This window comes from Pseudomonas veronii (assembly GCF_001439695.1).
GTDB classification, from domain to species: Bacteria; Pseudomonadota; Gammaproteobacteria; order Pseudomonadales; family Pseudomonadaceae; genus Aquipseudomonas; species Aquipseudomonas veronii.
Genome location: NZ_JYLL01000004.1, coordinates 57,672 through 115,342, shown reverse-complemented (window position 1 = coordinate 115,342; position 57,671 = coordinate 57,672). Strand labels below are relative to the sequence as shown.

Sequence of the window (57,671 nt, the reverse complement as noted above, 5' to 3'; positions counted from 1 at the left end):
GGTGCCCGCAAAAGTTGATTTTCATCAACAGCCGCCGGGCCCCTTGCCCCTAGCCTGCATCAAGACTTGCAGCGTCACCGGCTCCGTCGGAGGGCACCATGATCGAAGATGAGCAGCAAGTGTTGGTGAGGGCGTTGGACGCGGCGACAAACCCGGTGCTGATCACCGAGAGATCGGGTTGCATTGTGTGGATCAACCGAGCGTTCAGCCTGTTGAGTGGCTATTCGAAGCTGGAGCTGGTCGGTAAAACCCCGCACCTTTTGTCGTCGGGACGGCAAACCACCACGTTCTATCGGGAACTGTGGATGACCATCATGGCGGGCCTGACCTGGCAGGGTGAGATGGTCGAGCGCCGCAAGGACGGCTCCAACTGTACGATCAATCAGGTCATTACCCCGGTGCTCGACCCGCAGGGCGTGGTCACGCACTTCATCGCGATCCTGCACAACTTCAAGGTGATGGACGAAGAACGTGCGCGCATGCAACAACTGGCGTTCCATGACGGACTGACCGGTTTGCCCAACCGCAGCCTGTTTCTGAGCCTGCTCAATCAAGCGATGAGTCATGCCACCCAGCAGCAACAGCCGCTGGCGTTGATGTTTATCGACCTGGACCGTTTCAAAGCGGTCAACGACACCCATGGGCATGCGTGCGGCGACAAGTTGCTGGTGGCGGTGGCCGAACGCCTCAGCCAGTCGGTGCGCAGGTCCGATGTCGTCGGCCGTTTGAGCGGCGATGAATTTGCGATCCTGGTGACCGGCATGGACCACGCCAGGCAGGTCGAGGTGTTGGCCGATAAATTGATCGGCGCAATCAACCAGCCGTTCATGATCGATGCCCACCGCCTGAACACACACATCAGCGTCGGCATCAGCCTGTATCCATGGGACGGGGCAAGCGTCGAGCAACTGCTCGCACGGGCCGACGACGCGATGTACCAGGCTAAACGACGCGGTGGCAGCGCCTGTCATTTCAACCTGCTTAGCCAGCCTGCCGACTGAACGGCGCACACCTCGCGCCCACCGTATGTGCGGTGGGCATAGCCCATTCTCAAACGTCATAATCCTGGGTTTTGTGGCGTGGTAATCTCTGACGACTATGAATAGGCATTGATCGTCAGTCGACAATGACCAGAACCAGGAAAGATCATGCCCAAAGTGTCCCACTCAGCCCTGCGTCGTAATTTCCGTGAACTGCTTGCTACGCCACTGTGCGTTGAGACGGCCTCTGTGTTCGACCCGATGTCGGCGCGTATCGCCGCCGACCTGGGCTTCGAGGTCGGCATTCTGGGGGGCTCGGTCGCTTCGCTGCAGGTACTGGCGGCACCTGATTTTGCGTTGATCACCTTGAGTGAGTTCGCTGAACAGGCCACCCGGATCGGCCGCGTTGCGCAGTTGCCGGTGATTGCCGATGCCGACCACGGCTATGGCAATGCCCTGAATGTCATGCGTACCGTCGCGGAGCTGGAACGCGCAGGCGTAGCGGCACTGACGATTGAAGACACGCTGTTGCCGGCGCAGTTCGGGCGCAAATCGACCGATCTGATTTCCATCGAGGAAGGCATCGGCAAAGTCAGGGCCGCCCTTGAAGCACGGGTCGACCCCGAGCTGTCCATCATCGCCCGCACTAACGCGAAGGTGTTGCCGACCGAGGCCGTGATCGAACGCACCCTGGCCTATGAAAAAGCCGGTGCCGATGGGATCTGCATGGTGGGTGTCAGCGACTTCGAGCACCTTGAGCAGATTGCGCAACAACTCACGGTGCCCTTGATGCTGGTGACCTACGGCAACCCGAAACTCAATGACAGCCAGCGCCTGGCAAGCCTGGGAGTACGCATCGTGGTGGCCGGCCACGGCGCCTACTTCGCGGCGATCAAGGCCACCTACGACAGCCTGCGCGCCCAACGTCAGCTCACCCACAGCACCTCGAACCTCAGTGCCACCGAGCTTACTCACACCTACACCCTGCCGGAGAGCTACGTGGCCTGGGCCAAAGAGTTCATGGATGTAGAGGAGTGAGACTGACCCCGGGTGCGCGTCTAGCCGACCCAGCCGACAGCGGTTTTCGGAACCACCTCCGACTCATCCAGCTTTGACGCAAACATGCTCACGGCTTGCACCGCATCGCTGGTGCTGGTGCGGATCTGCAGAATCACCGAACCCGCCTGGTCGGCCAGGCTGACGCCACGTTGCGCGCCTTCCTGGGTCGCGCTCATGCTGGCGACCGCGTCACGGGTTTCCGACAGAATCAGGCCGATCATCTCGGCAATCTCGGCCGTCGAACGGCTGGTGCGCCCCGCCAGTTGCCTGACCTCATCGGCCACCACCGCAAAACCACGGCCCTGATCGCCCGCGCGCGCGGCCTCGATGGCGGCGTTGAGCGCCAGCAGGTTGGTCTGGTCGGCAATACCGCGAATGGTATTGACGATCGCAGTGATCTGCTCGGAACGATCACCCAGTTGCCCCACCAGACGTGCGGAGGCGCCGATGTTTTCGGCAATGCGGCGCATTTCACTGGCGGTTTCGTGGATCACCTGGGTGCCATGTTCGGCGAATCGCTCGGTTTCCGAGGAGATATGGTAAGCGCGGGAAGCACCGCGTGAATCCTCCTCGAACTTCTCGACGCGCTCGCTGATGTCGCTGGCGAACTTGACGATTTTGATCAGCTTGCCGTCGCCGTCATACACCGGGTTGTAACTCGCTTCCAGCCACACCACGCGGCCGTGCTTGCCGATGCGCTTGAATTGCCCGGTGAAGAATTCACCATTGTTCAAGCGCCGCCAGAAGTCGGCGTACTCAGGGCTGTTGACCTGGGTCGGTTCGCAAAACATACGGTGATGTTTGCCTTTGAGTTCCGTCAGTGAATACCCCATGACCGCGAGGAAATTCTCGTTGGCATCGAGCACTTGCCCGTTCAAGTCGAACTCGATCACCGCCATCGCCCGGTCCAGCGCAGCCAGCTTGCTGCGGGTCGCCGCCTCCTGCTCCACTTTGCGCGTGACGTCGAGGGCGTACTTGACCACTTTCACGACCTGGCCACGCTCATCCAGCACCGGGTTGTAGCTGGCCTCCAGCCAGATGATCTTGCCGTGGGCGTCCACGCGCTTGAATGTGCCCGAGACGAACTTGCCGGCCCTGAGTTCCTGCCAGAACTCGGCATAGGCAGGGCTGCTGGTCAGCGCCGACGGGCAAAAATCACGGTGGGTCTTGCCGGCCAATTGAGCGCTGCTGTAACCCAGGGTTTTCATAAAGTTGTCATTGGCGCGCAACACCTTGCCATTGAGGTCGAATTCGACCACGGCCATGGAGCGCTCAAGCGCGGCAATCAATCCTTGGTATTCAGCGACTTCGGCCCTCCTGGCCGCCAGTTCTGTTTTTAGTGTGTGATTGAACATGACGTAGCCTCAGCCGTGCGTGGAATCGGGGGTTATCTCCTGCGCTATCGGCCAATAAATACCGGACTTGACCGATGAAAAATAAATATCATTTGACGTCAAATACCCGTCGCTCGCCACGCCTGCAACGCCGAAGAGTACTGATCCTCGCGCCCCCTGTGTTTAAATTGGCGGCCCTTTTCCCTGCCAAGAGAACGTCATGGCCAACCACGACCTGTCCTTCACCCCTGATCCGGATGCCGACTCGATTTCCTCCGACGTGATCGGCTTCAACGGCATCCTGGTCTCCACCCAGATCCCGACCCGCGCCGACGGCAGCCTGGAACTGGGCGACATCACCGCGCAAAGCGAATGCACCCTGCAAGCCCTGAAAGTCGCCCTTGAACGCGCCGGCAGTTCCATGGACCGGGTGATGCACCTGACCATCTACCTGACCGACATGGCCGACCGCGCGGCGTTCAACGAGGTCTACAAGCGCTTCTTCGCCAAGCCGTGGCCGGTGCGTGCCGCAGTTGGCGTGGCGGCTCTGGCGGTGGAAGGCATGCGCGTGGAGGTCACCGCGATGGCCGCCAAGGCCTGAACCCGCGTCGATTGAAACACCCGTCATTGGCCTGGCACCTTGCAGGCCAAGCCCGCCGGCGGCCCTGCGGTAGGTGCCGGTCAGGCGTTTCACGGCTACAATGCGCGCCTCGACCGTGACAAGCCTGACTAAAAAAACTATGTCCTTGCCCAAGCATCACCTGGAATTGCTCAGCCCTGCCCGCGATGTCGCCATCGCGCGCGAGGCCATCCTGCATGGCGCCGACGCCATCTACATCGGCGGCCCAAGCTTCGGCGCCCGCCACAACGCCTGCAACGAGGTCAGCGATATCGCGCAGTTAGTCGAATTCGCCCGGCGCTACCACGCCCGCGTCTTCACCACCCTCAACACCATCTTGCATGACAACGAACTGGAACCGGCGCGCAAGCTGATCCATCAGCTCTACGACGCTGGCGTCGACGCGTTGATCGTGCAAGACCTGGGCGTGATGGAGCTGGATATCCCGCCGATCGAGCTGCACGCCAGCACCCAGACCGACATCCGCACCCTGGGCCGCGCCAAGTTTCTCGACCAGGCCGGCTTCTCGCAGCTGGTATTGGCCCGCGAGCTGAACCTGCAGGAAATCCGCGCCATTGCCGATGAAACCGATGCCGCCATCGAGTTCTTCATCCACGGCGCCCTGTGCGTGGCGTTCTCCGGGCAGTGCAATATCTCCCACGCGCAGAACGGCCGCAGCGCCAACCGCGGCGACTGTTCCCAGGCGTGCCGCCTGCCGTACACCCTCAAAGACGATCAAGGCCGCGTCGTCGCCTTTGAAAAGCACCTGCTGTCGATGAAAGACAACAACCAGAGCGCCAACCTGCGCGCCCTGGTCGATGCCGGTGTGCGCTCGTTCAAGATCGAAGGGCGCTACAAGGACATGGGCTATGTGAAGAACATCACCGCCTATTACCGCCAGCGCCTCGACGAGATCCTCGAAGACCGCCCCGACCTGGCCCGCGCTTCCAGCGGCCGGACCGCGCATTTCTTCCTGCCCGACCCGGAAAAGACCTTCCACCGGGGCAGCACCGACTATTTCGTCAGCGACCGCAAGATCGACATCGGCGCCTTCGACACCCCGACCTTCACCGGCCTGCCGGTGGGCGTGGTGGAAAAAGCCGGCAAACGCGACCTGCAAGTGATCACCCATGAGCCGCTGTCCAACGGCGACGGCCTGAATGTGCTGGTCAAGCGTGAAGTGGTGGGTTTCCGCGCCAATATCGCCGAGGCCAAGGGCGAGTTCGAGGAAGACGGCGAGAAGCGCTACCGCTATCGCGTCGAGCCGAACGAAATGCCGGCCGGCCTGCATCAGTTGCGCCCCAACCACCCGCTGAACCGCAACCTCGACCACAACTGGCAACAGGCGCTGCTCAAAACCTCCGCCGAGCGCCGGATCGGCCTGTCGTGGGTCGCCCGACTGCGCGAAGAGCGCCTGGAGCTGAACGCCACCAGCGAAGAAGGCATCACCGCCAGCGTCGCCCTGCCCGGCCCGTTCGGCGCGGCCAACAAGCCGGAACAGGCGCTGGACACCCTGCGTGACCTGCTCGGCCAACTGGGCACCACCGAATACCACGCCACCGCCATCGAGCTGGATGCGCCGCAGGCGTTCTTCATCCCCAACTCGCAGCTCAAGGCCGCGCGCCGTGAAGTGATCGAAGCGCTGACAGCGGCGCGCATCGACGCTCACCCGCGTGGTGGGCGCAAGGCCGAAACCAGCCCGCCGCCGGTGTACCCGGAAGCGCACCTGTCGTTCCTGGCCAACGTGTATAACCAGAAGGCCCGGGATTTCTACCACCGCCACGGCGTGAAACTGATCGACGCGGCCTTCGAAGCCCACGAAGAAACCGGTGAAGTGCCGGTGATGATCACCAAGCACTGCCTGCGTTTCTCGTTCAACCTCTGCCCCAAACAGGCCAAGGGCGTGACGGGGGTGAAGACCAAGGTTGCGCCGATGCAGTTGATCCATGGCGATGAAGTGCTGACCCTGAAATTCGACTGCAAGCCTTGCGAAATGCATGTGGTGGGCAAGATCAAGGGGCACATCCTCGGGTTGCCGCAGCCAGGCAGCGTGGTCGGCTACATCAGCCCGGACGATCTGCTCAAGACCATCCCGCGCGCGCCGCATTGATCGAACCGCGGGCGCGCTGCAACGGCGCGCCCGCTCTCGATCACTGCACTTGCACCACCGCTTTGGGGCGCCACCACCAGCCCCTTTGCAACCCGGCGGCAGCCAACAGAATCGCCGCGACACCCAGCCATTGCAGCCAACCCAGGCGATGCCCGAAGGCAATCCAGTCGACCAGAATCGCCGCAATCGGGTAGATAAACGACAACGCGCCGGTGATGGCCGTCGGCAACTTCTGGATCGCCCCGTACAGCAACACATACATCAAACCGGTGTGTACCACCCCGAGCGTCAACAAGGCCGCCCAGGCGTTGTGCGCCACCGGCAGACTGTGCCACGGCACCAGCGGCGCCAGTAACAACGCACCGGTCGTGACCTGGATCAGCGCGATCAAATGCGGCGGCACTGCCTTCAGGCGCTTGATGATCAGCGCGGCAAGCGCATACAGAAACGCCGCGCCGAGGGCCAGGGCGATACCGGCCAGGTAATCGTCGCCGGTTGGCTGATTGCCATGGGCGCTGACAATCGCCAGCATCCCGAGGAATGCCACACTCAGCCACGCCAGCTTCGGCACGCTGAGCTTTTCACCGAGAAACAGCGCCGCCAGCATCACCAACATGAACGGCTGCACGTTGTACACCGCAGTGCTGATGGCGATGGACGCGCGGGAATACGATTCGAACAGCAGCAACCAGTTGCCGACAATGGCCACTCCGCTGAGCATCGCCAGGCCGAGCCCGGCCCAACTGAGCAAGTCCCGGCGCAGATACCCGAGCAACGCGCACACCAGCAATAATGTCAGCGCCCCGATCACGCAGCGCCAGAACACCACTTCGAGCACCGATACGCCCGACACCAGTACAAACCAGCCAATGGTGCCCGAGATCAGCATGGCGGCGACCATTTCCCACGACCCGCGACGGATGGATGTATCCATGATTGAGACTCCTCAAGTGAGGCTCAATTATGGCAAGCTGGTTCGCCGCGGCTCCAGCGCCTAAAAAAGGCGAAAAGCCTCAATGACCTTTATTTATTAGGCGCACACCATGATCGACACCATCGACCAACAACTGATCGGCGCTTTGATGGACGACTCCCGGCTGTCCCTCAAGGCCCTGGCCGGCATCACCGGCCTGTCCTCGCCCAGCGTCGGCGAACGCCTGCGCCGCCTGGAAGAGCGCGGCGTGCTGACCCATTACACGGTCGACATCGACCCCAAACACTTCGGCTACCTGCTGCAAGCCATCGTGCGTATCCGTCCCCTGCCCGGCCAATTGCAGGAAGTGGAGCGGCAGATCCAGGCCATCCCCGAATTCACCGAATGCGACAAAGTCACCGGCGAGGACTGCTTCATCGCACGCCTGCATGTACGCACCATGGACCACCTCGACAGCCTGCTGGATCGGCTCAACGTCTATGCCGAAACCAACACCGCCATCGTCAAGAAAACCCCAGTGAAGCGGCGCCTGCCACCGCTGACGGACTAACGCCGACAAACCTTAGGTGGGGATAGCAGTGGTTCAGGCACTTATGCAGTGACTGACACTCCGCTATCGGGAGCAAGCTCCCTCCCACAGGGCCGGATCAAGTCAGTCGTGCAGAGCCTTGGCCGCGCCCAACAGCCCCTGAAACTTGCGATAACGCGCCTCCAGCACCGGCTGTTGCGCCACGTCCGGTACATACCGCGCCTTGACCGGCATGCCCGCCGCGAGCAACGCCGCGCCCTGCCCGATGGCCAAAAAGCCCAACTTCGCCGCGCCGACGCACGCGCTCAGTTCACTGCCGTGCAGCGTGAAGATTTCCCGCTGCAGGATGTTGGCCAGCAACTGCGCCCAATACTCACTGCGCGCGCCGCCACCCACCAGCGCACAGGCGGTGACGTCGGCGCCGCTCGATTGCACCGCGCGCAACGCGTCGAGCAGGCCAAAACCTACACCTTCCATCACCGCATACCCCAGCATCGCCGGGGTGCAGTCGTGGCCCAGGTTCATAAAGCCGCCGCGCAATAAGGGGTCGTTATGCGGGGTGCGTTCGCCGGCCAGGTACGGCAGGAACAACGGCGTGTCCAGCGGTACCGATTGGCCGATGGGCAACTGGGCCTGGACCTGATCCAACAGCGCCTGTTCATCCGGCATGCCCGTCAGGCGCGTGACCCAGCGCAAACAACTGGCGCCGGCCAGCATCGCGCCCATGGTGTACCAACGGTCGGGCAGCGCATGGCAGAAGCTGTGTACCGCGCTGGCCGGGTTGCCCGCCGCATGGTCGGTGATCGCGACAATCGCCGCGCTGGTGCCCAACGTGATGAAACCGTCGCCGGCATTGATCGCGCCGATGCCGACCGCCGCAACCGGGTTGTCGCCACCGCCGCCGGCAATCACCACCTCGGCGCGCAAACCCAGCTCGCGGGCGGTCAGACACGCGCTTGCCGCACCGCCCTCCACCAGCCTGGGCATTTGTTCCGGCGCCAGGCCGGTGGCCCGCAGCATGGGGCTGAACCATTGACGATTGGCCACGTCCAGCCACAGTGTTCCGGCCGCATCGGACATCTCGCTGACGCGCTCCCCGCTCAAGCGCAGGCGCAGGTAATCCTTGGGCGACAGCACGCAATCGATGGCCTTGAACACTTCGGGCTCATGCCGTTGCAGCCAGAGCAGTTTCGGCGCGGTCAAGCCGGCCATGGGCAAGCTGCCGGTGACGTCGGCAAACCCTGGGCCGAGCTGTGCCGCTTCGGCCACCGCGCGCGAGTCGTCCCACAGAATCGCCGGGTATAACACGCGATCGTCATCCCCCAGCAATACCGCGCCGTGCATTTGCCCAGACAGGCCGATGCACGCCACACGGGCAAACGATTCATGAGCGCGCAACACATCCAGCGCCTGCAAACAGGCTTGCCACCAGTCTTGCGGCGCCTGTTCGGACCAGCCGGCGTGCCGGCGCGAGACGCTCAAGCGCACGCCGGCCTGAGCCAGCACCGCGCCGCTGGCGTCCATCAGGATGGCTTTGAGTTCCGAGGTGCCCAGGTCGATGCCGAGGGAAACAGCAGTGTTCATACGCGAGTCATTCCAATCAATCACAGCCACAGGAGTTACGTATTTGCAGGGTCGGCTCCAGACGCACACTGCGGGTCGGCGCATCGGGTGCGGCCATGCGTTGCAGTAACAGGTTGACCGCACGAGCGCCGAGCGCCTGGACCGGCTGGGCGATCAACGTCAGACGCGGCACAAAGAAATCCGCCCAATCAAAATCATCGAAGCCCACCAGCGCCATCTGCGCCGGCACCTCGATATGTGCATCGCGCAAGGCCTGCATGGCGCCGAGGGTCATCAGGTTGTTGCCGGCCATGATCGCGGTCGGCGGCGCAGCCAGGCCCAGTAACTGCACCGTGGCCTGGCGTGCCGGTTCGGTGTTGGAGCCGCCGTTGACCAGCAGTTGCGGATCGAACGCCAGCCCCGCGGCCGCCAATGCCGCGCGGTAACCGGCCACCCGTTCATCCGTGGTGCTGAACCCCGGGCGCCCGGCGATAAAGCCGATTCGGCGATGCCCATGGGCGATCAGGTGGGCAATCAGCGCCTGGCTGGGCTGGGTATTCGCCACCCCGACCTGATCGAATTGCTCACTCATCATCCGGTCCACCAGCACCGCCGGAATCTCGCTGGCCCGTAGATACTCCAGGGCCAGCGAGCCGTTCGAAGGCGCCAACACAATGCCGTCGACGCGCCGGTGATGCAGCGCCGTGACCACCCGCAGCTCCTGCTCCGGGTCGTCGTGGGTATCGACGAACAGCATCATGTAGCCGTGCTTGGCGCACTCGGTTTCGATCGCGTGTACGGTTTCGCTGAAGTAATGATTGGACAGCGCCGAGATCGCCACGCCGATGGTGTTGGTGCTCGAACGCGCCAGCGAGCGCGCCAGGGTGTTGGGGATATAACCCAGTTCCTGGATCGCGCGCTGCACCGCTTGCACCGTGGCCGGGCTGACCTTGCGGGTGCCGTTCAACACATGGGACACCGTTGACGTCGACACCCCCGCTCTGCTTGCGACGTCATCCATGGTGACCACGGCGCTGTCCCCCTCAATGACTCAGTGTTTACTCGACCAACCGCTGTACGTCGCGACGTTGTCGCGGGTGATCAGTTTGGGCGTGAGCAGCGTAACCGTTTCGGCCGGCGCCTTGTCGTTGAGAAGGTCATTGCCGATGTTCACCGCCGTCTGCGCCATGGCCCATGGGTCCTGGCTGGAGGACGCCTGGATCTGGGTGTCGGTCTTCAGCGCATTCTCGATATCCGGCGCGCCATCTACCGAGGTGATGATGATACCGCTGCGTTTAAGCTGCTTGGCCGCCAGGTCGCTGCCGATGGCCTGGGGGTCGTTGATCGCGAACAGACCGTCGATTTTCGCAAAACGCGTGAGGTAGCCCTGCATCACGTTCAGGCCGCCTTCACGCGAGCCCTTGCCGTCCTGGTCATCGGACAGCACTTTGATCTGCGGCGCAGCGGCCAAGGCGGCCTTGCAACCTTTGACGCGGTCGGTCACGGCGGTCACTTGCGGGCCGTTCTGGATAATCACGTTGCCTTTACCCGCGAGCTTGTCCACCAGGAATTGGCAGGCCAGTTTGCCGGCTTCGACGTTGTCGGTCTGCACGGTCGCGTTGACCCCCTTGGCGTCCACGTCCACCGCCACCACGACGATACCGGCGTCACGGGCTTTCTTGATCGCCGAGGCCATGGCGGAGGGGTCGACGGCGTTGATCAGAATCAGGTCGACCTTGGACGAGATGAAGTTGTCGATCTGCGAAAACTGCTTGCTCAAGTCATAGTCGGCCGACACCGACGTGACCTTGACGCCGGGGTTCAGCTCCTTGGCGCGGGCCGTGGCGCCGTCGGCCAGGGTCACGAAATACGGGTTGCCCAGCGAGCCCATGCTGATGCCCAGGGCTTTCAATTCACGCGCTTCCACGGCTTGGGACATCAGGGCAGCCAAGGCAATGACGGGAAAGATGTGTTTTAGGTTCATGTGGGTCTCTCTTGTGATTGTTGTAGGAGTGAACTCAGGTCCGCGCACCGGACTGGCGATAGCGATCCAGCGCGACCGCGCCGATGATCACGATGCCCTTGATGATGTACTGCCAGATATCCGAGACGCCCAGCAGCACCAGGCCATTGGTCAGTACCGCGATGATCAGTGCGCCGATCAGCGTGCCGCCGATGGTGCCGACGCCGCCGGTAAAGCTGGTGCCGCCGAGGATCACCGCGGCGATCGCATCCAGCTCGTAGGATTGCCCCAGTTGCAGGCCATTGGCGGCGAACAGCCGTGAAGCACTCATCACCGCGCCAAGCCCGGCCAACGCACCGGACATCGCGTAGACGAACAGCAGCACCTTCCACACCTTGATCCCGGAAAGCCGCGCCGCTTCCGGGTTGCCGCCCACCGAATAGATCTGCACGCCCATCACCGTGCGCCGCAGGATGAACCACGACAACGCCACCACCGCGACCGCGATCACCACCAACCACGGCACGCCGAGGATCGAGTCATTGCCGATAAAGGCAAACGGCAGGTCGGGGTTGAACACGGTCTTGTCGTCGGCCAGCAAACGCGCCAGGCCGCGCATGGCGGTCAGCGCGCCGAGGGTGACGATAAACGGCGGCAAGCGCATGAACGCGATCAACCCACCGTTGACCAGGCCCAGCAACAGGCCAAAGCCAATCCCGGCGGCAATCCCGAACATGCCGAACTGCGGCGACATCGAGGCCTGCAACGCCACCACGGCGGACGCTGCGAGGATCGCACCGACGGACAGGTCGATGCCGGCAGTGAGGATCACAAAGGTCATGCCCGCCGCCAGCACCACGTTGACCGAGGCCTGTTGCGTGATGATCGACAGGTTCTGCACCGTCAGGAAGTTTTCACTGGCCAGGGCAAAGCCCACCAGCAGCAGGACCAGTACCGGCAACATGCCGACGCTGCGCATCAGTTCCCTGAGCCGCTCGGCCTTGCCGATTGGCGGGAGGGTCATTGTGTTGTTCGAATCAGCCATGGGCAGCCACCTGATCGCCACCGGTGGCGAGGTCAATAATACGTTCCTGGGAAATGACGTGGCCCGAAGCCCCGCCGACTTCGGCCACCAACTGGCCTTCGCGCATGATCAGCACGCGGTCGCAGGTGCCGATGATTTCCGGCAACTCGCTGGAAATCACCACGACGCCTACACCGGCCTGCGCCAGTTGATTGATGATGCGGTAGATCTCGGATTTGGAGCCGATGTCCACGCCGCGCGTGGGTTCGTCGAGGATCAGCACATGCGGCTTGACCTCCAGCAGCCGCGCCAACAAGACCTTTTGCTGATTGCCGCCGGACAACGCGCCGACGTTGACCTTGCCCGACGCCACGCGAATCGACAGCGACTTGATCGCGTCCTGCGAGCGTTGCACGGCATGCCGTCGATTGAGCACGCCACCGGCATGGGCGTCCGGCACACAGGCGCAGACATTGATGTTGTCGGCCACGCTCATGTCCAGGAACAGGCCCTGGGCCTTGCGGTCTTCGGTGAGGTACACCACGCCGGCGCGGATCGCGTCGGCCGGGGTGCGCAGTTGGGTGACGGTCTTGCCCACCACTTCCAGGGTGCCGCCGGTGCGCGGGTCGGCGCCGAAGATCAGCCGCGCCAGTTCGGTGCGCCCTGCCCCCACCAGGCCGGCGATGCCCAGCACTTCGCCGGCATGCAGGTCGAAGCTGCAGTTGCGCACGCGTTTGCCATCGGCCATGTCGCGCACGCGCATCACCACCGCGCCAGGGTCATAGGCCGCGTGTTCCTTCTTGTAGAAACCGGAGAGGTCGCGGCCGACCATCATCTTCACCAATACCTCGGCCGACAGCGCGTCGCGAGTCAGTTCGCCGATGTACTGGCCGTCGCGCAGCACCGAAACCCGGTCCGACAGTTCGTAGATCTCAGCCATGCGATGGCTGATATAGATGATCGCCAGGCCCTGGCTGCGCAGCTGTTTGATCAGCGCGAACAGGCGGTCGGTCTCGCGCGACGAGAGCGGCGTGGTGGGCTCGTCCATGACCAGGATCTTGGCGTGGGCATGCAGGGCGCGGGCGATTTCCACCAATTGGCGTTCGGCAATCGACAGGCTGCTGACCCGCGTTGCCGCGGTGAACTCGGCGCCCAGGCGTTGCAGCACTTCCACGCAACCGGCCTGCATGCCCTGGCGGTCGATGGTCCAGCCACGGCGCAGTTCACGGCCCAGGTAGATGTTCTCGGCCACGCTCAGGTTCGGGCACAGGCTCAGTTCCTGATAGATCACGGCGATGCCGAGGGCTTTGGCGGTGGCGGGGTCGAACGTGGCGACAGGCTGGCCGGCGATGCGGATGGTGCCGCCCGGGTCGGCCTGGTAAGCGCCGGAGAGGATTTTCATCAGGGTGGATTTGCCGGCGCCGTTCTCCCCCATCAAGGCGTGGATTTCGCCGGGGTAGACTTTCAGGCTGACATTCTTGAGCACGCGCAAACCGTTGAAGGTTTTGCTGATGCCCTGCATTTCAAGCAAGGGTTCGAGGCTCATGACTGAGCTCCTGAATTTATTATTTTTGTATTCGCGCTCCTTGGATCAGAGCCGATCACCACCGACTCTAATCAGATAGATTTGCTTACGCAAGCGCTTGCGTAGCCCGTTTGTCGCTTGATGAAACGTTTCATCAAGCGACTTAACCGCAACCTCAGCGTTCTTAACGTTTTGGCAGCATGCGCAGCAAGGTGTTGTCCCGCACCCAATAGTGGTGGAACAAACCGGCGGCGGCGTGCAGGCCGATCAGCCAATAACCGGCGCTGCCCAACCATTCATGCCAGTGCTTGAACTGCCTGGCCAGGTCGGGGTCCGCTGCGACCAGGGTCGGCAAGGAAAACTCGAAATACGGCACCGGTTTGCCTGCGGCGTTGAGCATCAGCCAGGCCAGCAGCGGCGTGACGATCATCAGGCCGTACAACGCCAGGTGCATCAGGTGCGACATGCCCGTCTGCCAGGCCGGCGGGCGCGGCACGATCGGTGGGCGCGGCGTCAGGCGCCCGAGCAGGCGCAGCCAGACCAGCAGGAAAATCCCGATACCGAACAGCGCATGGGCGCCGAGGAACAGCCCCTTGAGTGCGTGCCCGCGGGGCAACAGACCTTTGATTTCGATGCAACCGTACACGCCGACAAACAACGCCAGCATCAACCAGTGCAGAATCATCGACAGCCTTGAGTAGCGCGCTGTCATCAGGTTTTCGCTCATAGAAAAGGCACCTTGTGCAGGGGGTGGGGCCGAACCCGGCCTTGATAAAGTCGCGATCACCCTGCCCGGCTAGTCTTAAGACAATCTGAAGATCGCTGAAACGATCATTTTCAGCACCTTCAGACTTCGTTAAGAAACGCCCTCGATACTCCTCCCAACTTCACTTGGGAGGCATAACGCCAATGCCCAGTATCGATTGGAAGATCCCCCTGCCCCTGCTGTTCGGCCAAGCCGACAGCGCATCGCTGTGCCTTTCCCGAGCACTGCCCCAAGACCCCCAACGCCCGGCCTTCGAAGCCTTCATCCAGCAGCGCTTTCGGATTGCCCACGGTGCCGATATCCGTCATTTCATGCCGCAGCTGTTTGGCGTCAGCCAGGCCAACGGTGAACTCTGCGCCGTCGCCGGGGTGCGCCTGGCGAGCGCCGAGCCGTTGTTCCTGGAGCGCTACCTCGACCATCCGATCGAGCCGCTGATCAGCGCCGCCGCCGCGCAACCGGTAGACCGCCGGGCCATCGCCGAAGTCGGCAACCTGGCCGCCAGCGACACCGGCAGTGCGCGCCTGAGCATCATCGCCATCACCTGGTTGCTGGCGATGGCCGGCCTGGAGTGGGTGGCGTTCACCGGCAATATCGGCCTGGTCAACAGTTTCCATCGCCTCGGTCTGAAGCCCGTCACCCTGTGCGCCGCCGACCCGCAGCGCCTGGGCGATGAGCGCCATCACTGGGGCAGTTATTACGAAAGCCAACCCTGGGTGCATGTCGGCAATATCCGCGCCGGCTTCATCCATCTGCGCAACATGGGCCTGTTCTCGCGCCTGGGGTTGCCGACCACGATTGAGGATGCCAGCCATGTCGCCTGAAACCCGCCGTTTCCACGCTGTTCTTCGCGGCTATGCCGAACGCAATGACGGCGCCGTCGCCCTGTGGGGCGACACCTTGAAGATGGATTACACCGCGCTGTTCGCCGAGGTGACCGCTCGACAGGAACGCCTGCGCGATGAAGGCGTGAAGGTGGTGGCGCTGGCCCTGGACAATGGCATCGAGGCCATGCTGTGGGACCTGGCGATCCTGTTCGAAGGCTTGACCTGCCTGACCCTGCCGCCGTTCTTCAGCCCGACCCAACGCGCCCACTGCCTGGAACAGAGCCACGCCGAGCGCGTGATCGCCGAGCCCTACCTGGACGCCGAATTGCACGCTGGCGGTTACCGCAAAACCGGTGACTTCTGGTGCCGCGCGTTCGACGGCCGCCCTTCAATGCCCCTGGGCACGGCCAAGGTGACCTTTACCTCCGGCACCACCGGCACGCCCAAAGGCGTGTGCCTGAGCGCCGACAGCGTACTGCGGGTGGCCCGCGAGTTGTACCAGGCCAGCCATGCCAGCGACCCGCGCCATCACCTGTCATTATTGCCGCTTGCCATCCTGCTCGAGAACCTGGGTTGCTACGCCGCGCTGTATGCCGGCGCCACCTTGAGCCTGCCCAGCCAGAAGAGCCTGGGCATCCAGGGCGCCAGTGCGGTGGACGCCGCGCAATTGCTCGGTTGCCTGGCGGTGCGCCAACCCCACAGCCTGATCCTGGTTCCGCAGTTGCTGCTGATGCTGGTCATCGCCGCCGAGCAGAAAGCCTTCAATCCGCAAGGCCTGCGCTTTGCCGCGGTGGGCGGTGCGCGGGTCTCCAAGGCCTTGCTGCTGCGCGCGCAGCACTTGGGCGTGCCGGTGTTCGAAGGTTACGGCCTGTCGGAATGCGCCTCGGTGGTGTGCCTCAACCGCCCCGGCGCCCAGCGCGCCGGCAGTGTTGGCCAGCCGCTGCCCCATGTGGAGATCCGCCTCGCCGAAGACAACGAGGTGCTGATCAAAGGCTCGACCTTGCTCGGCTATCTGGGCCAGACCGAACAGCCCGAACAATGGTGGCCCAGCGGTGACCTCGGCGCGTTCGACGACGACGGTTTTCTCTACCTCAAAGGCCGCAAGAAGCATCAGTTCGTCACCAGTTACGGGCGCAACGTCAACCCGGACTGGGTCGAGGCCGAACTGACCCAGGGCGGCGCCATCGCCCAGGCCTTCGTCTATGGCGAAGCCCTGCCGCAGAACCACGCGCTGCTGTGGCCTCATCGCGCCGACTGCTCCGACGCCCAACTGGCCGCCGCTGTGGCCCTGGCCAACAGCGGCCTGCCCGACTACGCACAGGTGCATCGCTGGACGCGCCTGGAAGAACCGTTCACCGCCGCCAACGGCTTGCTCACCGCCAATGGCCGGCCACGGCGTGACGCCATCGTCGCGCGTTATCAATCCCAACTTGCCCCTGCACTCAACGAGGAAACTTCATCGTGAACTTTTTCGACACACTGCAAGACGCCACCCAACAAGAACGCCAGGCCCTGTTCAGCCTGCCGATCATCCGTGATGCACTGGAAGGCAAGGTCAGCCTGGAGAGCTACCGTGAATTCCTCGCCCAGGCTTACTACCACGTGCGCCACACCGTGCCGTTGATGATGGCCTGCGGTGCGCGCCTGCCCTCGCGCCTGGAGTGGTTGCGCAAGGCAGTCAGCGACTACATCGAGGATGAATATGGCCATGAGCAATGGGTGCTCGATGACATCGAGGCCTGTGGCGGCGACCGCGACGCGGTACGTGACGGACGCCCGGGCTTGCCCATCGAGTTGATGGTCAGCTACCTCTACGACCTGATCGCCCGTGACAACCCGGTCGGCCTGTTCGGCATGGTCAATGTACTGGAAGGCACCAGCATCGCCCTGGCCACCCACGCCGCCGGCAGCATCCGCGATCATCTGCAACTGCCGGAGACGGCGTTCAGCTACCTGAGCTCCCACGGTGCCCTGGACATCGGGCACATGGAAACGTACCGCCGCTTGATGAACAGCCTGGACGACCCCGAAGACCAGGCCGCCGTGATCCGTGCGTCCAAAGTCGTGTACGCGCTGTACACCGACATGTTCCGCAACCTGCCGCGTAGCGGGGAGGCTCACCATGCGCCTGTCTGAAACCCGTGTGGTGCTGACCGGCGCCAGCGGTGGCATTGGCCTGGCGATTGCCTCTGCACTGTGTGCCAGTGGCGCACACGTGCTGGCCGTGGCGCGTCATCGCGAACCGCTGGAAGCCTTGTTGGCGCAGTACCCGGAACAACTGTGCTGGGTCGGTGCCGACCTGACCTTCCTCAACGACCGGCGCAAGGTGCTGGCCGCCGCGCAAGCCATCGGCGGCGTCAACCTGCTGATCAACGCAGCCGGGATCAACCACTTCGCCATGCTGGAACAGCTCGACGAAAACGAGATCAACGGCATGCTCGCGTTGAACATCACCGCGCCGATCTGCCTGACCAAGCTGCTGCTGCCCATGCTCAAGCAAGCCGCGAGCGCGATGGTGGTGAACGTCGGCTCCACTTACGGCTCCATCGGTTACCCCGGTTATGCCACCTACTGCGCGACCAAGTTCGCCTTGCGCGGGTTTTCCGAAGCCCTGCGCCGGGAACTGGCCGATACGCGGGTCGGCGTGTTGTACGTCGCGCCGCGTGCCACCCACACGCGCATGAACAGCCCTGCGGCGCAGGCCTTGAACGATGCGCTTAAATCCAATGTCGACGACCCGCACAGCGTGGCCGCCGCCGTGATCAAAGCGATTGCCAACGACCGCCGCGATCTTTACTTGGGCTGGCCGGAGCGCTTTTTTGTGCGCCTCAACAGCCTGCTGCCGAACCTGGTCGACCGAGGCTTGCGCAAACAACTGCCGCTGGTCCGTCGCCTCAGCGATAAACCCGTGAAAAAGGATCTGAACCCATGAAACGCCTCATCGCCGCGCTGCTGCTCACCGCCCTGAGCCCACTCACCTGGGCGCTGGACAGCGCCGACCAGCAACGCCTGAGCGAGATCCAGACACGCTGGGCCCATATTCAATACAACTTGCCCGAGGAACAGCGCACCAAGGCCTTTGAGCAACTCGCCGCCCAGGCGACAGCCTTCACCCAGGCGCGCCCTCAAGCGGCCGAGGCCTGGATCTGGTCCGGCATCGTCAGCAGCAGCTGGGCCGGTGCCCAGGGCGGGCTTGGCGCGTTGAGCAAGGTCAAGGCGGCCAAGGTCGACCTGGAAAAAGCCCTCGCCCTCGACCCCAAGGCCCTGCAAGGCTCGGCCTACACCAGCCTCGCCGCATTGTATGATCGGGTTCCCGGCTGGCCGATCGGCTTTGGCGATGCCGACAAGGCTGACCAGTTACTCAAACAGGCCTTGCAACTGAACCCGACGGGCATAGATAGTCTGTATTTCTGGGGGGACCACCTGTACCGGCAGAAACGCTACAGCGAAGCCCGCGAGGCCCTGCAAAAAGCCTTGCTCGCCGCTCCACGGCCGGGCCGGGAAACCGCCGATGCCGGACGGCGCAAAGAGATCGAAAGCGTGCTGGCCGACATCAACAAAAAACTCAACTGACAGGAGTCCGCGTGCGCCTATTACTGATCGAGGATGACGAAGCATTGGGTGAAGGTATTCACCAGGCGCTGGTGCGAGAGGGCTACACCGTTGATTGGCTCAAAGATGGCAGCAGTGCATTACATGCACTGCTCAGCGAAACCTTTGACGTGGCGGTGCTCGATCTCGGGCTGCCGCGCATGGATGGGCTGGAGGTGCTGCGCCGCTTGCGCGACAGCGGCTCGAACCTGCCGGTGCTGATCCTCACGGCACGGGATGCCACCGAAGACCGGATCGCCGGGCTGGACGCCGGCGCCGACGATTACCTGATCAAGCCCTTCGACCTGGCCGAACTCAAGGCGCGCCTGCGCGCGTTGCTGCGCCGCAGCGCCGGGCGCGCACGGGTGATGATCGAACACGCGGGCATCTGCCTGGACCCGAGCACGCAACAGGTCAGCTACCACGGCGAACCGGTGCTGCTCACCCCCAAGGAATACCAACTGCTGCACGAACTGCTGTCGCCACCGGGCCGCGTCATGACCCGCGACCAGTTGATGCAGTTGCTCTACGGCTGGAACGAAGAAGCTGAAAGCAACACCCTGGAAGTGCATATCCATCACCTGCGCAAGAAGTTCTCCAGCGAGCTGATCCGCACCGTTCGCGGCGTCGGCTATCTGGTTGAGGAGCGCGGATGACTTCTATACGACGGCGAACCCTGACCCTGATCATCGGCCTGCTGCTCGTCGGCCTGCTGCTGATCAGCGCGCTCAACCTGCATGACAGCAACCACGAAATCGCCGAAGTCTATGACGCGCAACTGGCGCAGAACGCCCGCCTGCTCCAGGGCGTGATGAGCATGCCGCTGGCCAGCCAGGACCAGGAAGACCTGTACCGCGCGTTCAACAAAGCCTTGGGCGAAGCGATGCCCAAGGTGGATGGGCACCCCTACGAAAGCAAAGTCGCCTTCCAGGTGTGGAACCCCAAGGGCGAACTGCTGGTGTTCACCGCCAGCGCCCCGTCATTTGTCCCCGCGCCCACCCAGCCGGGCTTCAGCAACGTCGAAGACCTGAACGGCCGTCAATGGCGCGGCTTTGTGCTCAAGGACAAGGACAACGGCCTGCGGATCTGGGTGGGCGAGCGCGACGACGTGCGCGCCGACCTGGTGCAACGCATCGTGCGGCATACCTTGTGGCCCAACGTGCTGGGCAGCCTGATTCTCGCGGCGATGGTCTGGCTGGCGATCGGCTGGGGCCTCAAGCCCCTGGCCGACATGGCCGCCACCCTGCGTGCGCGGCATTCGGGCTCGCTCGAACCGATGCAACTGACGCCGCTGCCCACGGAGCTTGAGCCGATGCAGGCGGCGCTCAACCGCATGCTCGCGCAGATCCAGGAAATGCTCGGCCGCGAACGGCGCTTTATTGCCGATGCGGCCCATGAGATGCGTACACCATTGGCGGTATTGCGCGTGCATGCCCAGAACCTGCTGGAAGCCGGCACAGAAACCGAACGGCGCGAGTCCCTGGCCTTTCTGATCGCCGGCGTCGACCGTACCAGCCGCCTGGTCAACCAATTGCTGACCATGGCGCGCCTGGAGCCCAGCGCCGGGCAACCGCCGCTGCAGGCCGTCGACCTGGCGACAACGGTGCGCGAAACCCTGATTCAGTTGACCCCGTGGCTGTTGAGCAAAGGCCTTGAGCTGGTATTCGACGTCGAGGATGGCCCGTGCCCGGTGAATACCGATACCGCCGCGATCAATATCGCCCTGACCAACCTGGTGACCAACGCCGCGAATTTCTCCCCGGAACACGGGGTGATCACCGTGGGCTTGCGCAAGAACGCCATGCGTTTTGCCCTTACCGTCGACGATCAGGGCCCTGGCATCGACGAAAACCAGCGCGAGCGCCTGTTCGAACGCTTCTACAGCCGTGGCAATGCCCATGGCGCAGGCCTGGGCCTGACCATCGTACAAACCATCGCCCAACGCCTGGGCGGCCAGGTCAGCCTGGAAAACCTGGCGGCCGGCGGCCTGCGGGCGACCCTGGAAATCCCTGCCTGACGGAGCATCAGCCGGCCCATGTGACCAGCCACATCGCGCCGACCAGCAAGACCTGGCCGACGATCACATACACCGCGAAGTAACGACCGCCGCTGACCCCGGCCACCACGCACTTGCTCAGCGCGTTGCAACTGACCGCGAGCAACACCGGGATGGACGCGGCCCCCAGGGACAACTGGCCGCTGGTGGCCAGGGCCGCGATCGAGGCGATGGACGCGTGGGCATCGGCAAAGCCACTCAAGGTGGCAGTCAATATCACGCCGACCTGGCCGAAGTGATGGAGCATCAGCGACGACAAGAAGGTAATGCCGGTCAGGGTCACGACCATGATCAGCGCCAGCTTGAGGTCGAATGCGCCGCCCACCTTGATGGTTTGGCTGGCCGCCGCCGTCGGCGCGTGCCACATCAGGCACACACCGTACAACGCGGTGGTGGCAAACCCGGCGAGCAGCGGCCAGGCCATCTGCGACAGCAGCGCCGGCTCCACGGTGCCGAGGATCAGCGCCACCTGGGCCACCGTCGCAATATTCGAGAAAATGGCCGCCGCCGCGAGGATGCGCAGGTGCTCCGGCTCTTTGGCGACCATCTGGCCCATGGCAGCAACGGTCACAGTACTGGAGGCGAACCCCGAAGCAATGGCGCTCACGACGTAGCCATAACGTGGTCCCAGCGCGCGCACCGCCACATGCCCCACCGCGCCGACCGCCATCAACAACACCGTCAGCGTGCAGATGGTGCGCGGGTTCAGCGCGCCGTAGGGGCCGATAAAGCGATCCGGCGCCAACGGCAGGACCACCAGCGCAACGACCAACAGCAACAGGCCGTCGCGCATTTCCACATCGGTCAATTGACTGCGAGCAAAGTTGTGCAACTTGTCGCGATAGGCCAGCAGGCCGGCCACCACCACGCCGACGGCCGTGGCCAGTTCGGGAGCGACCCCACACCAGGCGCCCAGCAGCAGCACCGTGAGCAACGCCACTTCACTGGTGATCCCCGGGTCGTTGTCCCGGCTCTTCCAGTAAGCGGTACTGACGATCACAGCCAGACACCCGGCGATCAGGCCCAGCAACAGGCCACCGCCGACTTGCTGCGAGACGTAGCCCAATAACGCGGTAATCGAATAGGTGCGCAAACCGGCAAACGCGCGCAACTCGCCCTGGCCCTTGTGGCGTTCGCGCTCAAGGCCGATCAGCATGCCGATGCCCAGCGCCGCGGCGGCACCGGCCAGCCCGAGGGTTTGCGTCATTTACAGGCGCCTTCAGGGCGTGATCGCGACCTTCATGACACCGTCGCGCTGATGGGCAAACAGCTCATAGGCGGCCTCGATATCGTCGAGCTTGAAACGGTGCGTCACCAGGGGCGACAGATCCACCCCGCCGCTGGCCACCACGGCGAGCAAACGGCGCATGCGTTCCTTGCCGCCAGGGCACAGGGTCGACACGATGCTGTAATCCCCCAACCCCGCGCTGAACGCGTCGTAGGGAATGCGCAGGTCGCTGGAGTAGACCCCCAGGCTGGAGACCCGCCCTCCCGGACGCAGCACGCGCAATGCCGACTCGAACGTACCCTGGGTCCCCAGGGCCTCGATCGCCACATCAACCCCACGGCCGTCGGTGATGGTCATGATCTGCTCGACCACATTGCCTTTCTTGAAGTCGACGATATGGGTGGCGCCCAGGCTGCGGGCGACGTTCATGCGCTCGCTGACGCCATCGACACCGATGATCATCGACGCGCCTTTGAGCCGGGCGCCCGCCACCGCGCACAGGCCGATCGGCCCGAGGGCGAAGACCGCGACGGTGTCGCCGATGGTCACCTCACCGCGCTCGGCGCCGGAAAAGCCGGTGGACATGATGTCCGGGCACATGAGCACTTGTTCGTCGCTCAGCCCATCGGGAATCGGGCACAGGTTGGCCAGCGCATCGGGGACCAGCACGTATTCGGCCTGGCAGCCGTCGATGGTATTGCCGAACTTCCAGCCGCCGGCCGCGCGAAAGCCATGCCGGGTGTCGGGGCCGTCCTGGGAGCCGCAGCCGCACAGGCAGGCATAACTCTGCCCGCTGGGCGTGATGGCGCCGGCGATCACCCGCTGCCCCTCAACGAAACCACGCACCTGGGAGCCCAGCCGCTCGATCACGCCCACCGGTTCATGGCCCACGGTCAGCCCTTTGGCCACCGGGTACTCACCGCGCAGGATATGCACGTCGGTGCCGCAGATGGTCGTGGTGGTGATACGCACCAACGCGTCCAGCGGGCCGACTTCGGGGATGGGTTTGTCGTCGAGGACGATGCGGTTTTTTTCAACGAAGACAGCTGCTCTCATGGTTGCCACGGCGTGACCTCCTGCGTCTGGAAAAGCCTGAATGACATCCAGACTGCACCGCGATGACAACACGGGGGTTGATCATTATCAACAATCCTCTGATTGATCGAGACACCCGGCCGGATGTCGCTGAGCGTGCCCTGGCTCAAGGCGACTTGATACAAGTCAAACCGGCGCCGGCGCCCGGCGCCATGATCTAGAGTAAGTATCATTGCCCGATGCTATCTGCTGGTTACCCAAGGGAGATTGCCCATGTCTGCTCAAGCACGTTTCTTACTGCTGGTTTCGCCACTGATGGAACACAGCCCCGCCTTCGACCGGGCCGCCGCCCTGGCCAAGGCTGAAGGCGCGGCGCTGCACATCCTCGCCTTCGATTACCTGGAAGGCCTGGCTACCGCCGGCCTGGTCAACGAGCAGGCCCTGGAACAGATGCGAATTGGCTATGTAGAGCGCCATCACCAGTGGCTGGAGGATCAGGCCAGGCCCTTGCGCAACCTCGGCCTGACCGTCACCACCGAAGTGGCGTGGGTGGAGCGCCCGCTGCAGGAGATTCTGATTCGTCTTAAGGAAGAGCCCATGGCCGTGGTGATCAAGGCGCTGGAGCATGAGTCCCTGCTGTCGCGCTTGATGTTTACGCCGCTGGACGTCCATCTGATTCGCGAATGCCCGGTGCCACTGCATTTTGTCAGCGGTGCGCCCCATGCGTTACCGCGCAAGATCGTGGCGGCCGTCGACCCGTTCCATCACGACGAGCACTACGACAGCCTTAACGACCGCATCCTGCATGAAGCCGTCAAACTGGCGACAGCCTGCGATGCCGAGGTCGAGGTGATTTATGCTCATGACCTGTCCGATCTCGGCGCTCAGGAGTATGGATTCGGCAGCGGTGCCGGGTTCTTCTCTTCGGTGGCCGCCAAACGGTTGTTCGACGAACAGGGGCAGGCCTTCAATGATTTGGCCGCGCGCAACGGTATTCCGCCAGCGCAGCGCCATATGATCTTGGGTAACCCGGCGAAAGTGCTGTCCAGCTATGCCGATGCCTACAACGTCGATGTGATCGTCATGGGCCGCGTCGGTCATCGCGGCCTATCGCGCCTGCTCGGCAGTACCGCCGAAACGCTGCTGTACAAAATGCCTTGCAGCGTGTGGATGGTTAAACCGGAAGTGCTCGACTGAGTACCGCGATCATATGCACACCCTCGCTGCTAATTCGCAGCGAGGAGCATGTCAAAGACATTCATTAGGGTGGCATAGCGAGGCCCATTACACTCAAAAGCGATCAGCGGTTCAAATATATAAAACTTGCACCTATCTTTCTCCAATATTTGGATGTTAAGTAGGAGGAATATATATGTGTGTGTGCAAGAGGCTTTTGTGATGAAGTCAACTCCAGTTCTTGTACAAGTCCAACATTTAAAAACAACCTGCGCGAGCTGCAGCGTTTTAGAGTTGTGTTTACCCCTGGGTTTGACCGAGATCGAAGTGGGTCGCCTGGACACATTGATTCCACAACGCGTTAAAGTCAAAAAAGGCGCTTCGCTGTATCGCACCGCCGATCCGTTACGCTCGCTTTACGCCGTGCGTACCGGGTTCTTCAAGACCTGCATACTGTCCATGGATGGTCGCGAGCAAGTCACCGGGTTCCAGATGGCCGGGGAAATGCTCGGCCTCGACGCCATCAGTGCCGACACCCATGCCTGCAACGCGATTGCGCTGGAAGACAGCGAAGTGTGCCCTCTGCACTTCAACCAACTGGAGCGACTGGCCGGTCAAATACCGTCGTTGCAACATAACTTGAACAAAATCATGAGCCGCGAAATTGTGCGTGATCACGGTATGTTATTGCAAATGGGCAATATGAACGCCGATGAGCGGCTTTGTGCATTTGTATTGAATATATCAATGCGTATGAGTACGCGTGGTTATTCATCGCGATCTTTTATATTACGCATGAGACGAGAAGAGATCGGCTCTTATCTGGGCCTGCGCCTGGAGACGGTGTGCCGCAGCATTGCGCAGTTACGCAAACTGGGCCTGGTGCATATCAGCGCGCGCAATGTCGAGATTCTCGACCTGGCGAAACTCAAGACGTTCATATCCGGCTGTCATCGGCATGGTCCCGAGTAACAGGGCCTCATCTGATCCAAATCAGCTTTATCTGTCGGCAAAGGCGTAGAACCGAAGCAACAGGGGACCGCTCCTGTCGCCCCCAAACCTCGGAGCTCACACCATGCTTACCGTCGAAGAGCACAACAGACAAGCCGCCATCGCCTATAAAACAAGCCCGGAACCGCACTGGATCGATAAGCTCAATGACGGCCGCCATGTGCTGGTGCGCGCGTTGAGAATCGAAGACCGGGACCGCGAATATAACTTCATCAAGAGCTTGTCTCGCGAGTCCCGGCACGCGCGCTTCCTCGGCGAAATCAACGAGCCCGGCAAGACCCTGCTCGATCAATTGATGGATGTCGACAATCAGCAACGCGTGGCGTTTATTGCCCTGGTGCATGACAACGGCAAACTGATCGAAATCGGCGTTGCGCGCTATGCCGCGGCCAAAGAGCACGAATGCGAATGCGCGGTCACCGTGGCGGACCCTTGGCAGCACCTGGGACTTGGGCACATTTTGATGCAACACCTGATGACCGCGGCGAAAGCAAACAACTTCACGTCGATGTACACCGTGGATGAAGCGAGCAACACCCCGTTGCGTGAGTTGACCAACGCGTTGGGCTTCCACACCGTCACCAATCCGGATGACGCTACCCAAGTGATCAGCAGCGTGAAGCTCTGAGTAGCACTGCACGGTAAAAGGGCGGCGCGCCGCCCTTGCCTTCCATACACTCGTTTGAGTGTATTCATACCGAACCGAAAACGTCTGTTGCGCGAACGCCTGTAAGCAGGGTGAACCGCACCTGCGCCTGGCACTGCGCAATACCAGGTAACGGTGTTTTGGCTGAATGAAGGAATCAAGACCGCTTCTGTCGCTACACACGGTTAATGCCACGGGCACTGCCCCCCCTGGCGTCATCTCGTAACCTCAGGCGACAGACCTCATGACCAGTGTTTCCACGCACATCACCGCACAACCCCAGCCATTCGCCCTATCCCACCTGCCACTCGCCAGACACAAACGCGAAGCCCCTGCCCCCACCGAGTCGGCAGGCGACGCTCGTACCGAAGGCGATCGCGCATTGGCGGCCGAATACAGTACTGCGTTGCTGCTGGCGGCCAATCGCGAGAGCAATATCAACATCCGCCCGATACCTGCCGATTCCTCATTCGGTCGGTGGTGGGGGCAGTTGCGTGCCGCCTTTCGATCACCTGACGTCGTTCAGTGGATGCGTGACAAAGGTATTAATGCTGAGTCGATAACACTCAAACCGGAATCGGGAACGATCACCTTCAAGCTCAAGCCTTCGGTTGATCCCGAGCAGAAACTGCATACCGTCGGGCAAGACGACAGGCGCTGGGGCGCGATCAGCAGCCCCATCCTCCAGGCCGCGCGCGTGATCAACGCGGGCCACGAGGATACGGCCTTCACGCCGCCGGCAAGTGATCTCAGTGAATCCGCACCTTGGTTTATGGTGGGGCGGTTTTATCAAGAGCGGCAAGACCTTACAGGGCCGGCGATGCGCAGGCGCGCTGAAGAACTCGACCGGGACCAAGGTTTTTCACCTCTCGACCCGAGCAGCGCGGCAGGCTTGATTGAATCGCGTAGCGCGGACGCGCTCCAAAAACAGGAAGCCACGGTGGGCGATGTGCTGAATCGGCATGAGGCCATCAACGAGCTGCGGCACCTGGCAAAGTCCGTGGACATCCGCAATCCCGAGCAAATCCCGGGCGAATTGAAGAAGCGGACGCTCTCTCTGTCTTCCCCGAGCACCTACCAACCCATCAGTGCTAGCCAATCGAACAGGGTCAGCCTCGTGCAATTCCTGGAAGATCATGGCTGGCATATTCCCACCCATCACGAACAGCTGGAGAACCTCGCAACCGCCCTCTCAACCCCAGCGCCCAAGATGCCGGCACACGGTAACCTCGGCGGAGCGCTGGCTTGGCCTGTGCCGCTGGATCAGGGAGACCTGCAACAGCTGAAGGCAGATATTGGTACGGGCAAAATTGGCGATATTGACTTAGGACCGTCAAAAAATGTCCTGGACTACCTGCTGAGCGGCAGGACAATTTCCGCGGCGGAACAGAGTAACCCGCGACGGCTGATCGATACCTGGATCACATCGCCCAGAGGCAAGGCGCTGGGTGAGGCCATTCAAACTGCGTTCGAGACGCGGGGTGTCAAAGGCAGTGCTTCTGACTGGCTGCTCACGGCCCTGAACAGCGAAAGCGCCAGCGTCTCTGGCGACGACGTCGATCACCAAGCCCCTGGTCAAATTGAAGGCTATCGGCTGGTCTCGGCGGAGAACTCGGGCAAATCACCGTCGACGGTTGTCAAGGAGCTGGAGGATCACCTGGTCGCCAAAGGCAAAGCCTCATCCCCGGAAAAAGCCACGATTCAGGCTCACCTGTTACTGGCCAGCCGGGCACCGGAATTCCTGATCAAGGACATCCCGGAAGGCGTCGTCGTGGGCACCCACAGCTGGGTCAGTCTTGCCACGGCGGTTGCCCGAATCGAAGCGAAAGCGCCAGGAAACACGGCGTCGATGAGCTACGCCGACGTTATGCTCGAAGCCAGCGTTGCGCCGATCTCTGACGACGAACGCACTGTCGAATATGTCGCCCAGACCGACGCAATCAAACACTGGAGCGTTGCCAACGGTATGGATTACCCGTCGACGGATGCCTCAATGACGACTGCCCGCGAGGCCTACAGCGCGCAGATTCGAGAGTTGAGAGAGGCTGCGCAAACGCACATCGGGCAAATGCCGACGACGAGGGGCATTGCGCTGGAACAGTTAAAAGTAGCGCTGCCTCACGTCGACCCGGAACTGTTCGAAGAAAAAACTATCACCCTGCAGCCTTCCAACCGACACTTCCCCGGGCCTTACTCGATACTGGACATGTATATCGATGGTCGAGGACTCAAAGGCGCACCGGACTCAGCGGATAATTGGGGGGAAGCGGGCCGTGGTTTCGTGAACCTACTGACATTTGGCGGCGTCACTCTGCGGCCGGACGGTCGTCCCAGCGCATGGGTGTCCTCCTCGGACGGGTTCAGCATTAGCGATGTGCTGGAACGGCTTAACGAACTACCGCGCCCGACGGAGATATTCAACGAGACGTTCTCGGATTACTCCAGTGCCGTCAAAAAAACGACCGCCGCGCAGCTCAAGCACCTTATTTCGAAACAGCCGCTGGAGGATCGGCAGAATCTGGAGTTTGGCAAAATAACAATCCGCAAAGAAATGTCGTTCCACCGCGCCGATCAGCCCAGGCGTGTTTCAGACGGTGTTCTGCTGGTCGAGACCGAGCGCAATGGCCAGCGCATGAGCTATGAAATCGACCGACTAAAAGGGACGGTGACCAAGCTGCCGGACAAGACTTATCGGGACTATGAGCCGACGGTTCATTCTATAAAAGCAGGCAAACGTTTTGATGAGGTAAAACCCGCAGGTCACTATGCAGCGGGGATAACCCATGAAAACAAAGATGCACAAGGCGCACCCAATAGTTTCAGTAGCGCTAGAACCCAATACATCGTTGATGCATTGGTAGAGGATATCAACTTGCCTGCGGTGGAGAAGTACGCCAAGGGCAGAACCACCTTTGACTCTGAAGTACCGCTGCATGAGACCGTTGAGGAGATCGCGCTCAACCTGATCCCGTTACGGTCAGCCATTGTTAATTTTACCAACGGCAATGTTGGTGGGGGCGTTGTCGATCTTGCCTTCGATATCTTTGGTTTCGCCGTCGGCTTGGGAGCCGCGGCAAAAGGCGCGAAAGTCGCGGCGGCCGGCGCATCGACAGTTGCCAAGGTTGGTCAGGTCGCCAAGATTATAGGGCGCGCGACCGTGGGCGCACTCAATCCATTGGACGGGGTTGCCGACCTGGTTCGTGGCGTGGCGAACGGCCTGCATCGAGGCGTCAGCACAGCGATCAAGGGGGTCAAACATCTGCGCGGCTCTTACCGAGGTGTCGATCTACTTGAATTGGCGAAAAAAACCGACGTCGCCGAAGGCACACTCAAAACAGCTAATGGCACACGCGAAAGCAAAGCGCTGGGCAAATTCGATGAGGCGACCAATAAGTGGTACGCCTACGATCCGCTCGCGAAGCAGGCATACGGCAGGCCGTTGGACAATTTCAGCGTTGACACGCCGAGGTTGAATGACCCCAATAGCCTGCACTCGATCGGCAGTAATGATGTGGTGAAGACCGCCAGTCAGCAGCACGGCGTGGCAGCAACCGGCACATTCAGCGTGGGGCAAGAGACGGTCGAAGGTAACGTGGTTTTGTTTCAAGGTAATTGGCATCGCTACGACGCGATCAATAAACGTGCCTTCGGCCCGCCGCTGACAGATTTCAAACCGAGCCGGGTCGCGGCCAATGGTGACGTGAGGTCGATGGACGCCGATTTGTTGGGCTATGAGGTCAAGTACATTGCGCCCCAAGAGTTATCGACAAAAGGCTTACAGTCCAATGTGTACGTGGGTCGCAGTAAAAAAGAATATGTAAAAATCGATGATAAGTTTTATGAGTCACACCTCAAGGATGGCCAGCGAGTTATCCGGCATCCGACGCGCACTGGGCCTGACCTACCGGTCAGGGATCTGGGGCTTTCCGGATGGGAACCACTCTCCAGAACCGACCGCCTCCTGGGGGGCGCGGGCGGCAACCCCTGGAACCCCGGAGAAAATACCTACTTAATCCCGCTGGACGATATCCACCTGACGGGAAACCCGACACGCCCCTATTCGCTGAACCACAAGGGCGTAGAACATGATGTCACCTTCAACATCTATGCCGGTACGTGGAAATCCAGCAACCTCAAACCAGCAAGCGGTGCCCAAGATCAGGATTACTTCTGGAGGAGTGGCAAAGGAAAATGGCAACGGGGAACGTTTAGTGAGTTTAAACACGCAAAAAAAGTCGATGCCCGCGCGTTTAAATATGTTGATGTTTCCCCTCCGACAATTTTACGGGTTCCAAAAGATGCTCACCCTATCCCCAAACAGATTCACTACTTTTGGGCCGGCAGTGACATTCCGCCGAACCTGATAGAAAACATCGCCAACAACTCTGCCAATGCACCTGGGTATAAATCCATTATCCATGTAGATGCGGACAGCCCGGCGATGTTCGAAAAAATCAAAAGCAAATTGCACACTCAAGCGCCTGGCCTAAGCGTCATGAATCTGCACGAGGACGATTTTTTCAAACAATTGAAAGACACTGAAATGTACAACTATTTTCGACAGGGGCAAGGTAAAAATCTCGCCGCCACTTCGGATGTCGCCCGTTACCCACTGATGAATAAATACGGAGGCATTTACCTCGACACCGATGATGCGATTCCAGTCAATATTGGCGCTACCGCATTGAAGGCGGGCTCCAGCGACATTCTGCTTAACAGACCCGTCGCCCATACTATTACGGACTACAAACCCTTCTACAACACCAGTAACTTTGCGACACAGCCTGGCAATCCGGTTATTAACGATATGATCGCGGAGATGAACAAGCGATTTTCCGCTAACAAAGCTTACTTTGAAAGCAACCGCCCCACCGTCACCAGAGGCCCCGGAGGGGAAATCCAATACACCTCTGAATTTCGCACCTACGAAAGTAAGATTTTCGAGACGGTAGGCCCAACAATGTTTGATGACGTGCTCCAGTCAAAAAGACCTGACATGTACCATCTGGGCCTCGATGGGTTGGCTAAAGAATCGAAGATTGTCGACGGTAAGCTGGTCTCATCCGGACCGATAGTCGATATTGAACGTGAAGCGCGCCAATATTATGCGAGCAAGGGTATTACTCCGCCGGACCTGCTGGGTAATCAGATAAAAAAGATGAAGGAGCACTACCTATCACTTCTTCACCAACTCCAGATAAGGATTGGCGCCGAACACTCCTGGATAGGAACATGATCAACTAATGCTCATACCGGCAGCCGGCCAACGCTGGCAAAGTATGAACAATCAGTCTTGATGTTCACCGCTGCCAGGGTCCGCCGCGTCATCCGGTTCCTTGAGCGGCACTTCTGCATCATCCATCAGCGACCCCGGGTCTTCGTTGCCGGGGTCGTTGAGGTCTTCTTCCGAATCTTTTGACATGACCGTCTCCTCTGATCGCCTTGACATAGCGTAGCTCTTTTGAATAACGCGGCCTGCGTCAAGATGAGGCCCTGCGCGGGTCGTTAAAGTTCCGATGAATCCCTGGCCGGGCATTCAGAGACGTTCAAGTTCGCGTATGCACCGTTGTAGTGCGCGCGCCGTTCCCTGGTGGCGAGTAAACGCGCTCGCCACCAGGGAATAGAGACGCTTTGCCGGTTTCGGCACAGGCATTGCTTAATCCATTCATCGTTCACCCGTCATGCCCGGATACAGGAGCATTCGTTACCCCCCGACCCAGAGCCGACCCCATAAGAAAGTAAGGACCTGGCCCGATGGCACCCTGCGCCACGGGCTCATAAAAAATGCGTTTTTCAAAGCGGCAGTGCCCCCCCGCGCTTCCCTCGGCACTGACAAGGTACTGGAATGGCTCGATCTTTCTTTGATGAAATGAATGACGCACACGGTGTATGCCGCGCGCACTATCAGGAATTCTCCCGCTGGCTGGCCAATACGCCGCCAGAACTGCTGGACCAGCGTCGCCGCGAAGCCGACCTGTTGTTCCACCGCGCCGGGATCACCTTCACCTTGTATGGCGACGAGCAGGACACCGAACGCCTGATCCCCTTCGACATCATCCCGCGCAGCATCCCTGCCAGTGAATGGAGCATCATCGAGCGTGGCTGTATCCAGCGCGTCACTGCGCTGAACATGTTCCTTGCCGATATCTACCACGACCAGCGCATCATCAAGGCCGGGATCGTTCCGGCGGACCAGGTGCTGGGCAACGAGGGTTACCAGAAGGCGATGGTCGGCCTCGACCTGCACCGCGACATCTACTCGCATATTTCCGGGGTGGACCTGGTGCGCGATGGCGACGGCACCTACTACGTGCTCGAAGACAACCTGCGCACGCCCAGCGGTGTGAGCTATATGCTCGAAGACCGCAAGATGATGATGCGCCTGTTCCCCGAAGTGTTCGCCAAACAGCGCATCGCGCCAGTGGACCACTACCCCAACCTGCTGCTCAAAACCCTGAAAAGCGCCAGCCGCCTGGACAACCCCAATGTGGTGGTGCTGACGCCGGGGCGCTTTAACAGCGCATTTTTCGAGCATGCGTTCCTGGCCCGGGAAATGGGTGTGGAGTTGGTGGAAGGCGCCGACCTGTTCGTGCAGGATCTCAAGGTGTTCATGCGTACCACCGACGGCCCCAAGGCCGTGGACGTGATCTACCGCCGTATCGACGACGCGTTCCTCGACCCGCTGGCGTTCAACCCGGAGTCGATGCTCGGCGTGCCCGGCCTGGTCGCGGCCTACTGCGCCGGCAACGTGGTGCTGGCCAACGCCATCGGCACCGGCGTCGCGGACGACAAGTCGATATACCCCTACGTGCCGGAAATGATCCGCTTCTACCTGGACGAAGAACCGGTCCTGCAAAACGTGCCGACGTTTCAGTGCCGCAAGCCGGATGAGCTGTCCCATGTGCTGGCCCACCTGCCGGAACTGGTGGTCAAGGAAACCCAGGGCTCCGGCGGCTACGGCATGTTGGTCGGCCCCGCTTCCACGGCGGCTGAGATCGAGGACTTCCGCCAACGCATCAAGGCGCGTCCCCACGCCTATATCGCCCAACCGACCCTGAGCCTGTCCACCTGCCCGACATTTGTCGAAAACGGCATCGCCCCCCGGCATATCGACCTGCGCCCGTTCGTGCTGTCGGGCAAGGAGACCCGCCTGGTACCCGGTGGCCTCACGCGCGTGGCGTTGCGCGAAGGGTCGTTGATCGTCAACTCGTCGCAAGGCGGCGGAACCAAGGACACCTGGGTGGTGGAGGGCTGAGTATGTTGAGTAGAACCGCCGCAGACCTTTACTGGATGTCCCGTTACCTGGAGCGTGCCGAGAACCTGGCGCGCATGCTCGAGGTCAGTTATTCGCTGTCATTGATGCCCCAGGCCGGGCGCAGCGATGGCCTGGACGAACTGGCGATGTCGCTGCTCAGCAGCGGCACCCTGGACAGCTACCTGGAGCGCCACGGCCAACTGGATGCCGAGCGCATGCTGCACTTCTTCGCCCTCGACGAAGAAAACCCGGCCAGCATCTACAACTGCCTGCGCGCCGCGCGGGGCAACGCCCATGCCGTGCGCGGGCGCATCACCGCCGACATGTGGGAAAACCTCAACGCCACCTGGCTGGAAATGCGCAGCATTGCCGCCGGCGGGCTGGCGCGCCATGGCATCAGCCACTTCTGCGATTGGGTCAAACAGCGTTCGCACCTGTTTCGCGGGGCGACGTCCGGCACCATCATGCGCAATGACGCCTACCGGTTCATTCGCCTGGGCACCTTCGTCGAGCGCGCCGACAACACCTTGCGCCTGCTGGATGCGCGCTACGAGATGTTCGGCGAGGAATCGGAGGAAGTCAGTGACTTGTCGGCACGCGGTTATTACCAGTGGAGCGCCCTGCTCCGCGCCCTGTCGTCATTCGAGGCGTACACGGAGCTGTATCCGAATGCGCTGAATGCACGCTCGGTCTCGGAGTTGCTGCTGTTGCGCAGTGATGTGCCGCGTTCGTTGCATGCCTGTATCGAGGAACTGAGCCACATTCTGGCGGACTTGCCAGGCAGTTATGGGCGCACCGCGCAGCGCTTGGCCGCCGAGTTCGAAGCGCGGCTGCGCTATACCGGGATCGACGAAATCCTCGAAGCAGGCTTGCACAGCCGCCTGACGGAATTCATCGACACGGTACGCGAATTGGCGCGGGCGATTCACTGCTCGTACCTGGAGGTGGTTTAGACACCGAGGGGCGCGTGCTTTCGCTCGCGGTATTCCCGCGGGGAGCAGTTCATCAGGCGCTTGAAGGCACTGCTGAACGCGCTGTCCGACTGATACCCGAGTGACTGGCCGATACAGGAAACACTTCTGGCAGACGTGTTCAAGGCCTGTAACGCCAGGTGCATGCGCCAGCGCGTCAGATACTCCTGGGGCGCCATTCCGACCCGCTGCTTGAAGTGCAGGGCAAAAGTCGAACGGGACTGGCTCGCGACACCGGCCATGTCGCTCAAGGTCCAGCGGCGTGCCGGCGCGGCGTGTATTTGCTGCAGTACCGGCGCCAACCGCGGATCGTTCAACGCCGCCAACCAACCGGTGGTAGTGGCGCCCATGGATGACTGATAGAGGCGCAGGATCTGCACCAACATCATTTGCGCCAGATGCTCGGTCATCAACGCCGCGCCTTGCATCGGGCTGGCATATTCCCGAGCCAGGCGATCCAGACACCAGCGCAACACGCTGGCCTGCTCGGACCTCGCACTGATACGCACCACCGGCGGCAACCCCTCCAGCAATAGACGGGCGTCGTCACCGTAGCTAAAGCGCCCGCCTATCAGGAACAAATCCACAGTCTCACCCAGGCGAGCGATCCCCCCCACAGCGTCACGGTACACCGCGCGCGCGTCAACGCCCTCCAGTGCAAGGTTGCTGGACAACCTCCAGGGACGGTTCTGCGTCAACAAAAAGCAATCGCCCTCGCTCAAGGGCATCGGTACGGGCATGCCCTCGACTTCCAGCCAACACTTTCCCTCCACCACGGCATTGAACTTGATGCCCTCCGGCGGTGGAAAATCCAGGGCCCAATCACCGCCAGCCTTGAGGCCGGCGAAATAGGACCGATGACTCTTTAACAGCGCCACCACGTCAGACAGGGTATCCATAAAAAAACTCCGGACGATCGCGACAGAAATACGGACTTTATGGCGTTTCGCGTCCGGCATCCAGGGGAGAACATAGCGGCTCCCCCTGGAGAATTCCCTATGATCAATAAACAACGCCCTATCGAGAGTGGATTCGACGGCACGACAACCGCTATGCAAGCGTTGGCGGGTAAAGATTTGCACGGTATGACTGCCATCGTCACCGGTGGTTATTCAGGCATTGGCCTGGAAGCCGTTTTAGTCGCTATCGCCCACCACCGAGGCAACAGCTGCCGCACCCGCGCTTCGCCGAACCGGTCATCGATCAACATCACCACGCCTTGGTCCTGCTGGCTGCGGATCACCCGCCCCGCCGCCTGCACGACTTTCTGAATGCCCGGGTACAAGTAGGTGTAGTCATAGCCGGAGCCGAAGATCGCGCCCATGCGCTGCTTCATCTGTTCGTTGACCGGGTTCAGTTGCGGCAGCCCCAGGGTCGCGATGAACGCGCCGATCAAGCGCGCACCGGGCAGGTCGATGCCTTCGCCAAACGCGCCGCCCAGCACCGCAAAACCGACGCCCTGGCTGTGTTCGGTGAACTGTTCGAGAAACGCCCGGCGCTCGGCTTCGGCCATGCCGCGTGACTGCTGCCACAGTGCGATATGCGGGTGTCGCTCGGCGAGTAACAGCGCCACTTGTTGCAGATAATCGAAACTGCTGAAGAACGCCAGGTAATTACCCGGTTGGTGAGCGAACTGCTCGGCGATCAATTCAACGATGGGCTCCAGCGAGGCCTGGCGATGCACGAACCGGGTGGAGACCTCATCGACAATCCGCACCCGCAACTGCGCGGCATTGAACGGTGATTCCACGTCGACCCAGGCAGTGTCCGCCGGCAGGCCCAGCAGGTCGGCGTAGTAATGGCGCGGGCTGAGTGTGGCGGAAAACAACACGCTGCTGCGCGCCGCCGTCAATCGTGGGCGGATGAATTCGGCGGGCACCACATTGCGCAGGCACAAGGTGGAACTGCTGCGCTTGCCGCGCAACTGACGCAGGCTGATATCAAAGATGAAATGTTCGTTGAACAGCTCGGCGACCTTGGCAAATTGCAGTGCCTCAAAATAGAACGCCTGCAGATCGCCATTGAGTGCTTCGGGGTGGTCGTTGAAATAGTCGCCCATGGCGCTGGCGCAAAGGCTCAGGGCCTGGAGCATTTTGTCGGGTCTGGCCGCGTAGGCCTGATACGGCGCGAGTTGGTCCTTGTGCAACGCGTTCCACTCACGATTCAAGCGCTGCAAGGGTTTCTTCAACGGCTCCGGCGCCGTATCGCGCACGGTCTTGAGGGTGTACTGATCAAGGCTGGCGCTGTACATCGATCGTGCGCGCTCCACCAGGTTATGGGCTTCGTCCACCAGCACCGCGACGCGCCACTGGTTGAGTTGGGCCAGCCCGAACAACAGCGCGCCAAAGTCGAAATAGTAGTTGTAGTCGGCGACCACCAGGTCGCTCCAGCGCGCCATTTCCTGGCTCAGGTAATACGGACAGAGGCCGTGCTCCAGGGCGACCTCGCGCAAGTTGTGTTGGTCGAGCAGGCGCACCTTGGCGGCCGCGATACGCGCGGCGGGCAAGCGGTCGTAGAAACCCTTGGCCAGCGGGCAGGATTCGCCGTGGCAGGCCTTGTCCAGGTGTTCGCAGGCCTTGTCCCGCGCCACCAGCTCCAGCACGCGCAGCGGCAGTTCGGGACTGCTGGCATACAGCACTTGCGCGGCGTCGAGGGCCAGCTTGCGACCCGGGGTCTTGGCGGTGAGGAACAACACCTTGTCCAGTTGCTGGGGCGCCAAGGCCTTGAGCATGGGGAAGATCGTGCCGACGGTTTTGCCGATGCCGGTGGGCGCCTGGGCCATCAGGCAGCGGCCGGTGCTGACGGCCTTGTACACCGACTCTGCGAGGTTGCGCTGGCCGGGGCGAAAGGCGCTGTGGGGGAACGCCAGGGCCTGTGCGGCGCGGTTGCGGGCGTCGCGGTGCTGCATCTCCTGGCGGGCCCAACCGAGAAACAACGCGCATTGGCGGTTGAAGAAACATTGCAGATCGGCGGCCGCAAAGCGCTGGTTCAGCGAGGTTTCGCCCTCGCCGACGATATCGAAATACACCAGCGCCAAATCGATGTGCGCAAGCCCGAGCTTCTGGCACATCAACCAGCCGTAGACCTTGACCTGGGCCCAATGCAATTGCCGATGGTTGGCGGGCTGGGCGTCGAGGTCGCCGCGATAGGTCTTCACCTCTTCGAGGCGGTTGCTGTCCGGGTCGTAGCCGTCCGCCCTGCCCCGCACCTTGAGTTCCTCGTACTCGCCTTCCAGGGCCACTTCGTTCTGGTAGTGCGCGCTGCGCCGCGAGGCGACCGTGCGATGGCCGGCGATGCCTTCCTGGGCGCTGGGCGATGGGGTAAAACGCAGGTCGAGGTCGCCGACCTTGGCCGTGAACTCACACAGTGCGCGCACCGCCACGGTGTAGCTCAAGCGGACTGCGCCCAGCGCACATAGCAGACGGTGACCGGCATCTGGTACTCGCCACAGAACTCCAGCCAGCGCAGTTGGTTGTCTTGCAGGCGATCGCCGGGGCCTTTGACTTCGATCATGCGGTAGGTTTTCTGCGCGGGCCAGAACTGGATCAGGTCCGGCATACCCGCGCGGTTGGCGCGAATATCCAGCAGCAGCCGCTCGAACCAGCAACGCAAGTGTTCGGCGGGCAAGCATGCCAAGGCCTGCTCCAATAGTTCTTCACTGAGCAGGTTCCAGAAGACAAAGGGTGACTGGATGCCCCACTTGTCCACGTACCGTTGGCGGATGGTGTGTTTGTAGCGGTCATCCTGCAGTTGCTCGAGACAGGCGGCAAACAGTGACGCACGGCGCTGATGGAAGTCTTCGCTGTGCAAATCCGCCGGCCCGCGCTGGAACGGGTGGAAAAATGCCCCCGGCAGCGGCGCGAAGATCGCCTCCCAGCACAGCAGGCCGAACAGCGAATTGATCAGGCCGTTTTCGACGTAGTACACCGGCGCATCGGGCTCGCTCAGATGCGCCTGCACGCAATACTCCACCGCCATCGAGGGCGGCGGCGGCGGGAGCGCCAGGTCCAGGCGCGTGACGTCCCGAGGCTTGGCCTTGGGCACGGCTGGCGCGCCCAGCTTGCGCCGCAGGCGCGGCAACACTCGCAGCAGGTGTTGCTGCTCGGCGGGGCTTTCCGGGGCCTCGTGGGCGGCACATGCCAGGGCCATCGCCTGGGCGTAGTCTTCCTGGCGCTCCAGCACGCGAATCAAGCGTGCGCGCGCGCCGGGATAAGCACAGGCCCGGTAGATCTGCTCGGCCAACGCCAACTCGGCACTGCGCTCGCAAGACTGGCCGACCTGGAACAACAGCTTGGCCCGGCGTTTTTCCAGCCAGGGGTTGTCGGTCTGCAACGTAGCGATCTGCGCCAGCACGCTGTCCAGCGCCTGCGCGGACTCAAAGGCTTGCTGGCACTGATGCAGGAACAGAAACCCCAGCACGTCATCGCGGCTGCGCAAACCACGGGACTGCGCGCAAAACTCGACTTTTTCGTAGGTATAGATGCCCAGGTCCGCCAGCACGAACTCCGACCAGTCCTGATGCAGGTTGCCGAAGAACATCAAGCGCAAGCGATCACACAAGTCCAACACGGTGACGCTGTAGAGCACGTCATCCAGCTCGGGGCACCAGTGGGCAAAGCAGCGACGCTCATCGAACTGCGGCGCCAGTTGCTCGAGCCAATCGGCCTTTTTGCCCTTGGGCTGCTCGATCCACGGCTGGAACGCGCCCAGCAACTCGCCCTTTTGCAGCAACCCGAACAGTTCGTCAAAGCCCAGCAGGCACTGATCATCCACCCAACCCAAAGCCTTCAGCGGGCGCGCTGCCGCATGAGCGCAGCCGATCTCCGGGTAATTGAGCTTGCCCGCTCGAAAATGCACGCCCTTGCGCATCACCAGACGTACCAGTAATGCCTGGGACGCCTGCGGCAACCTGTCGAATTGCTGAATGAAATGCGCTTCTTCAGCATCGAGCAGATCGGCATAGCGTTGTGCCAGCCAATCCAGCACCTGACGGAAGTTATGCAGGTAATACAGGGGGTTTTCGAGGGTTTCGGGCATGGTCCGCAGCGATTAAGTACTGGTTATGCATACAGAGTGCCGCCGCTGACGCGTTGTTGCAATCGGTAATAGATAAATGGCGCACGCAACTTTTTGCGTAAAAGTGATCAGATAGGGGAATTGATGGCGTAACATTTATGGCCCGCAGCCTCAGGCCGCGGGACTTTTCAGGGTTAAGGTAAGGGTTATGAACATGAAGAATTTGGGTCTGCCACTGGTTGCACTCACTTTTCTGGTATTGGCCGGTTGCGCGACGCAAACCGTAGTGACATTGCAGAACGGCACGCAGTATTTAACCAAAGACACGCCGAAGACCAAGACCGCCGACGGCTTCTATGAATTCACCGACATCGCCGGCAAGCGCATCCGCGTCAGGGCCGATGATGTGGCCACGGTTCGCAAGGAAGACTGATCCCTCCCTGCATCCCTCATCAAACATGTGGGAGCCCGCTTGCTCCCACCCTTTGAACCGCGTGCCAACGCGGTTTCAACCGATCACGACACCCTCCCCCGACCAGTTGCTCACCCCCACCAGCGTCACCGAATCCGCGCCAAAACTGATCACCGTATCGTCGCCCACCGCCTTGGCGTGCTCGCGATAATCCAGGCTGCCCTGCACATCCGTGAACACCAGTTTGTCGCTCGATTGATAACCGATCACCCGATCCTGGCCAAACGGCCCGCTGAACAGAAAGGTGTTATGGCCACTGTTGTCGCGAAGGGTGTCGTTGCCCTTGCCGCCTTCGATGAAGTCCGCGCCCTTGCCGCCCTGGATCAGGTCATTACCGTCACTGCCGATGATGAAGGTGTTGCCCTTGTGCGGCTCGGCATTGCGGTTGAGGTCCTGCACCCAGGTGGTAGCCCGCGCCGGGTCGGACAGGTTGGCGACGATCACCGTCGAGTCCCGGCTCATCTGGTCGTAGAACCCGGATTCGAGCACGCGGGTCATGCCGTCGCCATAGCCGCTGGGCAAATGCGACACCCAGGTCGGCAGGTTGGCAATGGAGAACGGCAGCACGTTCCACAGCGTCGAGGCGTAGTGATCGTTGAAGCTGACGATGTTGTCGGTGGTCGATTCATGGGGTTTGTCATGCACGCCCAGGGACGACAGGTTGAAGGATGAACCGTCCAGCACCCGGAATACCGGGTCGTTTTCATAGCCGATGTTCAACACCTTGTCGCCGGCGCTCTGGGTCGGCGACGCGTAGGCCACATAGTTGGCGTCCTTGTAGAACCCCGACCATCGCTGGTCGCTCAACTCCGCCAGGCTGTTGACCGCCAGCCCGCCGAGGCTGTGGCCGCTGACCAGCACGTCGGAACCGCTCAGGCCATGGGCGCCGGCATACTCGGCAACCGCCTTGAGCAAACCGCCAAAGGCTTCGCCGGCGTAGTTCTTCGCATAATCCTTGGGGCCCAGGGCGGCGAGCAGATCGCTGAGCAGATCACCGATGGAATCGCTGATCAGGCTTTCCCGCGGCCCCGACGTGCCGCGAAAGCCGATGCCGATTTCGAGCAGGCGGCCGGCGTCATCGTACTTGCCCAGCACTTCGGCCTGCGCGGTGGTGTAGCCAGCCTTTTCACCGAAAAACGTGCCCCGGGCGTCGACCTTGCCGGCGTAACCCAGGGTGCTCGCGCTGAGCGGCGTCCATCCGGCGTGTTGCAGCGCTTCCAGGGCGGCCTTTTCCGAATCGGGATTCCACGGGATACCGGGAATCACGCCTTGGGAGTCGGCACCGCCGAGCAATGCACCGACCAGCGTCGCCGGCAGGCCAACGCCCAAGCCGTGGTGCTGATAGCCCACCGCAAAGCCGTTATCCAGGTTGTGGTAGGTATACAGCGTGATCGCCATCGCATCGGCGAACAGCGCCTTGGAACCCTCGGTGCCAAGGTTTTTATAATCAAAGATTCCCATCGGTAGTGCCTCTCTGTTGTTGGAGTTGTCGAGAAAGCGCAATGACGTCCCAGGTGCAGCTACGGCTGCTTGCCCACCGGCCCAAAGGCCTCATCGACTTGCGCCAGGTCGGTATCGCGCAGGTTGCCGGCGTAGTAGTGCAATTTGGTCCAGGCCATCAGGTAGTCATAACGCGCCTGGGCCAGGTCGCGCCGGGTGCTGTAGAGCTGCTGCTCGGCATTGAGCGCATCGAGGTTGACCCGCTCGCCGCCGAGGATGCTTTGCCGGGTCGACACCACCAGCGCCTCGGCCGAGGTCAGGGCTTTCTGGTAGGCGCGCAGCTTGCTCACGCCCGACAGGCAGGCGCTGAACTGGCGACGCAGTTCGATCAGGGTTTCGCGGGTCTTGCCTTCCAGCTCGTATTCGGCCTGCTCCATGGCACGGCTGGCCTGGCGCGTGGACGCGGAGACAGCGCCACCGGCATACAACGGCAGGCTGACTTCGACGCCGATGGTGTTGGTGTCGTAGCGCTGGTTGTAGGTGTTGCCGCTGTCGGATTCCTGCTGGCGCGAACTGGCATACGCGGTGATCTTCGGCAAGTGCCCGGCACGGTTGCGCTCCACTTCATAACGCGCCACTTCCAGGGCCTGACGTTGCGAGGCCAGCGTCGGGTTGTTGCTGATCGCCAGCGCGTGCCAGGTGTCGTAGTTGGCCGGCGTCAGGCTGAAGGCGGCGAAGCGCTGATTGAGCGGCGCGAGGTCGTTGATATTGACACTCTGCACGCCGATCAGCGCGCCCAACGCTCTTAACGAGGCGTCCTGTTCATCCAGCGCCTGGATTTCTTCGGCCGTGGCCAGCTCATAGCGCGATTCAGCTTCAAGGATGTCGGTGCGCGTGCCCTCGCCCTGCTGGAACAGGTGCTGGTTCTGCTGAAACTGCTGCTCGAAGGCGTTTTTCTTGGCGCGGGCGATCTCGATCTGGTCTTGGGCGAACAACGCTTGGGTGTAATAGCTCAACACCCGCACCAACAGCGCCTGGCTCTTGTCGCGAAAACTTTCATCGGCAAACAGCGCCTGGGCCACACCCTTGCGGTAGTTGGCATAGGCTTCGTAGTCGAACAGCGGCTGCTGCAGGCTGAAGGTCGAGCCGTAGCTGTTGTAATTGCGCGCGTCGCGATAGCTGCCGCCACGCCCGTCAGGCAGGTGGGCTTCGGAGTTGTTGCGCCCCTTGTTGTAGTTGTAGGACAGCCGCGGCAGCAACCCGGCGCGGCCGATGGTGCGGTTTTCCAGGCCGGCGTCGCGCTCCTTGAGCGCGCCGAGGAACACCGGATCGTTGCGCAGAGCCTGCTCGTACACATCGAACGGGCCCATGGCGGCCTGGACAGGCGTACAGCTCAACAGCACGGCAATGAACAGCGGTTTCATGTTCATTCCTCGGTCAACGCAGAGCCGGCGCGGTCGAGCAGCGGCTTGAACAGGTAATTGAGCAACGAGCGCTCGCCGGTACGCACGAACATCTCGGCGGGCATGCCCGGCTTGATCACCAGGCCGTGGAGTGTTTCCAGCGCGGCCTCGCTGACGCTGGTGCGCAGCACGTAGTACGGCGCGCCGGTTTTTTCGTCGAGCAGTTGGTCGGCGGAAATCAGGCTGACCTGCCCCGGCACACGCGGGGTACGGCTCTGGTTGAACGCGGTGAACAGGATGTCGACCGGCAGGTGGGTGCCGACCTTGTCCACCAGGTGGACCGGCAAATGCCCCTCGACTTCCAGCCGCGTGCCCTGTGGCACGATCTCCAGCAAGGTCTCCCCGGCACGCACCACCGCGCCTTCGGTGTGGACGCCGAGGTTGACCGCAATGCCATCGGCCGGCGCGTTGATTTCGCTGTGTTGCAGGTCGAACCCGGCGGACGTGAGTTGCTGCTCCAGGGTCACGCTGCGCAGTTGCGCGTCAGCCAGTTGGCTGCGCACTTCCTTCTGGTATTCGTCGCTGTGCTGCTGCAGTTTGAGCCGCGATTCGAGGATGCCCTGCTCCACTCGGCCGCTTTCGCCGGTGTTCTGCGCCAGGTCCTGTTGCACCTGGGACAGCTGGCGCTGGTACTCCATCAAACGGTTGCGCGGGATGTAGCCATTGTCGGCCAGGGGCTGCAGATTGCTCAGTTGATCGCGCAGGGATTGAGCCTGGGCGCTCAGGTCGCTGCGTGCGCGGCGCATGCCATTGAGCTGCGCCGTGGCGCCGTCGATATTCGCGCGAATCCCCGCCTGTTCACGGGCAAAGGCTTCGCGGCGGCTGCTGAACAGTTGGCGCTGGCCTTCGAGCACCAGGGCCAGCGCGGGGTCCGGGGCGGTGCTGAGTTCGGCGGGAAACACGATGGCCGCGCGATTGTCGCGCTCGCTCTGCCAGCGCGCCACACTGGCCCAGGCCAGGCGGTACTGCGCTTGCAGCGATTGCACATCGGCCTGGTTCTGGGTCTGGTCGAGACGAAACAGCGGCTGGCCCTGTTTGACCGTCTCACCTTCGCGCACCAGGATCCGGCTGACCACACCGGGGCTGAAGGTCTGCACGGCCTTGCGCTTGCCCGAGACCACCACGGTGCCCTGCACCGGAATGCCCTGGTCCAGCGGCGCCAAGCTGGCCCAGAGGAAAAACCCACCGGCGCCGACCACCGTCAGCCACCAGCCCAGACGCACGAAAAAAGCGGCGTCGCGTTGTTCCACAGTGAGCATGCTCATGCGCCTGGATTCCTTGCGGTTTGATACTGACGACTGAAACTGACGCCGGTTTTTTCCTGCGTCGCCGCCTGCTGGCCGGACAACGCGCGCAGCACGTCCTGGCTCGGCCCAAACGCTTGCAGGTGGCCTTCGTTGAGCACCAGCAACTTGTCGGCCTGGGCCAGGGCCGAAGAGCGGTGGGTGACGAGAATCACGCTGCTGCCCTGGGCCTTCAACTGCACGATGGCGCTGGCCAGCGCGGCTTCACCGACGGTGTCGAGGTTGGAGTTGGGTTCGTCCAGCACGACCAGCCGCGGCCCGCCATACAGCGCACGCGCCAGGGCCACCCGTTGCTTCTGGCCGCCGGACAGGCCGCCGCCGTTGTCGCCCAACACGGTGTCGTAGCCTTGCGGCAGGCGCAGAATCAATTCATGCACGCCGGCCTGTTGCGCCGCCTGGACCACTTGCGCCGGGTCGGCATCGCGAAAGCGCGCAATGTTGTCGGCGATGCTGCCGCTGAACAGTTCGATGTCCTGAGGCAGGTAACCGATGTGCGGGCCAAGATCGTCACGGTCCCAGCGATGGATATCCGCGCCATCCAGGCGCACGGTGCCGGCCAGGGTTGGCCATACGCCCACCAGCACCCGCGCCAGCGTGGACTTGCCGGACCCCGACGCGCCCAGCACCCCCAGCACCTCGCCGGCGCCCAGGTGGAAACTGACCTGATGCAGCGTCGCCAGGCGTCGACCCGGCGGGCCGGCGCTGACCTGCTCGAAACTCACCTGGCCCTTGGGGGCGGGCAAGGCCATCGGCTCGACGTCCGGCGCAAATTCGCGCAGCAGTTGGTCAAGCCGCTGATAGGCCAGCTTGGCCGAACTCCACTGCTTCCACACGGCAATCAACTGGTCGATCGGGCTGAGCACCCGCCCCATCAGGATCGAACCGGCGATCATCATCCCGGCGGTCATCTCGCCCTTGATCACCAAGAATGCGCCCAGGCCGAGCACCAACGATTGCAGGCACAGGCGCAGGGATTTGCTCAGGGCGGTGATCACCGAGCCGGTGTCGCTGGCCGCGTTCTGCAAGCCCAGGAACTGCGAATGCACGGCAAACCAGCGCTGGCGCAATGCGCCGAGCATGCCCATGGCCTGGATGGTTTCGGCGTTGTGCAAATGGCTGGTGGCCAGTTGGCTGGATTGCTGGGAGTAACCGCCAGCCTCAGCCAGGGGCTTGTTGGTCAGGTATTCATTGAGGCAGGCCAGGCCGATCAGCAGCAAGGCCCCCGCCGTGGCCAGCACGCCCAGCCACACGTTGAACAGGAAAATCACCAACAGATAAATCGGAAACCACGGCGCATCAAAAAACGCGAACAGCGCCGGCCCGGTGATGAACTGGCGCAGATGGGTCAAATCTGCCAGGGACTGCCCGGCATGCCCCTGGCCGCGTTGCAGGTTGCGTTCGAAGGCGGCTTTATACACGCGCAAGTTGAAGCGCCGTTCCAACTGGCTGCCGATGCGGATCACGATAAAACTGCGGATGACTTCCAGGCTGCCGATAAAGGCGAAGAAACCGACGACCATCAGCGTCAACATCACCAGAGTGGTTTCATTCTGGGAGGACAGCACGCGGTCATACACTTGCAGCATATAAATGGACGGCACCAGCATCAGCAGGTTAATTAATGCAGTGAAACAGCCAACGCTGATCAAAATACTTTTATATTCACCCAGCGCCTTGAATAAAGGCGCAACAACAGGGGGCTTCGCCATGGTGTTTGATCTTCCTTGAACCCAATGACCGGCAATAGTTGCCCCAGCCCCTGAATAAGCGGCGGCCAACTATTAAATTCGAGTTATAGCGTTATAACTGGAAACTAAGGTATTCGTTGCAATGTCACGATATCGCCAGATGGCGTGCGCGCCTGGTATTCGCCGTCGCGCTGACGATTCAAGTGGGTAATCCCGGAACCTTCGGCATTCATCAACCAGATCCCGTCCGGCGTCGGCGACCATGTCAGGGGTTTGTCTCCCAGCCATTGCTCGACGCAGGCCACATCGCCCCCCACGGCGGTGGCTTGCTCCAGCAAATCCAGGGCACAGACCTGATCCTGTCGGTGCAGTTGCCAATGTCCGGCCAACTGCGCGGTGGTGGGTAAAACGAGACTGCTAGCCATTGCGTGGGCTCCTGCCGACACGAACAACACCTGTAGGACACAGGCGATCAAATGCACAAAGCGCGGCATGTGTATGCCCCTCCTGGAAGCGCGGCGCCACAACGCCGCGCCGGTGCATCAGGCCACGATGTCGCTGACCGCTGCCTGGCCCACGGTGGTGACGAGGAAATCCGCCACGCCGTGCCCGGAGAAGTCCACAGCCAAGGTACCCAGGTGGGTGCCAGAGGCATAGCTCAATACCGCGTCGCCGGCATGCCCGGTGAACGCGTTGACGAAGCTCAGGCCCGCACCTTTGGTGATGCCGCTCAGGTCGATCTTGTCGGCGCCGCTGGTGAAGTCAAAGATCTTGTCCGCCGCACCAGGCTTGGAATCGGAACTGGCACCGAACACAAAGGTGTCGTTGCCGGCGCCGCCCCACAGTTGGTCGGCACCGCCAGCGCCGTAGATGAGGTCGTTGCCGGCCCCGCCCTTGATCAGGTTGGCGGCAGTGTTGCCGATGATCAGATCGTTGCCCGCGCCGCCGAAGGCGTTTTCCACGGTGACGCCCTTGGCGATGGACACGTTGCCCACCAGGCCGCCAACGTCGGAAAACGAGGTCTCATTGAGGTTGATCTTCTGGTTCTGGGTAAAACCGGAAAAATCCAGGGTGTCGTTGCCACCGCCGTCCCAGACCGAAAACACCAGCTTGTCGGCGTTGGCGGTGGCGCTGAGGAAATCACGCCCGGTGTTGGAGTTGAAGCCGTAGGTGGTGTCGCCAGCGCGGGTGGCGTAGTTCGCGCCGTAAAGCTTCTGGATCGCCGCGATATCGTCGATCAACGGCCCGGAGGCATAGGCCTCGACCCCGCCCTTGCTGAAGTTCTGGTTGGTGTTGCTCTCGCTCCAGTAACTCATGAGGCTGTAGCCGCGCGTGTCCTGTCCATAGGTCGCGTCGTTGTAGGTCGGGTTGCCGTTCCCGGCGTTGTAGTCGCCGGGGTGAGCCAGGCCCAGGGTATGACCGATCTCGTGGGTCAGGGTCTGCCGGCCGTAGTTGTTCAGGTCCGGGGTCTTGTTGGGTGTGTAGCTGCTGTTGGTCAGGTACCACGAGGTGCCGTCGTAGCCCGCGCCGGTGCCGGGCAGGTAGGCGAAGGCCGCCGCGCCGTCCTGGCCGCCGCTGTAGTTGCCGAAGGTCATATGCCCATCGCCGCCGCTGGCCTTCTCGGTGAAGGCAACGTTGGCGACATCCGACCAGGACTGCATGGCCAGTGCGGCCTGGGCTTTCTGCTGGCTGTTGAACTGGCTGAAGCCCGAGATGCCATGCTTGTTCAGCGTGCTCGAGGAGGCCGAGGTCAGGAAGGTGTAGGTCAGGTCGATCTTGCCGTTGCCGTCGACGTCCCGGTACGCGGCGCCGTCGCGCAGCAGCTGGGTGGCGGCCTGGTCAACGGAGTAGGAGGGTTTGCCATTGATCGTGAGGTTGCCGCCACGGTCGTACAGATGGCTGAAACTATCGATTTGCGTATACGCAGTGCTGGCTTGCGCGGCAGACACAATAGCCTGGTCTTTTACTTTTGACATAAACGTACTTCCTTGTGTGCAAGTGCATCAGTCTTGGGTCGATAGGAACCCCGCTGGCGAGATCGTCCTATCACTCGCCTCTTTTGAAGGCGTCACGAAACTGACACAACTTGAAATCTTTCGTCTACATCTATTTACGCAGTGAAAACCGACAAGCCGGCAACTTAAGCAAGTCGCGTGCAATGTTTGTAGGGGGTTAGTTGCTTTTGTCCGACAAAAAGCACCGCGCTGTTATTTAAATATTAAATAGCGGTAAAGCCGCTCAACTTGAGCGGCGCACTTGTTTAGATGGATCCAATATATTGTCACGGTGTCATTCGCCGCATTAAAGAGCCAGCATCTTTATAAATACACCGGATTATCGGCAGCTGTTCCAGCCCGTCTCGCGCAATGCCTGCAACAGTGTTTCACCGTCCAGACCCGGCACCCGCACCCCGTCGTCGGTGGTCATGCTCTCACCGGCCAGCATGGCGTTGACGATCGCCTCCTCCACCGCCTCCGCCGCGGCGAGGAACAGCGGGGACATATGATCGTTATTGACCATCTGCACCGCGCTGCTGAACGCCAGGTCCTTGCGCCCATAGTCCGCCGGGGGCAGCGCCTGATTGCCGGTGGCGAAGGCCAGGAACAGGTCGCCGCTGGAGTCCTCGGTGCCGCCGCCGGTGCGCGCAATGCCGATGGACGCGCGTTGCGCCAGGCGCCGGCATTGATGGGGCAGCAACGGCGCGTCGGTGGCCAGGATCACCACAATCGAGCCCATGCCCGGCGTGCCCCGCTCGGCGAACGGCGATGGGATCGTCATCAACTGCCGGCCCACCGGGTAGCCGTCAACCCGCAGTTCCTGGCGCTTGCCATGGTTGGCCTGCACCAGCACGCCGACCGTCCAGCCGCCCTGCTCCGCCGGCAACCGGCGCGACGCGGTGCCGATGCCGCCCTTGAATTCATGGCAGATCATCCCGGTGCCGCCGCCCACTGCACCTTCCTGTACCGGACCACTTTCGGCGTGGTCCAGCGCCTCGCGCACATGCGCAGGCTTGACGTGCTGGCCCCAGATATCGTTCAGCAGGCCGTCGTAGGTTTCCATCACCACCGGCATGCACCAGTACACGGCCGGGTCCGCCAGACGCTCGCGCTCCAGGGCAATCAGGGTGTCGCGCACAATGCCGAGGCTGTGGGTGTTGGTGATCGCCAATGACGTGGTCAACAGCCCTGCTTCGCTGATCCACTCCAGGCCCGTGGCGTCGCCATTGCCGTTGAGCACGTGATACCCGGCAAAGCACGGCTGCTGCCGCGCCTCGCCGGCACGCGGCTGGACCACTGTGACGCCGGTACACACCTGTTTACCGTCGACGCGGGTCTTGAGCGTGCTGTGGCCGACCCGGACGCCGGGAACATCGGTGATGGCATTCAACGCGCCGGGCGTGCCCAGCCCCAACGTGATGCCCAATTGACGTGCGCGCATAACCACTCCTTACAGTTTCTGATACGCCGGACTCAACCGGCCACTGATGCAATACAGAATCACCGACAGCGCCAGCAAGCCGATGATGACCATGATGTCGCGCACCGAAGCCTCCGCGATCAAGGTCATCAACAGATACCCGGCGCCCAGCACCGCCAGCAATGCCGGCAGCGGCCACAAGGGCATGCGATACGGATGTGCGCGCTCACGCAGCAGCACCCGGCTCATCAGCGCACTCAAGGCCACGATCAGGTACACCAGCATGATCAGCAGCACACTGAACGAGGTGAGGTCCGCCAGGTTGGAGCTGAAACTCAGCAGCGCCGAAGGGATCGCCAGGAACAGCGTCGCCAGCCAGGGCGAATCCCAGCGCGGGTGAATGCGCGTGAACAGTTTGTTGATGGTCGGCGTCCACAGGGCGTCGCGGCCGCTGCTGAATACCACGCGGCCGATCTGGATCACAATGGCGACGATGGCGTTGAACACCGAGAGGAAGATCCCGGCACTGACCAGGCGTGACAAGGTTTCGTTGCCATGGCTGGTCAGCAGGTAGCCGATGGGGTCGGGGCTGCTGATCATCGCACTCAGCGACGGCGCGCCGATCAGCAGCGCCGTGATCGGCACCAGTTCGATCACCACCACCAGCCCCAGGGACCACAACACCGCTTTGTGTACGCCCTTGCCGCCGCATTTCATGTCTTCGGCCAGCAGCACCGCCGGCCCGTAGCCATTGAAGGAGAACAGGCCGATGCCGACCGCGCCGATCACCAGGGCCCAGGGCGCCAGGTGCAACATGCCGTTTTCGACGATCTGCGGCTGAAACAGCACGCTGACCGGCTGCACCGGATGGCCGAAGCCGAGGAACACGATCACCAGCAAGGCCGCCACTTCCAGCAACAGGCAAGTGCCGGTGATCCAGGCATTGAGCTTGATATTGAGGATGCCCAGGGCGTAACTGCACACCACAATGACCAGCGCAACGGTCTGGGCATCGAACCGGGTGCCCAGGGCGTTATTCAAGTAGGTCGCCGCGCCCGTGGCCAGTACCGGTGGGATAAACAGCAACATCACCAGTACCGTCAGGAACGTCGCATAGCCCGCCATGCCGCCGAATACCCGCTTGGCATACACATATTCACCGCCAGCGCTGTTGTGGGCGCGGCCCAGTTCGGCGTAGCAAAAGGCGAACATCAGCGCGAGCAAGGCGGCCATGACAAAGGCCAGGAACACGCCGCTGCCGGCCTGTTGAATGGCGAACGGGGCGATCACGAACACCGAACTGGCGGGCGTCACCGCCGAAACGGTAATGGCCACCACATCGAAGACGCTCAGGGTGGGCTTGAGCACGCCGTCAGGCGCGGGGGAAGCACTCATATCGTTATCCTCTGTCGTTGTTTTTGGTGTGAGGCAGAAACGAAAAGTCTGAAAGTCGTGGGATATGTTTCCCACTCAATGATCGCGAAGTTAAAGCCAGAGCTGTTGTCAGCCAATTCCCCTATTGGCGTACTCCCCTTGACGACACCCGGCAAAAGCCGAACCCTTGGCCGATCTTTTGATGAGGGGAACCTGTGACATGAGCCTGTTCAGGGAAGTCGGCATGCATGCGGGGCTGGGGCGCACCCTGTCACAGATCGGCAGCGAGCGATTCTGGAAACAGCTGGTGCTGTTGTTGCACCAATGCCTGCCGTTCGATAACGCCCTGGCGATTTTCTACCCGCTCGACGGCCTGCCCCAGGCCCTGGAGGAATACGACGCCCAGCCCAGCAGCAAACCGGCGTCGATGCTGGTGTACCTCAACGGCCTGTACGTGCTCGACCCGTTTTTCCAGGCCTGTCGCGAAGGGTATGCCAGCGGCGTGTACCGCCTGGAGGAAGTGGCGCCGGACCATTTCCGCCAGAGCGAATACTTCCTCAACTACTTCCACGACAACGTGCTGGAAGACGAGGTGCAATTCATCCTGCAACTACCTGGCGCGGGCACATTGTCGCTGTCATTGGGCATGCAGCGGCGCTTCAGTGCTGAAGAAACCGGGCTGCTGACCACCTTGGCCGCGTGGGTGCTGCCGTTGATGCAGCAGCATTGGCAGCAAAGCACCCAGCGTGTACCGGCAGCGCAGGCGATGGCCAGCCAGATTCGCGATGCGCTGAGCCATTTCGGCTGCGGCGTGCTCTCGGACCGCGAGCTGGAAGTCGCCCGCCTGGTATTGCGCGGGTTCTCCTCCAAGGCCATGGCCGAGCGCCTGAGTATCTCGCCGGATACGGTCAAAGTGCATCGCCGGCATCTGTACGCCAAGCTGGATATTTCTTCGCAGCCGGAGCTGTTCTCGTTGTTTATCCAGTCGTTGGGGCATGACCTGGAAAACCCCTGAATCCAAATGTGGGAGGGGGTTTACGTCCTCCCACATCAGTTCTTCAGCGCCCGGTACGAATGGTGTTCCACACCCGCGTGCGAACCCGGTCGATATTCAGCGGCATCGCTTCCAGCGCGAACAACTTGCCCATCATTTCCGCGCTTGGGTAGATCTTGGTATCGGCCTTGATTGCCGGGTCCACCAGGCTGTCCGCCGCACTGTTGCCGTTGGCGTAATGAACGGAGTTGGTGATGTCGGCCATCACTTGGGGCTCCAGCAAGTAGTTCATGAAGGCATACCCGGCCTTTTCATCCGGGGCGTCGGCGGGCATGGCCACCATGTCGAACCAGATCGCGGCGCCTTCCTTGGGGATCTGATAGCCGATGTTCACGCCATTCTTGGCTTCCTTGGCGCGGCTTTCGGCTTGCAGCACGTCGCCGGAGAAACCGACGGCCACGCAGATGTCGCCATTGGCCAGGTCGCCGGTGTATTTCGAGGAGTGGAAGTACGCCACGTAGGGGCGAACTTTCATCAGCAGCGCCTCGGCTTTCTTGTAGTCCTCAGGCTTCTTGCTGTGGGGTGGCAGCCCCAGGTAATTCAGAGCGATCGGCAACAATTCCGGGCCATTGTCGAGGATGGCCACCCCGCATTTGCTGAGCTTTTGCATGTATTCGGGCTTGAAGATCAGGTCCCAGGAATTCACAGGCGCGTTATCGCCCAGCACTGCCTTGACCTTGTCGATGTTGTAGCCGATGCCGGTGCTGCCCCACAGGTACGGGAAGCCGTGGGCGTTGCCCGGGTCGTTGTTTTCCAGGGCCTTGAGCAGCACCGGGTTGAGGTTCTTCCAATTGGGCAATTGGCTCTTGTCGAGCTTCTTCAGGGCGCCGCCCTGGATCTGCCGCGCCATGAAGTGGTTGGAGGGGAACACCACGTCATAGCCGGAGTTACCGGTCATCAACTTGCCGTCGAGGGTTTCGTTGCTGTCGTACACGTCGTAGCTGAAACCGATGCCGGTTTGTTTCTGGAAGTTCTTCGTGGTGTCCGGCGCAATGTAGCTCGACCAGTTGTAGATCTTCACCGTCTCGGCGGCCTGACTGATAGCGGCCACCAACATCAAGGGCAACAGGGCAATGGCTTTCATGGTTCGATTTCCTGGCGGTTTTAGGGCTGTTTTTATGGCAGGCGATCAAGGATCAAAGCGTTACAGGATCAATACATAGGTCTTGCGCACGGTTTCCTGGATATCCCAGGTTCCGCTGCTGTTGGCCGGCAACATCAGTGCATCGCCGGCTTGTAGGTGGACGATTTCACCGTCGTCAGGGGTGAAGGTGCAGCGGCCCTGGATAAAGTGGCAAAACTCCTGGGCTTTGATCTGTCGACGCCAGCGGCCAGGGGTACAGGCCCAGATACCGGTTTCGACGCCGTCGCTGCGCTCGACGCTCAAGGTCGACGCCACGGCGATCGGCTCGCCCAGGGGCACGGCGACCGGTGACGAATCCGGCAGGTGGGCATTCAGCGCGTCTTTGAATTGAGTGATGCTCATGGGGCTACCTGTGTGAGTGGAACGGCTCAGTGCATGAAACTTTCCATGAACCCGGCCACGCCGATCGCCAACTTGCGGCGCCAGGGCGCGGTATTGGGGTTGGCCAATACCTGGTCCTCATGGACAAAACTGCGAATGATCGCGTTGTAGCCCAGCCAGCGGCACGGCTCCGGCTCCCAGGCCTTGAGCGCCTCCAAGCCACGCTCGCGGATCACCCAGGGTTGATGGGTCAACGGCGTCTCCTGGCCCAGGATCAGGTCGGCCAGGGTGCGGCCGCCCAGGTTGGTGGCACCGACGCCCTCCCCGCCGTAGCCGCCGGACAGTGCGATGCCGGTGGCGTGATGGCAGAGCATGTGTGGTCGGAACTGGCGCGACATGCCGAGGTTGCCGCCCCAGGAGTGGGTAATCCGCACGTTTTTCAACTGTGGGAACAGCTCGCCGAACAGGTAGCGACGCAGCGCCACTTCGCTGTCGGTCAAATCGAAGTCGTGGCGCAATTTGCCAGCAAACTGATAACCGCCACGGGCACCGAACACCAGACGGTTGTCGGCCGAGCGCTGGCCATAGGTGACCTGGCGGCTGCTTTCGCCGAAGGCCTGGCCATGCCTCAGGCCGATTTCGTCCCAGGTGCTGGCGGGTAATGGCTCGGTGGCGACGATCAGGCTTTGCACCGGCAGTTGGTAGCGACCCAACGGCGCCAAGGTGGTCGCGTAGCCCTCCACGGCCGGCACCACCCAGGCGGCACGCACGCCGGCTTTTGCAGTGCGCAGGCGGCCGGACTGCCAATGGGTAACGGGCGAGTTTTCGTAGATCTTGACGCCCATGCGTTCCACCACCCGCGCCAGGCCGCGGACCAACTTGGCTGGGTTGATCGTCGCCACATGGGGCGCATAAACCGCGCCAAAGGGCTTGGCGATTCGCAGTTGCTCAGCCAGTTGTTGCGGGTTCAGCCAGCGGTAGTTGGCCTCGGTGAGGCCTTGGGCGTAGAGCTTGTCCAGATAAAGGCGCAGGCTGCTTTCCTGCTCGGGGTAACGCGCGGCGCAGTACAGGGCGCCGCCCTTGCGGTAGTCGCAGTCGATGCCTTCGCGGGCCAGCACCTGCGCCACTTCGTCGGGAATGCCGTGCAGCAGGTCAAACGAAGCACGCCGCTGCTCGGGCGTGAGGCCGGCGAGTAAACGGTCTTCCCCCAACAGGTTGCCCATCAACCAGCCGCCATTGCGCCCGGACGCGCCGAAACCGGCGGTTTGCGCCTCGATGATGGCAATGTTCAGCTCGGGCGCCTGGCGCTTGAGGTAATACGCGGTCCACAGACCGGTGTAACCGGCGCCGATGATGGCCACGTTGACGTCCAGGTCGTGCTCCAGAGACGGCCGCGCCAGCAGCGGGTCGTCCAACTGGTCCATCCATAAACTGATAGTGCGCCATGCCGACATGCCAGGTTCCCCTACCTCGTTTCGATAGGCTGGATCCTAGAGTGGGATGTCAGGGGCTGTCTTGCGCGCGTGCACGCAGGGAAATGTTGGCGCGACCTGCTGCCCCGTCAACGCCGAATGATTGGCGCTAACCGACGCGGGCAGAGGCTGCGGGGCCGACTATTTATTCTACCCCTTGAAGGAGTACTGGACGTTTACGATAGTCGTTCGACCGCCAACACTGAACTCACAACTCACTACCCCGAATAACTGTTTAAGGGGGATGCTCCTGGTGAGCGACACCTCGCCTTTGTCAGCTGTATAGCTGTTACCGGTTTGATGGTCGACGTAAATAACATCTTTAACACTCTCCCCGCCCACGTGGTATGTACCCGTCGAAATGGTGGGCGGTGTGAGTTGCACTTGAACCGCTTCGAATTTATCCGGGTTCTCGTCAACGGTTCGGGCACCGAAAAATCTCAGCGCACCGTCTTGCTCATCCATAGACACACGGTCCGCTTGAAAGGTGTGACCCGTTCCGTCGATGTTAATGATTCCGTCCATGCGGCCTTCACTCTCTGGACCGTTCGGGTGCGCGGATTTATTGTGCTTAGACATAGCGACACTCCAACTGAAAGAAAAGATGCCTGGGCATTACACTACGAATCCGCGAATGAAAAACCTGTCGAACATGACAGGTTTAACCCACATCTTTTTTATTGCCAGTTGATCTAGCCGACTCGCCCTCAAAGCGCCCTTTAATGTAAGCCTTCGGCGTCAGGCCGGTGTGCTGGCGAAAAGCGCTATAAAACGCCGATAACGAATTGAACCCCGCCGCATAGGCCAAGTCGTCCACGCGTATGGGCGGCCTGGCTTTATCCAGCGCAGCCAGCAAATGCACGAGCCGAGCCTGATTGACATAGCGATAGAAGGTTTGCCCGAGGACTTGATTGAGCAAGTAGGAAATCTGATTGCGACTGTAACCGCACTCCTTGGCAACCCGTTGCAGGTCCAACTCCGGGTCCAGGTAGGGTTGTTGCTGCTGGAAGTAGTGCTGCAGGTCGTTGGCCATATGCCCTAGTTGCTGGGGCGACAGGCCCAGGCGGCTGACGCTCGGGCGCGTGGTTTGGGGGCTGTGCTCATGCACCAGTGACGCATATTCGTTGACCCGCCAGATCAGCCCGTCGCGCACGGTGATGGCCTCACTGGTACGGAACGACACCAGGCCCTGCCCGCCGCGCAGGGTGATGCGGTACTGGATGAACGCGGTGTCGCCATCGGCGCGAATGCGGTCCATGTGCTCGATGGCCTCGTCGGGCCCGCGCGGCATGCTGGCTTGCAGGTACTCGCGCAGTTCGGCGTAGCCGACGACGCGGTTCTGGAAGAAGTCGTGGTACTGGATGTGCGGATGGTAGTAAGACATCACGCCATCCAGGTCGCGATGACGCCAGCACAGGTGGTGGCGCGTCACTAGCTCGCGCGTGGCGTGGGTGTGCTGGCAATCATCGTCCGCGGCGGTGTGGGGCATGCATGGCTCTACGACGGGTAAAAGGTGGAGGTTGCCGAATTTCAGCGCTGCCATCAATGGCCGACGGCAACTTCTGACTAATGGCCTTTTGCCCAGCCTTTAGCAAGACATGACACACGTCAAGCTATAGGAAAAGAACCGCCGAACGGGGAGAAAAAACTGCCCTTGCATTTATGAACGAATGCTATTTTTACACTCTCACTCGCTGTGACCAGTGACGGTCATGGCCCCCTGCCGCGAGCTAAAGGAAGCGCTCAATGAACAAGGTGGGCAACATGAACAAAGTGACATTCCCCAACGCCTGCCAGCTGATGCGCTGGCATTTCCATCCCATGGGCTTCGAAGGGAGCATGGACGCTCCCGGCAGTATGGTCGCGCGTCTGTTCGACCGCGCCAGCGGCGAGACGCTGATCGCCATCGCTGGCATCCCCTGCGCCACCGTGATGAATGCTACCGATGTAGAGCGCATCATCGAAGCGGTGGAAGCGGAGCTGGAGTGTTTTGTGCCGCCACATTTGTTAAGGGCTTGAACACGACCAGCGGTGCGCCAGTCGAGCGGTCTATCGACTGATGCACCGCTATTGCGGGCAAGCCCCTACATAGGGCCTGTGCCAGACAGTGCTTAGCGCTGATCGTCAAAGAACGCTTTCCTGGCGTCGACCCGCTCCGAGGCCTTCGGCACATTCACGGCCTGGCCCTCGGGTTTTTCCACATACCAGTAGCAATGGCTGACCGCGCGGGTAATGCCGACATACGCCAGGCGCAGCACTTCGTCTTTTTGCGCGTTGTCGTAGGGTTCGGTGTCGCCGGCCTTGCCCAGGCCCGCCATGCGGTACACCTGGTTCTTGTACGGCGAACGGGTGACATGCTGGCAATCCCCAAGCAGGAACACCGCATCCGCCTGCAGGCCTTTGGCGCTGTGATAGGTCAATTGCTTGAGCCTGCGCGCCGCGGGCGGCAAGCTAGAATCCACATTAACTACAGATTGAATATGCTCATTAATCAATAACTTATCGCTACTTTTTCGATACAGCATTAACACCGAATCGCCCTTCTGATAGTGCTCCTGCAGGCGCCGGCCCAAGGCCGCATCGTCGCGTTCCAGTACCGTAACGGGCACCAACGCCTTGGGTATGCCGCTGGCTTTGGCCTTCTTGCCGGGGATCGCCGGCGCGGCGCGCACAATGTGTTCGGCGGCATCGATGATGTGCTGATGGCTGCGATAGTTCTCGCCGAGCATGACGCGGGTGGTACTCGGTGCCGGGAATTCCTGGTTGAACTGCATGAAGTACTTCGGCGAACTGCCGCGCCAGCCATAGATCGACTGCCAGTCATCCCCTACGCACAGCAGTGACGAATGCTGGGCGCCACGTCCTACATGCATGGCTGGCCCACGGCTGCGGATTTCACGCAGGCTGGCGCGCAGCCAGGAGACGATCTGCGGCGAGACGTCCTGGAACTCGTCGATCATCAGGTGTGACAGCGGCCGCAACAGAGGGTCGCTGAGCAGCTTGAGGTTTTCCGGGGTGTTTTCGCCAAACAGCGAGAACATGCGGTTGTAGGTCATGATCGGCGGCGACTGGTCGAGCAGATGGTCTTCCAGGGCTTTCCAGAAAATGCTCAAGGCCTCGAAGAAGGCGCGGTCCGGATCGTCTTTGGCGAAACTCATCTGGCCCACGGCACTGGGCACGTCCAGACCGAGGTTCTCGATGAAACCTGCGGCCATGACAAAACAGTCCAGCAACGGCGCCGACGCCAGCTCGCCTTTGACCTTGTAATCGAACCCCGGCCCCGCACTGGCATCACCGGCCAGGCTGC

General features: G+C 61.6%; 48 protein-coding genes and 2 pseudogenes (1 of these 50 only partly in view). 21 read left to right on the top strand and 29 right to left on the bottom strand.

Going from position 1 to position 57,671, the window contains the following annotated elements:
* Positions 1-98 precede the first annotated feature (98 nt).
* A complete protein-coding gene (locus TU80_RS06695) occupies positions 99-1,001 on the top strand; it encodes a GGDEF domain-containing protein (RefSeq protein ID WP_017845750.1) in 903 nt (300 codons plus the stop codon).
* A gap of 147 nt (positions 1,002-1,148) precedes the next feature.
* The gene (locus tag TU80_RS06690; protein WP_046383376.1) at positions 1,149-2,018 is read left to right on the top strand and encodes an isocitrate lyase/PEP mutase family protein; all 870 of its coding nucleotides are present in this window, start codon (positions 1,149-1,151) and stop codon (positions 2,016-2,018) included.
* A 20-nt stretch (positions 2,019-2,038) separates the two neighbouring features.
* Here TU80_RS06690 and TU80_RS33905 read toward each other — a convergent pair.
* Both TU80_RS33905 and TU80_RS33900 read right to left on the bottom strand, forming a co-directional pair.
* A pseudogene (locus tag TU80_RS33905) lies at positions 2,039-2,515 on the bottom strand (methyl-accepting chemotaxis protein); the annotation flags it as partial.
* 111 nt (positions 2,516-2,626) lie between these two features.
* A pseudogene (locus tag TU80_RS33900) lies at positions 2,627-3,394 on the bottom strand (PAS domain-containing protein); the annotation flags it as partial.
* 199 nt (positions 3,395-3,593) lie between these two features.
* On the opposite strand from TU80_RS33900, the gene TU80_RS06680 reads away from it, so the two are divergent.
* Positions 3,594-3,974, top strand: coding sequence for a RidA family protein (locus TU80_RS06680; protein ID WP_046383374.1), 381 nt, complete (start codon positions 3,594-3,596; stop codon positions 3,972-3,974).
* 139 nt (positions 3,975-4,113) lie between these two features.
* Positions 4,114-6,102: a peptidase U32 family protein gene (locus TU80_RS06675; protein ID WP_057004080.1), complete on the top strand. Its 1,989-nt coding sequence runs from the start codon at positions 4,114-4,116 to the stop codon at positions 6,100-6,102.
* A gap of 40 nt (positions 6,103-6,142) precedes the next feature.
* Here TU80_RS06675 and TU80_RS06670 read toward each other — a convergent pair whose 3' ends face one another.
* The gene (locus TU80_RS06670; protein WP_057004079.1) at positions 6,143-7,036 is read right to left on the bottom strand and encodes a DMT family transporter; all 894 of its coding nucleotides are present in this window, start codon (positions 7,034-7,036) and stop codon (positions 6,143-6,145) included.
* A gap of 109 nt (positions 7,037-7,145) precedes the next feature.
* Here TU80_RS06670 and TU80_RS06665 point away from each other — a divergent pair, with 109 nt between their 5' ends.
* Positions 7,146-7,586 (top strand): Lrp/AsnC family transcriptional regulator, encoded by a 441-nt coding sequence (locus TU80_RS06665; protein WP_017845744.1) that lies wholly within the window; start codon positions 7,146-7,148, stop codon positions 7,584-7,586.
* Between the two features lie 102 nt (positions 7,587-7,688).
* Here TU80_RS06665 and xylB read toward each other — a convergent pair whose 3' ends face one another.
* The 6 genes from xylB to TU80_RS06635 all read right to left on the bottom strand — a co-directional run bounded on the left by xylB (position 7,689) and on the right by TU80_RS06635 (position 14,367).
* Positions 7,689-9,149 carry a xylulokinase gene (gene xylB, locus TU80_RS06660; RefSeq protein ID WP_057004078.1) on the bottom strand — a complete coding sequence of 487 codons (1,461 nt, stop codon included), beginning with the start codon at positions 9,147-9,149 and terminating at the stop codon, positions 7,689-7,691.
* A gap of 16 nt (positions 9,150-9,165) precedes the next feature.
* Positions 9,166-10,158 carry a LacI family DNA-binding transcriptional regulator gene (locus TU80_RS06655; RefSeq protein WP_057004077.1) on the bottom strand — a complete coding sequence of 331 codons (993 nt, stop codon included), beginning with the start codon at positions 10,156-10,158 and terminating at the stop codon, positions 9,166-9,168.
* A gap of 21 nt (positions 10,159-10,179) precedes the next feature.
* Positions 10,180-11,112, bottom strand: a complete 933-nt coding sequence (locus tag TU80_RS06650; protein ID WP_057004076.1) for an ABC transporter substrate-binding protein — start codon at positions 11,110-11,112, stop codon at positions 10,180-10,182.
* A gap of 34 nt (positions 11,113-11,146) precedes the next feature.
* Positions 11,147-12,115, bottom strand: a complete 969-nt coding sequence (locus TU80_RS06645) for an ABC transporter permease subunit (protein WP_086005473.1) — start codon at positions 12,113-12,115, stop codon at positions 11,147-11,149.
* A gap of 13 nt (positions 12,116-12,128) precedes the next feature.
* Positions 12,129-13,661 carry a sugar ABC transporter ATP-binding protein gene (locus TU80_RS06640; protein WP_057004075.1) on the bottom strand — a complete coding sequence of 511 codons (1,533 nt, stop codon included), beginning with the start codon at positions 13,659-13,661 and terminating at the stop codon, positions 12,129-12,131.
* A gap of 163 nt (positions 13,662-13,824) precedes the next feature.
* Positions 13,825-14,367 (bottom strand): cytochrome b, encoded by a 543-nt coding sequence (locus TU80_RS06635; protein ID WP_017845739.1) that lies wholly within the window; start codon positions 14,365-14,367, stop codon positions 13,825-13,827.
* A gap of 182 nt (positions 14,368-14,549) precedes the next feature.
* On the opposite strand from TU80_RS06635, the gene TU80_RS06630 reads away from it, so the two are divergent.
* The 7 genes from TU80_RS06630 to TU80_RS06600 are packed head-to-tail and all read left to right on the top strand — an operon-like array spanning position 14,550 to position 20,838.
* Positions 14,550-15,227, top strand: coding sequence for a thermostable hemolysin (locus TU80_RS06630; RefSeq protein ID WP_057004074.1), 678 nt, complete (start codon positions 14,550-14,552; stop codon positions 15,225-15,227).
* Complete coding sequence (locus tag TU80_RS06625; protein ID WP_057004073.1) at positions 15,217-16,695, top strand: AMP-binding protein; 1,479 nt, start codon at positions 15,217-15,219, stop codon at positions 16,693-16,695. The genes TU80_RS06630 and TU80_RS06625 overlap by 11 nt, the downstream gene beginning before the upstream one ends.
* The gene (locus tag TU80_RS06620; protein ID WP_057004072.1) at positions 16,692-17,366 is read left to right on the top strand and encodes an iron-containing redox enzyme family protein; all 675 of its coding nucleotides are present in this window, start codon (positions 16,692-16,694) and stop codon (positions 17,364-17,366) included. Before TU80_RS06625 ends, TU80_RS06620 begins: the two co-directional genes overlap by 4 nt.
* Positions 17,353-18,162 (top strand): SDR family oxidoreductase, encoded by an 810-nt coding sequence (locus TU80_RS06615; protein ID WP_057004071.1) that lies wholly within the window; start codon positions 17,353-17,355, stop codon positions 18,160-18,162. The genes TU80_RS06620 and TU80_RS06615 overlap by 14 nt, the downstream gene beginning before the upstream one ends.
* Positions 18,159-18,803, top strand: coding sequence for a tetratricopeptide repeat protein (locus TU80_RS06610; protein WP_057004070.1), 645 nt, complete (start codon positions 18,159-18,161; stop codon positions 18,801-18,803). Before TU80_RS06615 ends, TU80_RS06610 begins: the two co-directional genes overlap by 4 nt.
* Before the next feature lie 11 nt (positions 18,804-18,814).
* Complete coding sequence (locus tag TU80_RS06605) at positions 18,815-19,477, top strand: response regulator (RefSeq protein ID WP_017845733.1); 663 nt, start codon at positions 18,815-18,817, stop codon at positions 19,475-19,477.
* Entirely contained in the window at positions 19,474-20,838 is a 1,365-nt protein-coding gene (locus tag TU80_RS06600; protein WP_057004069.1) for a sensor histidine kinase, read from the top strand. Before TU80_RS06605 ends, TU80_RS06600 begins: the two co-directional genes overlap by 4 nt.
* A 7-nt stretch (positions 20,839-20,845) precedes the next feature.
* Here the strand turns inward: TU80_RS06600 and TU80_RS06595 are convergent, their stop codons facing one another.
* Together TU80_RS06595 and TU80_RS06590 are read right to left on the bottom strand one after the other, a co-directional pair.
* Entirely contained in the window at positions 20,846-22,084 is a 1,239-nt protein-coding gene (locus TU80_RS06595) for an MgtC/SapB family protein (RefSeq protein ID WP_057004068.1), read from the bottom strand.
* A gap of 12 nt (positions 22,085-22,096) precedes the next feature.
* Positions 22,097-23,170 (bottom strand): NAD(P)-dependent alcohol dehydrogenase, encoded by a 1,074-nt coding sequence (locus TU80_RS06590; RefSeq protein ID WP_090234857.1) that lies wholly within the window; start codon positions 23,168-23,170, stop codon positions 22,097-22,099.
* Between the two features lie 243 nt (positions 23,171-23,413).
* Between TU80_RS06590 and TU80_RS06585 the strand changes: the two genes are divergently transcribed.
* The 4 genes from TU80_RS06585 (at position 23,414) to TU80_RS06570 (ending at position 31,209) form a co-directional block, all read left to right on the top strand.
* Positions 23,414-24,337, top strand: coding sequence for a universal stress protein (locus TU80_RS06585; RefSeq protein WP_046383358.1), 924 nt, complete (start codon positions 23,414-23,416; stop codon positions 24,335-24,337).
* 201 nt (positions 24,338-24,538) lie between these two features.
* On the top strand, positions 24,539-25,288 hold the full coding sequence (locus tag TU80_RS06580; protein WP_046383357.1) for a helix-turn-helix domain-containing protein: 750 nt from the start codon (positions 24,539-24,541) through the stop codon (positions 25,286-25,288).
* Positions 25,289-25,391: 103 nt separating this feature from the next.
* The gene (locus tag TU80_RS06575; RefSeq protein ID WP_057004067.1) at positions 25,392-25,955 is read left to right on the top strand and encodes a GNAT family N-acetyltransferase; all 564 of its coding nucleotides are present in this window, start codon (positions 25,392-25,394) and stop codon (positions 25,953-25,955) included.
* A gap of 262 nt (positions 25,956-26,217) precedes the next feature.
* Positions 26,218-31,209: a glycosyltransferase family 32 protein gene (locus tag TU80_RS06570; RefSeq protein ID WP_057004066.1), complete on the top strand. Its 4,992-nt coding sequence runs from the start codon at positions 26,218-26,220 to the stop codon at positions 31,207-31,209.
* Between the two features lie 51 nt (positions 31,210-31,260).
* Here TU80_RS06570 and TU80_RS33685 read toward each other — a convergent pair whose 3' ends face one another.
* Positions 31,261-31,395: a hypothetical protein gene (locus tag TU80_RS33685; protein WP_256350977.1), complete on the bottom strand. Its 135-nt coding sequence runs from the start codon at positions 31,393-31,395 to the stop codon at positions 31,261-31,263.
* 423 nt (positions 31,396-31,818) lie between these two features.
* Between TU80_RS33685 and TU80_RS06565 the strand changes: the two genes are divergently transcribed.
* Positions 31,819-33,228, top strand: coding sequence for a circularly permuted type 2 ATP-grasp protein (locus TU80_RS06565; RefSeq protein WP_026139870.1), 1,410 nt, complete (start codon positions 31,819-31,821; stop codon positions 33,226-33,228).
* 2 nt (positions 33,229-33,230) lie between these two features.
* A complete protein-coding gene (locus tag TU80_RS06560; RefSeq protein WP_057004065.1) occupies positions 33,231-34,181 on the top strand; it encodes an alpha-E domain-containing protein in 951 nt (316 codons plus the stop codon).
* Here the strand turns inward: TU80_RS06560 and TU80_RS06555 are convergent.
* The 3 genes from TU80_RS06555 to TU80_RS06545 form a co-directional block, all read right to left on the bottom strand.
* Positions 34,178-35,098 (bottom strand): AraC family transcriptional regulator, encoded by a 921-nt coding sequence (locus TU80_RS06555; RefSeq protein WP_046383354.1) that lies wholly within the window; start codon positions 35,096-35,098, stop codon positions 34,178-34,180. The genes TU80_RS06560 and TU80_RS06555 overlap by 4 nt on opposite strands.
* Positions 35,099-35,307: 209 nt before the next feature.
* Positions 35,308-37,593, bottom strand: coding sequence for an ATP-dependent DNA helicase (locus TU80_RS06550; RefSeq protein ID WP_057004064.1), 2,286 nt, complete (start codon positions 37,591-37,593; stop codon positions 35,308-35,310).
* Positions 37,590-39,236 carry a VRR-NUC domain-containing protein gene (locus tag TU80_RS06545; RefSeq protein ID WP_057004063.1) on the bottom strand — a complete coding sequence of 549 codons (1,647 nt, stop codon included), beginning with the start codon at positions 39,234-39,236 and terminating at the stop codon, positions 37,590-37,592. The genes TU80_RS06550 and TU80_RS06545 overlap by 4 nt, the downstream gene beginning before the upstream one ends.
* 187 nt (positions 39,237-39,423) lie before the next feature.
* Here TU80_RS06545 and TU80_RS06540 point away from each other — a divergent pair, with 187 nt between their 5' ends.
* Positions 39,424-39,648 carry a YgdI/YgdR family lipoprotein gene (locus TU80_RS06540; protein WP_017845718.1) on the top strand — a complete coding sequence of 75 codons (225 nt, stop codon included), beginning with the start codon at positions 39,424-39,426 and terminating at the stop codon, positions 39,646-39,648.
* A gap of 75 nt (positions 39,649-39,723) precedes the next feature.
* Here TU80_RS06540 and TU80_RS06535 read toward each other — a convergent pair whose 3' ends face one another.
* The 8 genes from TU80_RS06535 to TU80_RS06500 all read right to left on the bottom strand — a co-directional run bounded on the left by TU80_RS06535 (position 39,724) and on the right by TU80_RS06500 (position 50,394).
* Positions 39,724-41,148, bottom strand: coding sequence for a polyurethane esterase (locus TU80_RS06535; RefSeq protein ID WP_057004062.1), 1,425 nt, complete (start codon positions 41,146-41,148; stop codon positions 39,724-39,726).
* A gap of 59 nt (positions 41,149-41,207) precedes the next feature.
* Positions 41,208-42,551 (bottom strand): TolC family outer membrane protein, encoded by a 1,344-nt coding sequence (locus TU80_RS06530; RefSeq protein WP_057004061.1) that lies wholly within the window; start codon positions 42,549-42,551, stop codon positions 41,208-41,210.
* A gap of 2 nt (positions 42,552-42,553) precedes the next feature.
* Positions 42,554-43,855: an HlyD family type I secretion periplasmic adaptor subunit gene (locus tag TU80_RS06525; RefSeq protein WP_057004060.1), complete on the bottom strand. Its 1,302-nt coding sequence runs from the start codon at positions 43,853-43,855 to the stop codon at positions 42,554-42,556.
* Positions 43,852-45,603 carry a type I secretion system permease/ATPase gene (locus TU80_RS06520; RefSeq protein ID WP_057004059.1) on the bottom strand — a complete coding sequence of 584 codons (1,752 nt, stop codon included), beginning with the start codon at positions 45,601-45,603 and terminating at the stop codon, positions 43,852-43,854. Before TU80_RS06520 ends, TU80_RS06525 begins: the two co-directional genes overlap by 4 nt.
* A 104-nt stretch (positions 45,604-45,707) precedes the next feature.
* On the bottom strand, positions 45,708-46,076 hold the full coding sequence (locus TU80_RS06515; protein ID WP_017845713.1) for an AprI/Inh family metalloprotease inhibitor: 369 nt from the start codon (positions 46,074-46,076) through the stop codon (positions 45,708-45,710).
* Positions 46,077-46,124: 48 nt separating this feature from the next.
* Positions 46,125-47,558, bottom strand: a complete 1,434-nt coding sequence (locus tag TU80_RS06510) for a serralysin family metalloprotease (protein ID WP_057004058.1) — start codon at positions 47,556-47,558, stop codon at positions 46,125-46,127.
* A gap of 358 nt (positions 47,559-47,916) precedes the next feature.
* Entirely contained in the window at positions 47,917-49,020 is a 1,104-nt protein-coding gene (locus TU80_RS06505) for a DmpA family aminopeptidase (protein WP_057004057.1), read from the bottom strand.
* Positions 49,021-49,029: 9 nt separating this feature from the next.
* Positions 49,030-50,394 carry an APC family permease gene (locus tag TU80_RS06500; RefSeq protein WP_017845710.1) on the bottom strand — a complete coding sequence of 455 codons (1,365 nt, stop codon included), beginning with the start codon at positions 50,392-50,394 and terminating at the stop codon, positions 49,030-49,032.
* A 199-nt stretch (positions 50,395-50,593) separates the two neighbouring features.
* Here TU80_RS06500 and TU80_RS06495 point away from each other — a divergent pair, with 199 nt between their 5' ends.
* Positions 50,594-51,388, top strand: a complete 795-nt coding sequence (locus tag TU80_RS06495; RefSeq protein WP_057004056.1) for a helix-turn-helix transcriptional regulator — start codon at positions 50,594-50,596, stop codon at positions 51,386-51,388.
* A gap of 43 nt (positions 51,389-51,431) precedes the next feature.
* On the opposite strand, the gene TU80_RS06490 is transcribed toward TU80_RS06495, so the two are convergent.
* The 5 genes from TU80_RS06490 to TU80_RS06470 all read right to left on the bottom strand — a co-directional run bounded on the left by TU80_RS06490 (position 51,432) and on the right by TU80_RS06470 (position 55,853).
* Positions 51,432-52,511, bottom strand: coding sequence for a polyamine ABC transporter substrate-binding protein (locus tag TU80_RS06490; RefSeq protein WP_057004055.1), 1,080 nt, complete (start codon positions 52,509-52,511; stop codon positions 51,432-51,434).
* Positions 52,512-52,571: 60 nt separating this feature from the next.
* Positions 52,572-52,913: a cupin domain-containing protein gene (locus TU80_RS06485; RefSeq protein WP_046383344.1), complete on the bottom strand. Its 342-nt coding sequence runs from the start codon at positions 52,911-52,913 to the stop codon at positions 52,572-52,574.
* A 26-nt stretch (positions 52,914-52,939) separates the two neighbouring features.
* Complete coding sequence (locus TU80_RS06480; RefSeq protein ID WP_057004054.1) at positions 52,940-54,346, bottom strand: NAD(P)/FAD-dependent oxidoreductase; 1,407 nt, start codon at positions 54,344-54,346, stop codon at positions 52,940-52,942.
* 168 nt (positions 54,347-54,514) lie between these two features.
* Positions 54,515-54,943 (bottom strand): hypothetical protein, encoded by a 429-nt coding sequence (locus TU80_RS06475; RefSeq protein WP_057004053.1) that lies wholly within the window; start codon positions 54,941-54,943, stop codon positions 54,515-54,517.
* A gap of 82 nt (positions 54,944-55,025) precedes the next feature.
* Complete coding sequence (locus tag TU80_RS06470; RefSeq protein ID WP_046383340.1) at positions 55,026-55,853, bottom strand: helix-turn-helix transcriptional regulator; 828 nt, start codon at positions 55,851-55,853, stop codon at positions 55,026-55,028.
* A gap of 257 nt (positions 55,854-56,110) precedes the next feature.
* Here TU80_RS06470 and TU80_RS06465 point away from each other — a divergent pair, with 257 nt between their 5' ends.
* Entirely contained in the window at positions 56,111-56,383 is a 273-nt protein-coding gene (locus TU80_RS06465; RefSeq protein WP_017845703.1) for a DUF1652 domain-containing protein, read from the top strand.
* Positions 56,384-56,475: 92 nt separating this feature from the next.
* Here the strand turns inward: TU80_RS06465 and TU80_RS06460 are convergent, their stop codons facing one another.
* Positions 56,476-57,671 carry the final stretch of a UvrD-helicase domain-containing protein gene (locus tag TU80_RS06460; RefSeq protein ID WP_057004052.1) on the bottom strand. It continues 1,249 nt past the right edge of the window, so only the last 1,196 of its 2,445 coding nucleotides appear in the window; the start codon falls outside the window, past its right edge; it ends in the stop codon at positions 56,476-56,478.

Coding starts and splice junctions, on each gene's coding strand:
- TU80_RS06695 (WP_017845750.1), top strand. CDS start 99: ATGATCGAAGATGAGCAGCAAGTGTTGGTGAGGGCGTTGGACGCGGCG.
- TU80_RS06690 (WP_046383376.1), top strand. CDS start 1,149: ATGCCCAAAGTGTCCCACTCAGCCCTGCGTCGTAATTTCCGTGAACTG.
- TU80_RS06680 (WP_046383374.1), top strand. CDS start 3,594: ATGGCCAACCACGACCTGTCCTTCACCCCTGATCCGGATGCCGACTCG.
- TU80_RS06675 (WP_057004080.1), top strand. CDS start 4,114: ATGTCCTTGCCCAAGCATCACCTGGAATTGCTCAGCCCTGCCCGCGAT.
- TU80_RS06670 (WP_057004079.1), bottom strand. CDS start 7,036: ATGGATACATCCATCCGTCGCGGGTCGTGGGAAATGGTCGCCGCCATG.
- TU80_RS06665 (WP_017845744.1), top strand. CDS start 7,146: ATGATCGACACCATCGACCAACAACTGATCGGCGCTTTGATGGACGAC.
- xylB (WP_057004078.1), bottom strand. CDS start 9,149: ATGAACACTGCTGTTTCCCTCGGCATCGACCTGGGCACCTCGGAACTC.
- TU80_RS06650 (WP_057004076.1), bottom strand. CDS start 11,112: ATGAACCTAAAACACATCTTTCCCGTCATTGCCTTGGCTGCCCTGATG.
- TU80_RS06645 (WP_086005473.1), bottom strand. CDS start 12,115: ATGACCCTCCCGCCAATCGGCAAGGCCGAGCGGCTCAGGGAACTGATG.
- TU80_RS06640 (WP_057004075.1), bottom strand. CDS start 13,661: ATGAGCCTCGAACCCTTGCTTGAAATGCAGGGCATCAGCAAAACCTTC.
- TU80_RS06635 (WP_017845739.1), bottom strand. CDS start 14,367: ATGAGCGAAAACCTGATGACAGCGCGCTACTCAAGGCTGTCGATGATT.
- TU80_RS06630 (WP_057004074.1), top strand. CDS start 14,550: ATGCCCAGTATCGATTGGAAGATCCCCCTGCCCCTGCTGTTCGGCCAA.
- TU80_RS06625 (WP_057004073.1), top strand. CDS start 15,217: ATGTCGCCTGAAACCCGCCGTTTCCACGCTGTTCTTCGCGGCTATGCC.
- TU80_RS06615 (WP_057004071.1), top strand. CDS start 17,353: ATGCGCCTGTCTGAAACCCGTGTGGTGCTGACCGGCGCCAGCGGTGGC.
- TU80_RS06610 (WP_057004070.1), top strand. CDS start 18,159: ATGAAACGCCTCATCGCCGCGCTGCTGCTCACCGCCCTGAGCCCACTC.
- TU80_RS06600 (WP_057004069.1), top strand. CDS start 19,474: ATGACTTCTATACGACGGCGAACCCTGACCCTGATCATCGGCCTGCTG.
- TU80_RS06595 (WP_057004068.1), bottom strand. CDS start 22,084: ATGACGCAAACCCTCGGGCTGGCCGGTGCCGCCGCGGCGCTGGGCATC.
- TU80_RS06585 (WP_046383358.1), top strand. CDS start 23,414: ATGTCTGCTCAAGCACGTTTCTTACTGCTGGTTTCGCCACTGATGGAA.
- TU80_RS06580 (WP_046383357.1), top strand. CDS start 24,539: ATGAAGTCAACTCCAGTTCTTGTACAAGTCCAACATTTAAAAACAACC.
- TU80_RS06575 (WP_057004067.1), top strand. CDS start 25,392: ATGCTTACCGTCGAAGAGCACAACAGACAAGCCGCCATCGCCTATAAA.
- TU80_RS06570 (WP_057004066.1), top strand. CDS start 26,218: ATGACCAGTGTTTCCACGCACATCACCGCACAACCCCAGCCATTCGCC.
- TU80_RS33685 (WP_256350977.1), bottom strand. CDS start 31,395: ATGTCAAAAGATTCGGAAGAAGACCTCAACGACCCCGGCAACGAAGAC.
- TU80_RS06565 (WP_026139870.1), top strand. CDS start 31,819: ATGGCTCGATCTTTCTTTGATGAAATGAATGACGCACACGGTGTATGC.
- TU80_RS06560 (WP_057004065.1), top strand. CDS start 33,231: ATGTTGAGTAGAACCGCCGCAGACCTTTACTGGATGTCCCGTTACCTG.
- TU80_RS06555 (WP_046383354.1), bottom strand. CDS start 35,098: ATGGATACCCTGTCTGACGTGGTGGCGCTGTTAAAGAGTCATCGGTCC.
- TU80_RS06545 (WP_057004063.1), bottom strand. CDS start 39,236: ATGCCCGAAACCCTCGAAAACCCCCTGTATTACCTGCATAACTTCCGT.
- TU80_RS06540 (WP_017845718.1), top strand. CDS start 39,424: ATGAACATGAAGAATTTGGGTCTGCCACTGGTTGCACTCACTTTTCTG.
- TU80_RS06535 (WP_057004062.1), bottom strand. CDS start 41,148: ATGGGAATCTTTGATTATAAAAACCTTGGCACCGAGGGTTCCAAGGCG.
- TU80_RS06530 (WP_057004061.1), bottom strand. CDS start 42,551: ATGAAACCGCTGTTCATTGCCGTGCTGTTGAGCTGTACGCCTGTCCAG.
- TU80_RS06525 (WP_057004060.1), bottom strand. CDS start 43,855: ATGAGCATGCTCACTGTGGAACAACGCGACGCCGCTTTTTTCGTGCGT.
- TU80_RS06520 (WP_057004059.1), bottom strand. CDS start 45,603: ATGGCGAAGCCCCCTGTTGTTGCGCCTTTATTCAAGGCGCTGGGTGAA.
- TU80_RS06515 (WP_017845713.1), bottom strand. CDS start 46,076: ATGCCGCGCTTTGTGCATTTGATCGCCTGTGTCCTACAGGTGTTGTTC.
- TU80_RS06510 (WP_057004058.1), bottom strand. CDS start 47,558: ATGTCAAAAGTAAAAGACCAGGCTATTGTGTCTGCCGCGCAAGCCAGC.
- TU80_RS06505 (WP_057004057.1), bottom strand. CDS start 49,020: ATGCGCGCACGTCAATTGGGCATCACGTTGGGGCTGGGCACGCCCGGC.
- TU80_RS06500 (WP_017845710.1), bottom strand. CDS start 50,394: ATGAGTGCTTCCCCCGCGCCTGACGGCGTGCTCAAGCCCACCCTGAGC.
- TU80_RS06495 (WP_057004056.1), top strand. CDS start 50,594: ATGAGCCTGTTCAGGGAAGTCGGCATGCATGCGGGGCTGGGGCGCACC.
- TU80_RS06490 (WP_057004055.1), bottom strand. CDS start 52,511: ATGAAAGCCATTGCCCTGTTGCCCTTGATGTTGGTGGCCGCTATCAGT.
- TU80_RS06485 (WP_046383344.1), bottom strand. CDS start 52,913: ATGAGCATCACTCAATTCAAAGACGCGCTGAATGCCCACCTGCCGGAT.
- TU80_RS06480 (WP_057004054.1), bottom strand. CDS start 54,346: ATGTCGGCATGGCGCACTATCAGTTTATGGATGGACCAGTTGGACGAC.
- TU80_RS06475 (WP_057004053.1), bottom strand. CDS start 54,943: ATGTCTAAGCACAATAAATCCGCGCACCCGAACGGTCCAGAGAGTGAA.
- TU80_RS06470 (WP_046383340.1), bottom strand. CDS start 55,853: ATGCCCCACACCGCCGCGGACGATGATTGCCAGCACACCCACGCCACG.
- TU80_RS06465 (WP_017845703.1), top strand. CDS start 56,111: ATGAACAAGGTGGGCAACATGAACAAAGTGACATTCCCCAACGCCTGC.